49 protein-coding genes and 1 riboswitch (2 of these 50 running past the window's edge) are annotated in these 57,043 nt (G+C 64.0%); of the genes, 26 read left to right on the top strand and 23 right to left on the bottom strand.

The window, feature by feature from the left end:
• From PPA02S_RS06725 to PPA02S_RS06710, 4 genes are all read right to left on the bottom strand, one after another.
• On the bottom strand, positions 1-305 hold the 5' end (the start) of the coding sequence (locus PPA02S_RS06725) for a PAS domain-containing hybrid sensor histidine kinase/response regulator family protein (protein WP_028633851.1). 1,312 nt of this gene lie to the left of the window's left edge; only the first 305 of its 1,617 coding nucleotides appear in the window; the start codon lies at positions 303-305; its stop codon lies beyond the left edge, outside the window.
• A 511-nt stretch (positions 306-816) separates the two neighbouring features.
• The gene (gene mapR / locus PPA02S_RS06720; RefSeq protein WP_028633852.1) at positions 817-2,226 is read right to left on the bottom strand and encodes a GntR family transcriptional regulator MpaR; all 1,410 of its coding nucleotides are present in this window, start codon (positions 2,224-2,226) and stop codon (positions 817-819) included.
• Between the two features lie 50 nt (positions 2,227-2,276).
• Positions 2,277-3,680, bottom strand: a complete 1,404-nt coding sequence (gene ccoG / locus PPA02S_RS06715; RefSeq protein ID WP_028633853.1) for a cytochrome c oxidase accessory protein CcoG — start codon at positions 3,678-3,680, stop codon at positions 2,277-2,279.
• Between the two features lie 120 nt (positions 3,681-3,800).
• Positions 3,801-4,004 (bottom strand): DUF3203 family protein, encoded by a 204-nt coding sequence (locus PPA02S_RS06710; protein ID WP_042141405.1) that lies wholly within the window; start codon positions 4,002-4,004, stop codon positions 3,801-3,803.
• Positions 4,005-4,209: 205 nt separating this feature from the next.
• Here PPA02S_RS06710 and PPA02S_RS06705 point away from each other — a divergent pair, with 205 nt between their 5' ends.
• Positions 4,210-4,728, top strand: a complete 519-nt coding sequence (locus PPA02S_RS06705; RefSeq protein WP_028633854.1) for an MgtC/SapB family protein — start codon at positions 4,210-4,212, stop codon at positions 4,726-4,728.
• A 534-nt stretch (positions 4,729-5,262) separates the two neighbouring features.
• Here the strand turns inward: PPA02S_RS06705 and PPA02S_RS06700 are convergent.
• Positions 5,263-6,162, bottom strand: a complete 900-nt coding sequence (locus tag PPA02S_RS06700; RefSeq protein ID WP_028633855.1) for a hydroxymethylglutaryl-CoA lyase — start codon at positions 6,160-6,162, stop codon at positions 5,263-5,265.
• A gap of 17 nt (positions 6,163-6,179) precedes the next feature.
• Positions 6,180-6,578, bottom strand: coding sequence for a MerR family transcriptional regulator (locus tag PPA02S_RS06695; protein ID WP_028633856.1), 399 nt, complete (start codon positions 6,576-6,578; stop codon positions 6,180-6,182).
• A gap of 192 nt (positions 6,579-6,770) precedes the next feature.
• Here PPA02S_RS06695 and ggt point away from each other — a divergent pair, with 192 nt between their 5' ends.
• The 3 genes from ggt (at position 6,771) to sodC (ending at position 10,127) form a co-directional block, all read left to right on the top strand.
• Positions 6,771-8,561, top strand: a complete 1,791-nt coding sequence (ggt, locus tag PPA02S_RS06690) for a gamma-glutamyltransferase (RefSeq protein WP_028633857.1) — start codon at positions 6,771-6,773, stop codon at positions 8,559-8,561.
• Positions 8,562-8,627: 66 nt separating this feature from the next.
• Complete coding sequence (locus PPA02S_RS06685) at positions 8,628-9,509, top strand: LysR family transcriptional regulator (protein WP_028633858.1); 882 nt, start codon at positions 8,628-8,630, stop codon at positions 9,507-9,509.
• A 102-nt stretch (positions 9,510-9,611) separates the two neighbouring features.
• On the top strand, positions 9,612-10,127 hold the full coding sequence (gene sodC / locus PPA02S_RS06680) for a superoxide dismutase family protein (RefSeq protein WP_028633859.1): 516 nt from the start codon (positions 9,612-9,614) through the stop codon (positions 10,125-10,127).
• Positions 10,128-10,184: 57 nt separating this feature from the next.
• Here the strand turns inward: sodC and PPA02S_RS06675 are convergent, their stop codons facing one another.
• The 3 genes from PPA02S_RS06675 to PPA02S_RS06665 form a co-directional block, all read right to left on the bottom strand.
• Positions 10,185-11,021: a bifunctional allantoicase/(S)-ureidoglycine aminohydrolase gene (locus PPA02S_RS06675; RefSeq protein ID WP_028633860.1), complete on the bottom strand. Its 837-nt coding sequence runs from the start codon at positions 11,019-11,021 to the stop codon at positions 10,185-10,187.
• Between the two features lie 106 nt (positions 11,022-11,127).
• Positions 11,128-12,519 (bottom strand): LLM class flavin-dependent oxidoreductase, encoded by a 1,392-nt coding sequence (locus PPA02S_RS06670; RefSeq protein WP_028633861.1) that lies wholly within the window; start codon positions 12,517-12,519, stop codon positions 11,128-11,130.
• A gap of 17 nt (positions 12,520-12,536) precedes the next feature.
• Positions 12,537-13,517, bottom strand: coding sequence for an aliphatic sulfonate ABC transporter substrate-binding protein (locus tag PPA02S_RS06665; RefSeq protein ID WP_028633862.1), 981 nt, complete (start codon positions 13,515-13,517; stop codon positions 12,537-12,539).
• A gap of 197 nt (positions 13,518-13,714) precedes the next feature.
• Here PPA02S_RS06665 and PPA02S_RS06660 point away from each other — a divergent pair, with 197 nt between their 5' ends.
• Both PPA02S_RS06660 and PPA02S_RS06655 read left to right on the top strand, forming a co-directional pair.
• Entirely contained in the window at positions 13,715-14,596 is an 882-nt protein-coding gene (locus PPA02S_RS06660) for an NHL repeat-containing protein (protein WP_028633863.1), read from the top strand.
• Positions 14,597-14,692: 96 nt separating this feature from the next.
• Positions 14,693-15,364 carry a TetR/AcrR family transcriptional regulator gene (locus PPA02S_RS06655; RefSeq protein WP_028633864.1) on the top strand — a complete coding sequence of 224 codons (672 nt, stop codon included), beginning with the start codon at positions 14,693-14,695 and terminating at the stop codon, positions 15,362-15,364.
• 26 nt (positions 15,365-15,390) lie between these two features.
• Here PPA02S_RS06655 and PPA02S_RS06650 read toward each other — a convergent pair whose 3' ends face one another.
• The gene (locus tag PPA02S_RS06650; RefSeq protein ID WP_028633865.1) at positions 15,391-16,398 is read right to left on the bottom strand and encodes a GlxA family transcriptional regulator; all 1,008 of its coding nucleotides are present in this window, start codon (positions 16,396-16,398) and stop codon (positions 15,391-15,393) included.
• 160 nt (positions 16,399-16,558) lie between these two features.
• Here PPA02S_RS06650 and PPA02S_RS06645 point away from each other — a divergent pair, with 160 nt between their 5' ends.
• The 4 genes from PPA02S_RS06645 (at position 16,559) to PPA02S_RS06630 (ending at position 18,866) form a co-directional block, all read left to right on the top strand.
• Positions 16,559-17,032: a hypothetical protein gene (locus tag PPA02S_RS06645; RefSeq protein ID WP_028633866.1), complete on the top strand. Its 474-nt coding sequence runs from the start codon at positions 16,559-16,561 to the stop codon at positions 17,030-17,032.
• 58 nt (positions 17,033-17,090) lie between these two features.
• Positions 17,091-17,303 carry a PLD nuclease N-terminal domain-containing protein gene (locus PPA02S_RS06640; RefSeq protein WP_028633867.1) on the top strand — a complete coding sequence of 71 codons (213 nt, stop codon included), beginning with the start codon at positions 17,091-17,093 and terminating at the stop codon, positions 17,301-17,303.
• Between the two features lie 170 nt (positions 17,304-17,473).
• Positions 17,474-17,905: a RidA family protein gene (locus PPA02S_RS06635; protein ID WP_028633868.1), complete on the top strand. Its 432-nt coding sequence runs from the start codon at positions 17,474-17,476 to the stop codon at positions 17,903-17,905.
• 88 nt (positions 17,906-17,993) lie between these two features.
• Entirely contained in the window at positions 17,994-18,866 is an 873-nt protein-coding gene (locus tag PPA02S_RS06630; RefSeq protein WP_028633869.1) for a DMT family transporter, read from the top strand.
• Here the strand turns inward: PPA02S_RS06630 and PPA02S_RS06625 are convergent.
• From PPA02S_RS06625 to PPA02S_RS06615, 3 genes are all read right to left on the bottom strand, one after another.
• The gene (locus tag PPA02S_RS06625; RefSeq protein ID WP_028633870.1) at positions 18,863-19,582 is read right to left on the bottom strand and encodes a TorF family putative porin; all 720 of its coding nucleotides are present in this window, start codon (positions 19,580-19,582) and stop codon (positions 18,863-18,865) included. The two genes, PPA02S_RS06630 and PPA02S_RS06625, sit on opposite strands and share 4 nt — an antisense overlap.
• Before the next feature lie 117 nt (positions 19,583-19,699).
• Positions 19,700-20,719 carry a branched-chain amino acid aminotransferase gene (locus tag PPA02S_RS06620; protein WP_028633871.1) on the bottom strand — a complete coding sequence of 340 codons (1,020 nt, stop codon included), beginning with the start codon at positions 20,717-20,719 and terminating at the stop codon, positions 19,700-19,702.
• A 126-nt stretch (positions 20,720-20,845) separates the two neighbouring features.
• Positions 20,846-22,423 carry an ATP-binding cassette domain-containing protein gene (locus PPA02S_RS06615; protein WP_028633872.1) on the bottom strand — a complete coding sequence of 526 codons (1,578 nt, stop codon included), beginning with the start codon at positions 22,421-22,423 and terminating at the stop codon, positions 20,846-20,848.
• A gap of 203 nt (positions 22,424-22,626) precedes the next feature.
• Positions 22,627-22,837, top strand: a riboswitch (cobalamin riboswitch).
• A gap of 100 nt (positions 22,838-22,937) precedes the next feature.
• On the opposite strand from PPA02S_RS06615, the gene cobW reads away from it, so the two are divergent.
• The 4 genes from cobW to PPA02S_RS06595 all read left to right on the top strand — a co-directional run bounded on the left by cobW (position 22,938) and on the right by PPA02S_RS06595 (position 29,456).
• Positions 22,938-24,005 carry a cobalamin biosynthesis protein CobW gene (cobW, locus tag PPA02S_RS06610; RefSeq protein ID WP_028633873.1) on the top strand — a complete coding sequence of 356 codons (1,068 nt, stop codon included), beginning with the start codon at positions 22,938-22,940 and terminating at the stop codon, positions 24,003-24,005.
• 3 nt (positions 24,006-24,008) lie between these two features.
• Complete coding sequence (gene cobN / locus PPA02S_RS06605; protein ID WP_028633874.1) at positions 24,009-27,770, top strand: cobaltochelatase subunit CobN; 3,762 nt, start codon at positions 24,009-24,011, stop codon at positions 27,768-27,770.
• A 1-nt stretch (position 27,771) separates the two neighbouring features.
• Positions 27,772-28,788, top strand: a complete 1,017-nt coding sequence (locus tag PPA02S_RS06600) for a magnesium chelatase ATPase subunit I (protein ID WP_028633875.1) — start codon at positions 27,772-27,774, stop codon at positions 28,786-28,788.
• 110 nt (positions 28,789-28,898) lie between these two features.
• Entirely contained in the window at positions 28,899-29,456 is a 558-nt protein-coding gene (locus tag PPA02S_RS06595; protein WP_028633876.1) for a vWA domain-containing protein, read from the top strand.
• A 95-nt stretch (positions 29,457-29,551) separates the two neighbouring features.
• Here the strand turns inward: PPA02S_RS06595 and PPA02S_RS06590 are convergent, their stop codons facing one another.
• Entirely contained in the window at positions 29,552-29,818 is a 267-nt protein-coding gene (locus tag PPA02S_RS06590; RefSeq protein ID WP_028633877.1) for a hypothetical protein, read from the bottom strand.
• Between the two features lie 341 nt (positions 29,819-30,159).
• Here PPA02S_RS06590 and PPA02S_RS06585 point away from each other — a divergent pair, with 341 nt between their 5' ends.
• Positions 30,160-31,482, top strand: coding sequence for a sigma-54 dependent transcriptional regulator (locus PPA02S_RS06585; RefSeq protein WP_028633878.1), 1,323 nt, complete (start codon positions 30,160-30,162; stop codon positions 31,480-31,482).
• Positions 31,483-31,497: 15 nt separating this feature from the next.
• Here PPA02S_RS06585 and PPA02S_RS06580 read toward each other — a convergent pair whose 3' ends face one another.
• Positions 31,498-33,498, bottom strand: coding sequence for a peptidase U32 family protein (locus tag PPA02S_RS06580; RefSeq protein WP_028633879.1), 2,001 nt, complete (start codon positions 33,496-33,498; stop codon positions 31,498-31,500).
• A 102-nt stretch (positions 33,499-33,600) separates the two neighbouring features.
• Positions 33,601-33,981 (bottom strand): RidA family protein, encoded by a 381-nt coding sequence (locus PPA02S_RS06575; protein WP_028633880.1) that lies wholly within the window; start codon positions 33,979-33,981, stop codon positions 33,601-33,603.
• Between the two features lie 132 nt (positions 33,982-34,113).
• Between PPA02S_RS06575 and PPA02S_RS06570 the strand changes: the two genes are divergently transcribed.
• Both PPA02S_RS06570 and PPA02S_RS06565 read left to right on the top strand, forming a co-directional pair.
• Complete coding sequence (locus tag PPA02S_RS06570) at positions 34,114-34,806, top strand: tRNA (adenine(22)-N(1))-methyltransferase (protein WP_028633881.1); 693 nt, start codon at positions 34,114-34,116, stop codon at positions 34,804-34,806.
• Positions 34,807-34,831: 25 nt separating this feature from the next.
• The gene (locus PPA02S_RS06565) at positions 34,832-35,764 is read left to right on the top strand and encodes a LysR family transcriptional regulator (RefSeq protein ID WP_028633882.1); all 933 of its coding nucleotides are present in this window, start codon (positions 34,832-34,834) and stop codon (positions 35,762-35,764) included.
• 18 nt (positions 35,765-35,782) lie between these two features.
• Here PPA02S_RS06565 and PPA02S_RS06560 read toward each other — a convergent pair whose 3' ends face one another.
• Positions 35,783-36,934 (bottom strand): acyl-CoA dehydrogenase family protein, encoded by a 1,152-nt coding sequence (locus PPA02S_RS06560; protein ID WP_028633883.1) that lies wholly within the window; start codon positions 36,932-36,934, stop codon positions 35,783-35,785.
• Positions 36,935-36,950: 16 nt separating this feature from the next.
• Complete coding sequence (locus PPA02S_RS06555; RefSeq protein ID WP_028633884.1) at positions 36,951-38,021, bottom strand: enoyl-CoA hydratase/isomerase family protein; 1,071 nt, start codon at positions 38,019-38,021, stop codon at positions 36,951-36,953.
• A 227-nt stretch (positions 38,022-38,248) separates the two neighbouring features.
• Between PPA02S_RS06555 and PPA02S_RS06550 the strand changes: the two genes are divergently transcribed.
• The 5 genes from PPA02S_RS06550 to qhpG all read left to right on the top strand — a co-directional run bounded on the left by PPA02S_RS06550 (position 38,249) and on the right by qhpG (position 45,327).
• Positions 38,249-39,640, top strand: a complete 1,392-nt coding sequence (locus PPA02S_RS06550) for a hypothetical protein (RefSeq protein WP_154660076.1) — start codon at positions 38,249-38,251, stop codon at positions 39,638-39,640.
• An 87-nt stretch (positions 39,641-39,727) separates the two neighbouring features.
• On the top strand, positions 39,728-41,638 hold the full coding sequence (locus tag PPA02S_RS06545; protein WP_028633885.1) for a sigma-54-dependent Fis family transcriptional regulator: 1,911 nt from the start codon (positions 39,728-39,730) through the stop codon (positions 41,636-41,638).
• Positions 41,639-41,641: 3 nt separating this feature from the next.
• Positions 41,642-43,375, top strand: coding sequence for an ABC transporter ATP-binding protein (locus PPA02S_RS06540; protein WP_028633886.1), 1,734 nt, complete (start codon positions 41,642-41,644; stop codon positions 43,373-43,375).
• Positions 43,365-44,042: a subtilisin-like serine protease QhpE gene (qhpE, locus tag PPA02S_RS06535; RefSeq protein WP_028633887.1), complete on the top strand. Its 678-nt coding sequence runs from the start codon at positions 43,365-43,367 to the stop codon at positions 44,040-44,042. Before PPA02S_RS06540 ends, qhpE begins: the two co-directional genes overlap by 11 nt.
• Entirely contained in the window at positions 44,035-45,327 is a 1,293-nt protein-coding gene (gene qhpG / locus PPA02S_RS06530; protein ID WP_028633888.1) for a flavin-dependent monooxygenase QhpG, read from the top strand. Before qhpE ends, qhpG begins: the two co-directional genes overlap by 8 nt.
• Before the next feature lie 45 nt (positions 45,328-45,372).
• On the opposite strand, the gene PPA02S_RS06525 is transcribed toward qhpG, so the two are convergent.
• Positions 45,373-46,686, bottom strand: a complete 1,314-nt coding sequence (locus PPA02S_RS06525) for an alginate export family protein (RefSeq protein ID WP_028633889.1) — start codon at positions 46,684-46,686, stop codon at positions 45,373-45,375.
• Between the two features lie 81 nt (positions 46,687-46,767).
• Entirely contained in the window at positions 46,768-48,261 is a 1,494-nt protein-coding gene (locus PPA02S_RS06520) for an aldehyde dehydrogenase family protein (RefSeq protein WP_028633890.1), read from the bottom strand.
• A 409-nt stretch (positions 48,262-48,670) separates the two neighbouring features.
• On the opposite strand from PPA02S_RS06520, the gene peaA reads away from it, so the two are divergent.
• From peaA to peaD, 4 genes are read left to right on the top strand one after another with little or no spacing between them, the layout of a single operon-like run.
• Entirely contained in the window at positions 48,671-50,236 is a 1,566-nt protein-coding gene (gene peaA / locus PPA02S_RS06515; RefSeq protein WP_028633891.1) for a quinohemoprotein amine dehydrogenase subunit alpha, read from the top strand.
• Positions 50,237-50,284: 48 nt separating this feature from the next.
• Positions 50,285-51,715: a quinohemoprotein amine dehydrogenase maturation protein gene (peaB, locus tag PPA02S_RS06510; RefSeq protein ID WP_028633892.1), complete on the top strand. Its 1,431-nt coding sequence runs from the start codon at positions 50,285-50,287 to the stop codon at positions 51,713-51,715.
• Position 51,716: 1 nt separating this feature from the next.
• The gene (gene qhpC, locus PPA02S_RS06505) at positions 51,717-52,040 is read left to right on the top strand and encodes a quinohemoprotein amine dehydrogenase subunit gamma (RefSeq protein ID WP_014590799.1); all 324 of its coding nucleotides are present in this window, start codon (positions 51,717-51,719) and stop codon (positions 52,038-52,040) included.
• Between the two features lie 32 nt (positions 52,041-52,072).
• Positions 52,073-53,194, top strand: a complete 1,122-nt coding sequence (gene peaD / locus PPA02S_RS06500) for a quinohemoprotein amine dehydrogenase subunit beta (protein WP_028633893.1) — start codon at positions 52,073-52,075, stop codon at positions 53,192-53,194.
• Between the two features lie 70 nt (positions 53,195-53,264).
• Here peaD and mobA read toward each other — a convergent pair whose 3' ends face one another.
• From mobA to PPA02S_RS06485, 3 genes are all read right to left on the bottom strand, one after another.
• Positions 53,265-53,837: a molybdenum cofactor guanylyltransferase MobA gene (gene mobA, locus PPA02S_RS06495; protein WP_028633894.1), complete on the bottom strand. Its 573-nt coding sequence runs from the start codon at positions 53,835-53,837 to the stop codon at positions 53,265-53,267.
• Between the two features lie 61 nt (positions 53,838-53,898).
• Positions 53,899-57,018, bottom strand: a complete 3,120-nt coding sequence (locus tag PPA02S_RS06490; protein WP_028633895.1) for a multidrug efflux RND transporter permease subunit — start codon at positions 57,016-57,018, stop codon at positions 53,899-53,901.
• Positions 57,019-57,029: 11 nt separating this feature from the next.
• Positions 57,030-57,043, bottom strand: partial view of an efflux RND transporter periplasmic adaptor subunit gene (locus PPA02S_RS06485; RefSeq protein WP_028633896.1) — the final stretch only. 1,162 nt of this gene lie beyond the right edge of the window; the window shows 14 of its 1,176 coding nt (coding positions 1,163-1,176); the start codon falls outside the window, past its right edge — the gene reads right to left on this strand; it ends in the stop codon at positions 57,030-57,032.

Below are 57,043 nucleotides of genomic sequence, written 5' to 3'. Positions count from 1 at the left end.
GTGTCGACGAACGACTCGCCGGCGAGAATCCTCGGCCACAACAGTTTCAACCGGCTGATGATGTCAGGCTGATGGGCAAGAAAGCGCGGGATATGTTCACCGACCTTGGGCACCACGCCGCGCCAGCGCATGAAGGTCTCCTGCGCCGTGCGGTTGATGGCCAACAGGCGGAAGGTCCGGTCCGCAGCAAACACGTTGGCGACACTATGGTCCACCAGCTCACCCAGCAATTTACTGTTGGCCTGCGCCCTGCCGACTTTCTGTGCCAGCTCCTTGTTAAGCGCCTGTAATTGATCAACCGCCATCTGCTCGCCGGGTGTGCCGGTGAAAATTACCAGCACGCGCTTGCTGCAGGCAGGCTCGAGGCGGTGCACAGACAGGTTGAGCCATCGGTCCGACACGGCAAGCCGCTCCACGAAGCGCACAGACTGGCCGGACCGGGCCACTTCTGCAAAATGGGGTAGCCAACTGTCTACCTCGTCGGGGATGGTTTCGCGGGCGGTCAAACCCAAGTGCTTGGGGTGTTGGGTGTGGCGCACGCACGCTTCATTGGCCAGCACGTGCCGGTAGTCGTAGTACTGGCCGGATTCATCCTCCAGCAGCTCGAGCACACAGAGGCCCTCGTCCATGTTGCCGGCAAGGGCGTCGAAGCTGGCGGCCTTGAGCCTGAGTTGCTCATTTTCGGCCTCCAGTGTCTGCAACCTTGCTTGCAGCTGCTCCATACAGCCCATGGTGTTATCTGCTGGCATGCTAAGTGTCCGGCCGGTTGAGTCAGACAACTATAGCTGGCCGCCACCCCACCATGGGCTGCCTGTATCAAAACGAGGCGATGATACGGCCCAGGGTGGCCATGGCCTGCTCGGCATCGTCACCCCAGGGGCTGCCGTAGTTCAGGCGGATGCAGTTGCCGAAGCGCCGTGTGGGCGAGAATATCGGCCCTGGCGCAATACTGATGCCTTGGGCCAGGGCCATGTGGAACAGCTTCAGTGCGTCTATCTGCTCAGGCAGTTCCAGCCACAGGAAATACCCGCCTGCCGGCTGGCTGACCCGCGTCTGGGCCGGGAAGTAGCGCCCGATGGCTGCCAGCATGCTGGCTTGCTGGCCCTCCAGTGCGTAGCGCAGCTTGCGCAGGTGGCGGTCGTAGCCGCCATGCTGCAGGTAATCGGCAATCGCCGCCTGGGCAGGCATCGAGGCGCACAGCGAGGTCATCAGTTTCAGCCGCTCGATCTTCTGCGCGAAGCGGCCGGCTGCCACCCAGCCGATGCGGTAGCCCGGGGCCAGGCTTTTGGCGAACGACCCGCAGTGCATGACTAGGCCCTGGGTGTCGAAGGCCTTGGCCGGCTTCGGTGCCTGCTGTGCGTAGTAGAGTTCTGCGTAGACATCGTCCTCGATCAGCGGCACCTGGTGGCGGGTAATCAATTCCACCAACGCCTGCTTCTTGGCCTCCGGCATGCTGGCACCCACCGGGTTCTGGAAGGTGGTCATGCACCACACCGCCTTGACCGGGTGTTTTTCCAAGGTCTGGGCCAGGGTCCCGAGGTCCATGCCCTCACGCGGGTGCACCGGGATTTCCACCGCTTTGAGCTTTAGCCGCTCCAGCACCTGCAGGCAGGCGTAGAAGGCGGGGGCTTCGATGGCGACCAGGTCACCCGGCTGGGTGACTGCCTGCAGGCACAAATTCAGGGCTTCCAGGGCGCCGTTGGTGATCAGCAGCTCTTCCATGGGCAGCATCAGGCCGCCGACCATGTAGCGCAGGGCGATCTGCCGGCGCAATTGGGGGTTGCCCGGTGACAGGTCGGTCACCACCATGCGCGGGTCCATGCTGCGGCTGGCGCTGGCCAGTGAGCGTGACAGGCGTTGCAGCGGGAACAGTTCGGGGCTTGGGAACGCCGACCCGAACGGCACGGTGTGCGGGTTCTTGATCGAATCGAGGATCGAGAACACCAGCCCACTGACGTCCACGTCGGTGGACTCGCTGGCCGGTTGCAATGCCTGCGGCTCGCTGAACTGCCGCGGGGCGTGGGCGTTGACGAAGTAACCCGAGCGCGGCCGGGCACGAATCAGCCCGCGGCGCTCCAGCAGGTAATACGCCTGGAACACCGTGGAAGGGCTTACCCCGTGGGTCTGGCTGGCATAGCGTACCGAAGGGACGCGCTGGCCGGGGCCCAACACCCCGGAGCGGATCAGTTCGGCAATGTCGTCGGCGAAGCGTTCGTAACGTTTCATTCTGGCCTTCTGTCGAAGCCTGGCAGGCAAGGTGATATCAGTTTAAGGGATCAACGGTTCATAGGGGCGACGAAGCGGCTGTGGGCCACGCTGTTGATGGCGGGGTCGTCCTGGTCGCTGATTTCGAAGGCCAGCGGCTGCGAGCTGCTGACGGGGCGGTCGGCGAGCATTGCCACCGACACCGGCAGCTCGCTCATGTCCCCCGCAGCGACCGTGAACAGTGTCTTGCCCTGCAGGCTGAAACCATCGGCGTCCAGCAACCGCAAGCGGTAGTGCCCGGTGCGTTCGGTCTTGTTGATGATCTTCAACAGGTAGATGTTCTCGATCTGGCCCAGGGCGTTTTCGCGGAACAGGCCACGGTCCTTGATCACATCCAGCGACACCATCGGCCGCAGATACAAGGCCATCCCCAGCGCACCGAACATGACCAGCAGTGCCAGCGCATAACCGGCCAGGCGTGGGCGCAGCCAATGGGTGGTGCCGCCTTGCAGGCTGTGTTCGGACTTGTAGCCGATCAGCCCGCGCTCATAGCCCATCTTGTCCATGACGCCGTCGCAGGCATCAATGCACGCGGCGCAGCCGATGCAGGCCATTTGCAGGCCGTCACGGATATCGATGCCGGTGGGGCACACCTGCACGCACAGGGTGCAATCGATGCAATCACCCAGGCCCTGGGCGTGGGCGTTGCTGCCTTTCTTGCGCGGGCCACGGCGTTCCCCACGGCGCGGGTCGTAGGCCACCGCCAGCGTGTCCTTGTCGAACATCACGCTCTGGAACCGCGCGTACGGGCACATGTGCAGGCACACCGCCTCGCGCAGCAGGCCGGCATTGATGTAGGTGGCCGCGGTGAAGAACAGCACCCAGAACAGCGCCACGCCGCCCAGTTGCAGGGTCAGCAGCTCTGCCGCCAGTGGGCGTATCGGGGTGAAGTAGCCAACGAACGTCAGGCCGGTGACCAGGCCGATCGCAAGCCACAGGCTGTGTTTGGCCAACCGGCGTACCAGCTTGTTGGCGCTCCACGGCGCTGCAGCCAGTTTGATGCGCTGGTTACGGTCACCCTCGGTGACCTTTTCGCACCACATGAACAGCCAGGTCCACGTGCTTTGCGGGCAACTGTAGCCGCACCACACGCGCCCTGCGTAAACCGTAATGGCAAACAGCCCGAACGCGCAGATGATCAACAACGCGGACAGCAGGATGAAGTCCTGTGGCCAGAACGTGGCACCAAAGATATGGAACTTGCTGTTGCCCAGGTCCCACAGCACAGCCTGGCGCCCGTTCCACTGGAGCCAGGCTGTACCGAAGAACAGCAGAAACAGCGCCCCGGCAAAGCCGATGCGCAGGTTTCGGAAAACCCCGCTGAAGCTGCGGGTATGGATACCGGCCTCAACGGGCCTTGGTTGTACCTTGGCTGGAACTACCGCGATCTCTGCATAAGGGATTCTATCGTTCATGGCTCCGTGCTCATCAGGCCTCGATCAGGCATGAGCACTATGGCGCTGAGGCTGTTATCGGCACAGGCTCAGATTTTTAGATAAAAACCATATCAGATACCCGGCCATGTGCTGCAGGCCTCAGATTATGGAGCCTGGAGCGGTGGTCTTCAGATGCCTGCGGCTATCGACCGCACCTGCAACGGTGAGGGCGTCGGCCTCCGCCTCGGTGATCGGCACCCGGTGATCGGCCAGCGCCGCAACGGACATGCGCAGGCGCTCGTCGGTGATGATTTCAATGTCAGGGCCTTGGGCCTCCAGCCGCACGCCGTCCGAGACGAGCAGGCAGCGCTAGGTTTCGGGGTTGGTTTCGACAGGCATGGGATGTCCTCCTTGGTAGGTGATCGGTGGACCACCGGCACCGGCGGGTTACTGCATCCACCCGCCGGCCGGCACTTTGTGCCCCGCTTCACGGTCCACACTGCACTGGCTGGCTCGCGCAGAGGCGGCCGCCGTTCAACAACACACTATCAGTGAGGGAACACGCGACGTGGAGATTATCTGGCAGGCAATCATGATCGAATTTGCCGATGTCACTGACGCGCGTGAGGTGACACGCATTTTGGTGCGCCTGTTGATGGCCGCGCTGTTGGGCGCCGTGCTGGGGTTCGAGCGTGAGCACAGGGGCAAGTCGGCGGGGGTGCGTACGCACATGCTGGTTTCTCTGGGCGCTGCGTTGTTCGTCCTGGCACCGAGCATGGCGGGCGCTGACGAGCAGGCCATGAGCCGGGTCATCCAGGGGATAGTCGCGGGCATTGGTTTTCTGGGCGCGGGTACAATCCTGAAGGGCAACGGCCGTGACACCAGCCACGTCAAGGGCCTGACCACGGCTGCGGGGCTGTGGATGACAGCGGCCATTGGCACGGCTGCCGGTATGGGGCGGGAGGCCACAGCGCTGATCAGCACGGTGCTGGCATTACTGGTACTGGGGTCGATGCCGGTGCTGGTAGAAAAAGCCGAGGGGCAGGATGAGGAGAAACGCGAGGAGGAGGAGGGCAGGAAGCACTGAGGGGAGCCGAAGCTCCCCTCAAAGCGTTGTTGCCTGCTCTTTGTTTCTTATTATTGGGACCGGCCTGTTGTTGTTTTTGTCAGCCTGCCCTGGTGGAGCGGGTGGCCCCCACCCGGGGCCAAGAGCAAACGTATTTTTTTGAGCGCTGACCTGCTTTCATCACTGCTGATACGAACCTGGCTGCGGCTACCTGAAGGTAGTTTTATTGTTCTGTGCCAAGCCGCGGGGCGTGCCCCGAAAAGCCTATCGACTCCAAAAAGATCTGCTTGCTACGCCTCTGCCGTGTTGTTCTTGTTATGTCAGAGCCGTTACCTGTTGTTCTTATTGATCGCTGCTTTGTTGTTCTTGTTGTACGAAAGATATAGCAGGGTGCGTGCCAACTTTTAAAAAGCCTTATAAATCAGTTATTTGAAAAATTTAGGTCTGCTCTGGCAGCACTAAATGCTGTCCAGATGTTTCCCTGATACCCGCTTTTTCACGTCACCTGCACAGGCCGGTAACACTCGACGCACACCTGCGTGACACCTTGATGAATCACTGCGCACGGCGGGCGCGTGCCACCCGCGAGCCATTATGCCGGCCAAGGATGCCACTGATGCGCTCACCCGCTGCAACCAGGCGGCCCAGATCGATGCCGGTGTCGATACCCAAACCCTGCAGCAGGTAGACCACATCTTCTGTGGCCACATTGCCGGTCGCGCCCTTGGCATAGGGGCAGCCACCCAAGCCCGCTACCGAGCTGTCGAATACGCTGATACCTTCCAGCAGGCTGGCATAGACATTGGCCAGGGCCTGGCCATAGGTGTCGTGGAAATGCCCGGCCAGCTGCTCGCGGGGCACTTGCGCCGACACCACCTCGAACAATCGCCGGGTATCGCCTGCTGTACCAGTGCCAATGGTGTCGCCCAGCGAAACCTCGTAACAGCCCATGTCGTACAACGCCTTGGCGACGGGGGCTACCTGCTCGGCCAGGACCGTCCCTTGATAGGGGCAGCCAAGCACGCATGAAACATAACCACGGACCCTGATGCCCTGGGCCCGGGCAGCCTCCATGATCGGCTCGAAGCGTTTCAGGCTGTCACTGATGGAGCAGTTGATGTTGCGCTGCGAAAATGCTTCGGAGGCGGCAGCGAACACCGCCACCTCCCTGACACCCGCAGCAACCGCATCTTCGAACCCGCGCAGGTTAGGTGCCAGGGCCGCATAGGTGACACCCGCGCGTTGGCCGATGGCGGCAAACACCTCGGCCGAGCCTGCCATCTGGGGTACCCATTTTGGCGACACGAAGCTGCCCACTTCGATGTAGCTCAGGCCCGCAGCGGTGAGGTCGTCCACCAGCCTGACCTTGTCTGCAACGCTAATGGGCTGCGCTTCGTTCTGCAGCCCGTCACGGGGGCCTACTTCAACCAGTCGGGCATATTGGGGCAATGGCATGTCGGGGTTCCTGTGGGTCAATGGCGGGCGTTATTCTCGAGCGTGGTGGCCAGCGCTTGCTCGCAGCGCTCCTGGGCGGTGTCCAGCTCAAGCTGCATTTGATGGATATCGAGCATCTGCTGCTCCAGCTGCGCGCGGCGTTCGGCGATTTTGGCCAGCATGCTGGTGAGCTGCTTGAGGTTGCCGCCCGACGGGTCGTACAGCTCGATCAGTTCACGGCACTCGGCGAGGGAAAACCCGATGCGCTTGCCGCGCAGGATGAGCTTGAGGCTGACCTTGTCACGTGCCGAATAGATGCGTTCAAGGCCCCGTCGCTCGGGGCGCAGCAGGCCCTGTTCCTCATAAAAGCGGATGGCGCGGGTGGTGATATCCAGCTCGCGGGACAGGTCGGAGATGCTGTAGGTCTGGGTACTCATGCGGTGACTCTGGATAGGGTACGGGGTAATCCTGAAGGCAGGTTGACGTTTACGTCAAGTGCAAGCGAAGGGTCTGTGGTTGGCAGGGTTGAGATAGCCGCGGTTTTGTTCGAACTGCGTGAGGCCTGTATCCTCTGCGCTTTTGCCAAAGGGGGCTAGGCTGGCTTGAGGCCCCGCGCAGGAGGCGACTACATGAAACCTGGAACCCCGTTGATCGGCACGCTGTGCCTGCTCCTGGCGTCTGCACCAACGTGCGCCGATCAGGTGCTGCCTGCACCACCGGAACTCAGCTCCGGCTACCGCGGCGGCCTGCAACCGGTCACCGCGAGCAAGCACATGGCGGCGGCTGCCAACCCGCTTGCCAGTGAGGCAGGGCGGGCGATACTGCGTGCAGGTGGCAGCGCCATCGATGCTGCAATTGCCATGCAAATGGTGCTGACCCTGGTCGAGCCTCAATCCAGTGGCATTGGCGGTGGCGCGTTCATCCTGTACTGGGATGGCCAACAGGTGCAGGCATTCGACGGGCGCGAAACAGCGCCGGCAGCGGTGAGCGAGACGCTGTTCCTCGGCCCTGATGGCACGCCCATGCCGTTCCGCGAGGCGCAGATCGGTGGCCGTGCTGTCGGCGTGCCGGGTGTGCTGCGGGCCTTGGAACTGGCCCATGCCCAGCATGGCAAGCTGCCTTGGCGCGCGCTGTTCGCGCCAGCGATTACCTTGGCCCGCGACGGTTTCCCGGTATCTGAACGGCTGCACACGCTGTTGGCCGGCGACCCCTATGTTGCCCGCTCACCGGCCATGGCCCGCTACTTTCTCGATGAGCATGGGCGGCCGCTGGCGGTCGGGACCCTGCTGCGCAACCCTGAGCTGGCGCACACCCTGGAGCAGATCGCCGAGCAAGGGGCCGGGGCGTTCTACCAGGGCGACATTGCCCAAGCCATCGTCACAACCGTGCAGGCCCACACCAATGCGGGCTACCTGACACTGCAGGACCTGCAGCACTACCAGGCCAAGCAGCGCGAGCCGGTGTGTGGCCCCTACAAGGCGTGGCGCATCTGCGGCATGCCGCCGCCGTCTTCAGGTGGGGTAGCGGTGCTGCAGACCTTGGGCATCCTCGACGCACTGCAAACAACATCGTCAGCCAATGACCTGGCCCGCCTGCCACCGCAGCCTGTGCCGTCCGCTGCCCGGTTGGAGGCAACGCCCCGCGCGGTGCACCTGATCGCCGAAGCTGAGCGCCTGGCCTATGCCGACCGCGCGCAATACCTAGCCGATAGCGATTACGTTCCGGTACCGGTGAAGGCCATGACCGACCCTGCCTACCTGAGCCGCCGTGCGGCGCTGGTGGGGGAGTACAGCATGAAGCGGGCCCGCCCGGGGCAGCCTCAGGGCGCCAGCCTGGCACTGGCGCCTGACCGTTCACCGCTGCGCATCTCCACCTCACACGTCAGCGCTGTCGATGACCGTGGTCAGGCCCTGGCCATGACGACGTCGGTTGAGGCGGCGTTCGGTTCACACCTGATGGTCAAAGGGTTCTTGCTGAACAATCACCTTACCGACTTTTCATTCATCGCCCAGGAGCAGGGCAGGCCAGTGGCCAACCGTGTGCAACCCGGCAAGCGGCCATTGTCAGCCATGGCGCCGACACTGGTGTTCGCGCGCGGCAGCGGCGAATGGGTGGCAAGCCTTGGCTCACCGGGCGGTTCGCAGATCATCGGCTACGTGAGCAAGGCCCTGATCGGCCTGCTGGACTGGAAGCTGAACCCGCAACAGGCTGCCGGCCTGCCCAACTTCGGCAGCCGTAATGCGGGCACTGAAGTGGAGGCCGGCCTTACTAGCCCGGCGCTGATACGGCAACTGGCGGCCTGGGGGCACGACGTGACGCCCATGGCGATGACCAGCGGGTTGCAGATCATCCAGCGCAGCGCAGCAGGCTGGGTGGGCGGTGCGGACCCGCGACGCGAGGGGGTTGCGGTCGGTGACTGAGTGCTTTGCAGGCTTTGGGCGAGCGTGCTAGAACGCAGCCTCTGCATTTGGGAAATGAATGTCACCATGACCGCCGGCGCCAAATCGAATACAGCCTTGTTCGACCTCGACCTGCTGCGGGCCATCGTGGTGGTGGCCGACTGCGGCAGTTTCACCACGGCGGCCACACGGCTGCACTCCACCCAGTCGACCATCAGCCAGAAGGTGCGGCGCCTGGAGGATATGGTCGGGCACCGCTTGCTGGTGCGTGGCAACCGCGACGTGCTGCCCACTGACGCCGGGCAGACGCTGCTGGGCTATGCCCGGCACATGTTGGCCTTGAATGACCAAATGCTCGAGGCCCTGGCCGGCGCCATGGTGGGCACCACGGTGCGCTTGGGCGTGCCCGAGGACTTTGTCGGCGGGCGCACCACCAACGCCCTGTCGGCCTTCAGCCGCCAGCACCCGCAAGTGAAGCTGGAGGTGACCAGCGGCTTGTGCCGCGACCTGAGCCAGGCCTACGACAACGGCGAGCTGGACCTGATGCTGCTCAAGCAGCGGCGGGGCACCCGTGAAGGCATCGCCTCCTGGCCAGAACGCCTGCAATGGATAGACAGCGCACGGCAACCTGCTTTCGAGCTGGACCCGGTGCCACTGGTGACGTTCCCGCCACGCGGGCTGTACCGCGAGGACATGATCAATGCCATCGAGAGCACTGGCAGGCGCTGGCGCATCAGCTTCACCAGCTCGAGCCTCAGTGGTATCCAGGCAGCGGTGGCCGATGGCATGGGCATCAGCCTGCTGCCACCCCGGGCGGCCACGGCTGACCACCAGATTCTCGGCGCCGGGCAAGGGCTGCCAGCGATAGACAGCTATGAAATCGTCATCGTCCACCGGTCGGCAGCGGACGCCATGGTCAAGGCATTGGCCGGTGTGCTGCAGCAGTTGCTGGCAGGCGGCAGCCTCTAACAAGTGTTTCAGGCTGTGGCAGGATGGAATGACTGGCATGGGGCGTAGTCCCATGCTTTACGTGGGTACGACGCCCGCCCTTTTCAGCCAAGGAGAACCCCTATGAAAGCAGCTGTATTCGCCGCATTGCTGGCCACCACCGGCCTTGCCCAGGCCGCGCAGACGGTGGAGCTGAAGCTCGCAGGCCCCGACGGCCCAGGCAAGTCGATCGGCACCATCAGCATCGAGCAGAACAAGTATGGCACCTTGCTCACGCCTGATCTGACGGACCTGCCGCCTGGCGTGCACGGTTTCCACCTGCATCAAAATGCATCCTGCGCGCCGTCTGAAGACGCCGGCAAGGCCGTACCGGCGGGGGCTGCCGGTGGGCACTGGGACCCAGACAAAACCAACGCACACAAAGGCCCGTACGATGACAGCGGCCACCGCGGTGACTTGCCTGCCCTCTATGTAGGTGCAGATGGCAAGGCAACCTACCCGGTACTGGCGCCGCGCCTGAAGGCTGAGGACTTCAAAGGCCATGCCCTGATGGTGCATGCCGGCGGTGACAACCACAGCGACCACCCTGAGAAGCTGGGTGGCGGTGGTGCGCGGATGGCGTGCGGGGTCGTTCAGTAACCCCGCCGCAAACGGGCGCTTCTCGCGCAGTCGGGGCCGGCAAGCGGCCCCGATGCATCAGCGCTTGGGGTTCAGCGTCAGGTGTACGTGGCGGTTCACGTCCTTGTACAGCAGGTAGCTGAAGTTACCTGGGCCACCGGCATAGCAGGCTTGCGGGCAGAAGGCGCGCAGCCACATGAAGTCGCCAGCTTCCACCTCGACCCAGTCCTGGTTCAGGCGGTAAACCGCCTTGCCCTCCAGCACGTACAGGCCATGTTCCATCACATGGGTTTCGGCGAACGGGATCACGCCGCCTGGCTGGAAGGTAACGATGTTCACGTGCATGTCATGGCGCATGTCGGCCATGTCCACAAAGCGCGTGGTAATCCAGCGGCCTTCGGTGCCGGGCATTTCGATGACGGTGGCGTTGTCGCGGTGGGTCACGAACGATTCAGGCACGTCGAGGCCTTCCACCTTCTGGTAGTGCTTGCGCAGCCAGTGGAATGTGACGTTGGCCTTGCTGTTGTTGCGCAGGCTCCATTCAGCACCCGGGGCCAGGAATGCATACCCGCCCGGCACCAGGGTGTGGTGCTTGCCTTCCACGGTGATATCCAGTTCACCTTCGACGATGAACACCACCGCTTCTGCGTTGGGGTCCAGTTCAGGCCGCTCGCTGCCGCCTTCCGGTGCGACTTCGACGATGTACTGAGAGAAGGTTTCGGCAAAACCGGTCAAAGGCCTGGCGATGACCCACATGCGCATCTTGTTCCAAAAGGGCAGGTGGCTGGTGACGATGTCACGCATCACGCCTTTGGGAATCACAGCATAGGCTTCGGTGAACATGGCACGGTCAGTCAGCAGCTCGGTTTGAGCCGGGTGCCCACCGTGGGGGGCGAAGTAGGTGTGTTTCGACATGGATGATCTCGACTTGTTGTTCTATCCCCATGCCGTGAACCGCACCGGCCGGTGCGGCGCAGGGGACGTGGCGACAGAATAGGGGCGAGCCGTGCGCATCCACAAATTAAATGTTGGAATACCCGGTATTTGCTGGCTGAATACTGACGTGCTGCCCCACGTGCTGGCCGGGCAGCCTGTCACCGTTGCCAAACAGCTTGTTGCGCAACGTACCGTCGGCATATTGCAGCGGGTAGCGGCCGCGCCGCTGCAACTCCGGCACCAGCAGTTCCACAACGTGGGTCAGGTCGTCCGGCTGTACGGCATAGGTCAGGTTGAAACCATCGATACCGGTCTGGTCCATCCAGTGCTCCAGCTGGTCAGCCACCTCTGCCGGCGTGCCGAGCAGTACCGGGCCGCGCCCACCCAGGCCAATGAACCGTGCCGCTTCGGCAACCGTCCAGCGCCGCTCTGGGTCGGCCGCGGTGAAGGCCGCCAGCGCCGCGCGGCCGGCGTCGTTTTCCACGTATTCGATGGGCGCGTCAGGGTCCAGGCCTGCGAAATCGATGCCCGTCCACCCGGACAGCAGCGCCAATGCAGCATCCAGGTCCACGTACCGGCGGTACTCATCGAAGCGGGCCTGGGCCTCGTCATGGGTAGGCGCAACGATCAGCAGCGCCTGGGCGTAGATCAGCACCTGATCACGGCCACGACCCACCGCCGCAGCGGCCTGGCGCACGCCGTCGGCGTAGCGGCGCAGCACCGTCGGCGTCGGCCCGCTAATGAACACGCATTCGGCATGCCGCGCCGCAAATTGCTGACCGCGTGCCGACGCACCGGCCTGGAACAGAACCGGTGTACGTTGTGGCGACGGCTGGCACAGGTGCATGCCCGGCACCTGGAAGTGCTCCCCAGCATGTTCAATGGGGTGCACGCGCGAGGGGTCGGTGTAACGGCCGCTTGCACGGTCCAGTACCACGGCATCATCCTCCCAGCTTTTTTCCCAAAGCTTGTACAGCACCTCAAGGTACTCTTCAGCCAGGTCATAGCGTTCATCGTGCCCCAATTGCCTGGGCAGCCCCAGGTTGCGGGCGGCGCTGTCCAGGTAGCCGGTCACGATGTTCCACCCCACGCGCCCATTGCTCAGGTGATCGAGCGTGGACATGCGCCGTGCGAACGGGTAGGGGTGTTCATAAGTGAGGGAAAAGGTCACGCCAAAGCCCAGGTGCTCGGTAACGCCTGCCATGGCAGGCACCAGCAGTAACGGGTCATTCACCGGCACTTGCACGCCACCGCGCAACGCCGCATCCGCGCTGCCTTGGTAGACATCGTAGATACCCAGCACGTCGGCGATGAACAGCGCATCGAACAAGCCCTTTTCCAGCAGCCGGGCCAGGTCGGTCCAGTAGCCCAGTTGGTTGAAAGCCACGCTGGTATTGCGTGGGTGGCGCCACAGGCCGGGGGATTGATGGCTGGCGGCATTCATGCTGAACGCATTGAAGCGGATAGGGCGGGGCATGGCAGGCAGGCTCCGGTTCAAGGCAGTACGGAAGTGGGATAAACCGCATCGGCCACCCGCAACTTGCGCGGAATCAGGCCAAGCCCCTGGAAGGTGTCCGCCAGCTTCTGCTGTTCGCCAACGATCTGTGGCGTGATGGGCACGGCATTGTAGTTGCGCCTTTCGCTGGCCACCTCCAGCACGCTGGCGCTGATACCCAGCTGTGGCGCCAGCAAGGCCGCGACGTCGGCCGGCTTGGTATTGGCCCACTGGCTGACCTTGGCCAGCTCGGCGAAGAACGTTTTGAGCAAGGCGCGGTTCTGGTCGGCAAATGGGGTAGTGGAGAGGTAGAAGGTGCGGTTGTTGGACAGGCCGGTGCCATCACGCAGGTTTTTCAGGCCGGGCTGCCTTTCGGCGGCAGCCAGGAACGGGTCCCACAGTGTCGCCGCCTGTACGCTACCTGATTGCAGCGCCGCCACAGCATCGGCGGCGTTGTTGACATAGGCGGGTGTGATGTCTTGGTAGCTCAGGCCGGCCTGCTGCAAGGCCACAGCCAGCAGGTATTGGGCGTTCCAGCCGCGGCCGGTGGCAACGCGCTTGCCCTTGAGGTCCTGCACGGCGGTCAGCTGGTCCTGTTCGCGCACCACCAGGCCGATGCCACGTGGGTAAGGCTGCTCGGCAGCCAGGTAGACCACCGGCTTGCCGGCAGCCTGGGCGAAGACCGAGGGGGCATCCGCTGCATGGCCGAGGTCGATGGCGCCTGTGCTAAGGGCTTCGAGCAACTGCGGCCCGGCAGCGAACTCATGCCAGCTCACTGTCACGCCTCGGGGTGCCAGGGCTTTTTCCAGTGCGCCACTGCCTTTGAGGATGTTGATGCTGTTGAACTTCTGATAACCGATACGCAGGGTTTTGGCCTCATCGGCCACGGCTGACGAGGTAGGGAGCAGTGCGCCGGCAAGGCCTGCCAGCAGACCGCCCACCAATAGGCGGCGCAGGGGTGAAAAAACGCGATTGGGCATGTCAGGTCTCCTGTTGCGAGGTGTATTGAATGCCGTCAAACCTAAGCAGCCAACCACAAACTTTCAATTTATATATTTCTAATGGCTATATCATTTTGTTATTTATATATCCTTTTGTTTTTTAATGATCGTCCTGCGCTCGACATTTTTTTCACATCTGGTTGGTAGGATCTCGCGCAGAATAATGGAGCCCCTGTATGCCGCTGACTCTGCGCAAGCGCAGCACCCGCCTGGCTTTTGCCGCCACCTCTGGCCTGGTGATCGCCACCCTCGGCTTTTTTGCCTGGCAAAGTTTCTACCCCGTACAAGCCGCATCTGGCTGGGATGTAGACGTGCTGCACACGGATGTCGCCAAGGCGGCATCGCTGTTGCCGCAGGCCGACGGCAGCCTGCTGGTCAGCCGTGAACTGGATGACGGCCGCGGCAGCATCCTGCGGATCACCGCCGACGGCGAGCGCAAAGTGCTCATCGATCAATTGTCCAAACCGGACGGCATGGTCGCCGCAAGAGGTGGCTGGGTGTTCAGCCAGGAAGGGGGGCTTGCGCCGGTCAGCCTGGCCCGTAACGGCCAGGTAACGCCGTTGTTCGACGGCATCGCCGTACAGGGCCTGTGGAATGAGGGTGACCACCTGTACGCTGTTGAAGACCGCAAGGGCGATGGCCGCCTGATGCGCTATGACTGGCGTAACGGGCACGTCGATGTGCTGCGCTCGGGTTTGACCGAAGCCGAAGGCCTTACCCGGTGCGACGGTCGCCTGTTGTACACCCAAAAGGCCGATGGCCGGGTGAGGGCATTGTCCAAGGACGGCAAAGACCCGGTCGTGGTCGAGGGCCTTAGCAACCCCACCTTCCTGTACTGCGACCAGCGGGGCCTGTGGATCAGCGAAGACAACACCCATCGGGCCCGGCTGCTGCGCATCCGCCCCAATGGCACGCAGCAGACCGTGCTGTCGTTCCTCAAGGCGCCGCAGTCGATCGTGGCCGACGGCAAAGGGGGTTACCTGCTCGCCGAAGGTGGGCGCAACCGCGTACTGCATTTGGCACCGCCCGCCGAGCCCACCCAGGCCGCCAACCAGTGATGGCAGGCGGCAGCCCAGCGACTAACGCCACGCTTCCCTGCACCGCCCGGCTCACGGATAATCCGCGCACATTCCAATAAAGAGCCTGTGAGTGGTATGAGTGATTCCATAGTCAGCCCCGGCACGCACGAACAAGAGCGGGGGCGCCGCACGCGCAAGAACAACCCCGAAAAAACCCGTGAGGACATCCTGCAGGCCGCCATCATCGAGTTTGTCCAGCAGGGCCTGGCTGGGGCACGGGTGGATGCCATTGCCGAACGCACCGCAACCTCCAAGCGCATGATCTACTACTACTTCGGCAGCAAGGAGCAGCTGTATTGCGAGTGCCTGGTCAAGCTGTATGGCGACATTCGCAAGACCGAGCAAAGCCTGGACCTGGAATCGTTGCCGGCCGAGCAGGCCATCCGCCGGCTGGTGGAGTTCACCTTCGATCACCATGACCGCAATGTCGACTTCGTGCGGATCATCTGCACCGAAAACATCCATTACGGTGAATACGTCAAGCAGTCACCAGTCATTCGCGAAATGAGTAGCCTGGTGCTGCAGGCGCTGGGCAACACCTTGCAGCGGGGCGTGCAGGAAGGCGTGTTCCGCGCAGGCATTCAGGTGATCGACCTGCACATGCTGATGAGCGCGTTCTGCTTCTACCGGGTGTCCAACCGGCATACCTTCGGTGAGATCTTCCAGATCGACTTGCTGGACGACGACATCAAGCAGCGCCACAAGGCGATGATCTGCGACGCAGTGCTGGGGTACATCCGCGCCTGAGCCGGCCCACCTGTGCAATGGGGGGCTCAGTCCCCCAGCCGCTGTTCACGTGAAGGCGGGTAGCCAAAATACGCTGCGTAGCATTTGCTGAAGTGGGACACCGACACAAAGCCACAGGCCACGGCCACCTCCATCACCGAGAGGTCGGAATACTGCAGCAGCCGGCGGCTCTTGGTGATGCGCAGCTCCATGTAGTACCGACGGGGTGACGTCCCCAGCTGCGCCTGGAACAGCCGGTCGATCTGCCGCCGCGAGCGGCCGCTGTAGGCCGCCAGCTGGTCGAGGCTGAGGGTTTCCTCCAGGTTGTTTTCCATCAGCTCGACAATGGTGCGCAGGTGCAGGCTCATCGATTTTTTCGCGCCTGGGCCAACCTGCCTGTAGCGGGCGCCCGAGAACGACAGAATCTCCTCTACACCCTCGGCGAGGCCGTCACCGTACAGCCTGCGCACCAGGCCCAACATCAGTTCCATGGCCCCATTGGGGCTGGCGGCGCTGAGGCGGTCGCGGTCGAGCGTGAAGCTGGCCGGGGTGATGCGCGTCTGCGGGCTGCGTTCCGACAGGCTGGCGCGTTGTTCGGGGTGGATACTGCAACCATAATCGTCCAGCACCCCGGCGCGGCCGAGAAACCAGGCGCCGTTCCACAGGCCGCCAAGGGCCATGCCCTGGCTGGCGCAGTCGTCCAGCAGGCGGTCCAGCTCCGGGTATTTCAGGGGTGTGCGCAGGCCGCCGCAGATCACCAGCAGGTCCAGGTGTTTGAGTGCCTGGGGCGACAGTTCGGTGGCCACCAGTTCCAGCCCCAGGTCACTGAGTACCCGGTCACCGTCGAGGGACAGCGGGGTGAACTGGAAGCTGTCAGCGCGCAGCAGGTTGGCCGTGACCAGCACGTCCATGGCCACGGTGAAGCTGGCCATGGAGAAGTGTTCGAGCAGGACGAAATCAACCCGATAGGGTGTCAGCGCGTTGGCGCTGGCAGACTTCAGCCTCAGCATGTTGCTGGTACTGGTCTTCTTGCTGAACTGACGTGCTGTGGCCACTCTGGACTCCGCTTGCTGGCTGGCCCGCTGAGTGTGGCCGGTGCCCCGGCGAAAGACAATCGCCTGGGTGGGCGTGTCTATGTGCAGGTCGCGTACAGGCACGCTGTCTGGCGGCACGCATTGTGGTTATGCTGGCGTCCCCGCCACTGAGGACGCCCTCATGAAATACGCCGTTGCCCTTCTGTTTTGTCTGTTACCGCTGTGGGCGCAGGCTGCCGAGCCGGGCAGCAAGCTGGCCCCCTGGACCTTGCTGGACCAATACGACCGCCCGTACACCCTGGATGCAGACACCCGCATTCTGCTGGTGGCGCGTGACATGGACGGCGCCAAGCTGGTCAAGGCCGCCATGGCCGAACTGCCCAAAGGGTATCTGGAGGCCCGGCACGCAGTCTTCGTGGCTGATATCCAGCGCATGCCAGCCCTGATCAGCAAGCTGTTCGCCGTCCCCGCAATGCGCGATTACACTTACCGTGTACTGCTTGATCGAGAGGGGCAGGTAGCCAGCCGATACCAGGGTGAGGCAGGGCAGGTGCAGTGGTTGCAACTGGACCGCGGCACATGGGTCAGCCAACGCAGCTTCGCCGACGCGCAGGCACTGCGCTCGGCACTTGAGCAGGCCCAGGCCACACAATGAACGGAACCCTGAGCCCTCGGCGTGCACCAATACAGTAAGTGCCATTGGGAGGATGCTCATGGAAATCGGAACAATGTGGTTCTTCGTCGCAATCTTCGTGGTTCTGCTGGAGACGTGGGCCATCTGGCACATCATCGGCAGCGACCGACGCGCAGAGCGCAAGATGCTCTGGGTGATCGTTGTAGTCTGGTTGCCTGTGCTGGGCCTTCTGGCCTGGGCGGTACGCGGGCCACGCGCCGTCAAAGGGCGCTCAGTGCTGGAAGAGAAGTAGGCAGCATCTAGTAGCGCGCCCCTGTTTAAACACTGAACGCTGTGATTGCAGCCCGTGCCAAGGCAAAGTGCCCTGGCACGGGCGCTTTCGTTTGGGCACGATCACGCTTGACCTTAAGCACGCTTGAGGTCTGATACTCCCGGCTCACATCAAACGACCGAGGGCGCACCGTGACTGACCCAGCTACCGTTGTTCTGAGCAATCCGCAAGGCCTCTACGACCCCACTGGCAATGGCTACTCCCATGTTGCGCAAGTGCCTGCGGGCAGCCGCTTGCTGTTCATTGCAGGCCAAGGGGGCGAAAGCGCCGAGGGGGTATTGTCAGCCAATTTCCAGGACCAAGCGCGGCAGGCGCTGGCCAACCTGGAGCTGGCACTCGCATCCGGTGGCGCCAGCCTGGGGCACGTGTGCAAGCTGACCCTGCTGATCGTCGACCACTGCCAGGAGCGCCTGGCCGAGTGGGTGGCAGAAGCGGACCGGGCGTGGGGTACGGCCATGAAGCCAACCTGCACGTTGATCCCCGTGCCGCGGCTTGCCCTGGATGGCATGCTGATTGAGATCGATGCAGTGGCGGTAGCGCCAGCCTCCTCCCAAGGTAGGTAGCGGCACCGTCATACTCTGCGGTATACCCCTCTGCAGAAGCCAGCTGCCGCTGGCATGACCGCAAACCGTTCTCAGAGGTGGCCACACCATGGGTTCAGGCACTACCACGCGCCCGGGCGACCAGATCGTAGCCTGGCTCGGGCCAGCACTGTTCAGCCTGGTGGCATTTGCCGCCAATTCCGTGCTTTGCCGCCTCGCGTTGAAGGGCGGGGCAGCCGACCCCGTGAGCTTCACCGTCATCCGCCTGGTCGGCGGTGCCCTGTTTCTGTTGCTGCTAACCCGCCTGCGCAAGCCCGCCTCGAGCCTGGGTGGCAGCTGGCGTGGGGCGCTGGCGCTGTTCCTATACGCCTTTCTGTTCTCTGCTGCCTATGTGCAGCTCAGTGCCGGCGCTGGCGCGCTGCTGCTGTTTGGCGCCGTGCAAATCACCATGTTCGGCTTTGCCTGGTACAGGGGTGAGCGGATAACGCTGCGGGTGCTGACCGGTATGGCATTGGCATTCGCGGGGCTGCTCGTGTTGTTGTTGCCTGGTGCGGCGGCGCCGGGGTTGTCCAGTGCCTTGTTGATGGCGCTTGCAGGGGTGGCCTGGGGCATCTACACCTTGCTGGGCAAAGGCTCACCACGGCCATTGGCTGACACCGCAGGCAACTTCGTGCGCAGCTTGGCATGCCTGGTGCTGCTGGCCCCGATGCTGTGGATGGGCAGTGGCCTGCAATTGTCGCTTTCGGGTTTTGGCTACGGGCTCGCTTCTGGCGCCATTGCGTCAGGGGCGGGCTACGCGGTGTGGTACAGCGTGGTACGCCGGATCAGTGCGCAGCAGGCCGCCACCCTGCAACTCAGCGTGCCGGTTATCGCGGCCTTGGGCGGGGTATTGGTGGTCGGCGAGCCGTTGTCCCTGCGCTTGGCGCTGGCTTGCGCGGTCGTGCTCGGCGGCATCGCCCTGGCCCTGAGCCCGCGCCGCTAGAAGAAACTGCGCTGCGCCTTGAGCGTGACCACGCTTTCGCAGTAGGTATTGATGCCGGCATAGGCATCACAACCGCCGCCGTTGAGGTTGGAATTGCTGTAGATCAGGTTGAGGTCGATCCCGAGCCAGGGGCGGGAGAGCTCCAGGGACCAGTCAGAAAACGCGCTGACCTGGCTGCCGTCACCAATGGTGAAGGGTGTTCCCAACTGATGGTGGGCCAGCTTAACGGTCAAGTCGGCGTTCAGCAGGGGGATCTGGCCGAAATCAGCGAACAGGGTGCCGGTACGGTTGCTGGGGTTGTCGCGCAGCGCACCGCCAAAACGGCTTCCCAGAACTGAAATACCGCCATACAAGGCGTGGCTGTCGGCGCCCGCGATATTGGGTTGGCTGTAATGGATAAGGCCTACTTCGTAGCCCAAGGTGCTGTCGAAGTGGTGTTTGTAGCCGATGTAGCTGTCCAGGCGCAGGGTGGAGCCGGGCGCTACGCCCATGCTGGGTGCGTACTGGCCCAGGTACCAGCCATTGGCATGGCTGAGGTCCAGCCCGCCATGAAAGGCGCCGGTGGCGCTGGGTGAGATCAGCCCTTGGGCCATGCTGCGCGAGGGGGTGGTACCGAGCGTGAAGTTGAAGTCGCCCAGTTCACGTTTCATCTGCTGCGCCATTAGCGCCGGGCTGAACAGCAATGCAGCGCCTAGCAACAGAAGGGGCCTGGTCATGGTCTTCGTCCTGGGAGGCTTGCGTTTGAGCGGCCAAGGATACCTGCACGGGGCGTGCATGAAAACCGTTCTGAACCGATGCTGCTGCGCAGCCCTTGCAGGCTGCGCAGCCGCGGATCAGGCGACTTTGACGATCCAGCCTGCTGGGGCTTCCACGTCACCGCTCTGGATGCCGGTCAGCTCGTTGTAGAGCTTCTGGGTAACCGGGCCGACCTTCTCCAGGTCGTGGAACACATGCAGCTTGCCGTTGTACTCGATGCCGCCGATGGGCGTGATCACCGCAGCGGTACCGCAGGCGCCGGCTTCGACGAAACGGTCCAGGTTGCTGATCTCCACATCGCCTTCGACCACCGTCAGGCCCAGGCGCGATTGCGCCAGCTCCATCAGCGACAGGCGGGTAATGCCCGGCAGTACCGAGGCAGACTTCGGGGTGACGAATTCGTTGTTGCCCGTAATGCCGAAGAAGTTAGCAGAGCCCACTTCCTCGATTTTGCTGTGGGTCAGCGGGTCGAGGTAGATGGCATCGGCGAAGTTTGCCTTTTTGGCTTCAGCGCCAGGTTGCAGGCTGGCCGCGTAGTTGCCGCCGACCTTGGCTGCGCCTGTGCCTTGGGGGGCCGCGCGGTCGAAGCTGGAAATCTGGAAGTTGTGCGGCTTCATGCCACCTTTGAAGTACGAGCCCACCGGGATGGCGAACACCGAGAAGATGAATTCCGGTGCAGTGCGCACACCAATGTTGTCACCGGTGCCAATCACGAACGGGCGCAGGTAAAGCGCACCTTTGCCATGGGGCGGCACGAACTTTTCATTGGCCTTGACCACCTGCTTGCAGGCCTCGATGAACACCTCGGTGGGAACATGGGGCATCAGCAGGCGCGCACAGCTGCGCTGCATGCGGGCGGCATTCTGGTCCGGGCGGAACAGGTTGATGGAACCGTCCTTGCAGCGGTAGGCCTTGAGGCCTTCGAAGCACTGCTGGCCGTAGTGCAGGGCGGTGGAGCCTTCACTGATGTGCAGCACGTTGTCGTCGGTCAGGGTGCCTTTGTCCCACTCGCCATTGCGCCAGACAGACAGGTAGCGTTTGTCGGTCTTGATGTAGTCGAAGCCGAGCTTGTCCCAGTTAATGCTTTCGTTGCTCATGACACCCTCGTTGTCTTGCTAGTGCCCGATCGCTCGGGCTGCTGTTATATGCGCACCTCGCCACCATAATACATCCGCAGCGGATCGGGAACGGCCAGTCGGAAAATGCCGCGTTGTCGGCTGCCTCTACAGTTTCAGGTACTCATCCAGGGCCAGTTGCTCAAGCAAGATGGCGTCGTGCGAAGCGATGATCAGGGCCCCGCGATATTGCCCGAGCATCGCCTGCACGGCCTCGAGCGAGGGCAGGTCCAGGTGGTTGCCGGGCTCGTCCAGCAACAACAGGTCCAAGGGCTGCTGGCGATAAAGGATCGCCGCCAGTGCGGCCTTCATGCGTTCACCTCCGCTGAGCAGGCTGCTGGGCAGGCCCACGCGGGTGGCGTCCAGGCCCAGTTGCGCCAGCCGGCTGCGCAGCTCGCCCTGGTCGAGTGCCGGGTTGGCCCGTTGCAGGTGTAGCAGCACGCTGTCGGTGCCGTTCAGCAGGGTGCAATGCTGGTCGAGCAGGGCGGCTTCGCCACTGAGCACCAGGCTGCCACCTGGTGAGGGCAGTTGCCCGTGGATCATGCGCAGCAGTGTGGACTTGCCGCTGCCGTTGGCCCCCACCAGGCCCAACCGCTGGCCAACCTGCATGCGCATTGTGACGGGCTGCTGGGTACCGTGGGGCAAGCGCAGGTCTTGCAGGGCCAGCACCTGCCGGCCGGCATGGCGCTGCGGGGTAGGGGCGTGTACGTGGATAGTGCTGCACTGTTCGGTATCACCCGCTGCTGTGCGGATTTCAGCCTGCATCGCCTGCTCGGCACTCAGGTGCTGGCGGCGCTGTTTGCCAAGCGTGGCCTGGCCCACCTGCTGGCGGCGGTCGACAATGATCTTGGCCTGGTTGGCAACCTTGGCGGTGCGCCCCGCCCGGGCCTGGGCCTTCTCAAGGTTTTCGCGCTGCTGCTGGCGGTCACGGGCCTGGCGAAGTTGTTGCCGTTTAAGGTGCGCCAGGTGCTGCTCGGCGTGGGTTGCCTCGGCACTTTTCTGCGCCAGGTAGTGGTTGTAATCCCCGCCGTACGCCCGCAGGCCCAGGCTGGACAGCTCAAGGATACGCGCCATGTGCCCCAGCAGTGTGCGGTCGTGGCTGATGACCAGCATGCCGCGGTCCCAGGCCTTGATCATGCCCAGCAGCTCGGCGCGCGCAGGGCCGTCGAGGTGGTTGCTGGGCTCGTCGAGTATCAGGTAGTCCGCGTCACTCAGCCAGGCCCCGATCAGCGCCACGCGCATGGCCTGGCCACCACTCAGGCAGCGCGCAGGCGTGCGCCAGTCGAGCTGGCCCAGGCCATGGCGTTGCAGCAGTGCCTGCAACTGCTCGCGGATGCCCCAGCGCTCGCCCACGGTGTCGAAGTCTGCGGCATCTACGCTGCCTTGTTCGATGCGTTGAAGGGCTGCGATCACCGGGCCCACCTGGGCCAGGTCGGCAACAGTGGCACTGTGCTCGATTACCTGCTGGCCCAGCAGATGCACGTGGCCCTGGCGCTGGCAGGTACCGCTGCTGGGCGCGCGCTGGCCGGCCATTACCTGGGCAAGCAGGCTCTTGCCCACGCCATTGCGTCCGACCAGGCCGGTGCGGCTGCGGTCGAAAGTGGCGTTGAGGTTGTGGAACAACAGCCTGCCATCGGGCAAGGCCAGGGTGACGCTGTCGAGCGTCAGGATAGATGGGTCGGTCATGAGCAACTCCACGAATGCCGCGACATCTCCGGAGTGAACCGGAGGCTGAAGGCTGGCCGTCGGACAGACGGCGGCATCAATGGCGCATTGGACGAACACCTCGTGGCAGGGGAGAGACCACCCTAGCGGAGAATCGGCAGAGGGTAAAGTGCATCGACTCGCCAGCAACGGCCGGCAGTGGTTGACCACCTGCCAGCCACTGCGTAGCCTTGCCGGTTCGAGGTTCTTCGGCCAGACCGAAGCTAAGACGGGAACGCGGTTCAAGCCGCGGCTGCCCCCGCAACTGTAAGCACCTTACGGATCGACACAGCCACTGCGCCACTGCGCGGGAAGGCGTCATCCCCCCAGCCTGTTCCCATTGCAGAGCGCTGGAACGGTGCAAGCCAGGAGACCTGCCTCGACACGTTTTCGACTTTAAACCGGGCGGGGTGATCCGGTGGCGAACACGCCCGGCCAGCATGGCCGCGGGCTGTCGTCCTGCATGCCCGCGCCACTCTGCCAAGGGCAACGCGACATGAAAACACTGGCCAAGCTACCTGTCACCATCGTCACCGGCTTCCTCGGCTCGGGCAAGACCACGTTGCTGCGGCACATGCTCGACAACGCCCAGGGCCGCCGCATTGCGGTTATCGTCAATGAGTTCGGCGAGCTGGGCATCGACGGCGACATTCTCAAGCAGTGCAGCATCGGTTGCACCGAAGAAGAGGCCACCGGCCGGGTTTATGAACTGGCCAACGGTTGCCTGTGCTGTACCGTTCAGGAAGAGTTCTTCCCGGTGATGCGCGAACTGGTGGCGCGGCGCGGCGACCTGGACCACATCCTGATCGAAACCAGCGGCCTGGCCTTGCCCAAACCGTTGGTCCAGGCCTTCCAGTGGCCAGAAATCCGCAATGCCTGCACCGTCGATGCGGTCATTACCGTGGTCGACAGCCCGGCAGTGGCTGCCGGCACCTTCGCCGCCTACCCGGAGCAGGTCGACGCCCAGCGCAAGCTCGACCCTAACCTGGACCACGAATCGCCACTGCACGAGCTGTTCGCCGACCAGTTGGCCAGTGCCGACCTGGTGGTTCTGAACAAGGCCGACCTGATCGATGCCGAGGGCCTGGCCAAGGTCCGCGCCGAAGTCGCCGAAGAGCTGCCAGCGGCAGTGAAGGTCGTCGAGGCCAATAGCGGCAAGCTGCCGCTGGAGGTACTGCTAGGCATGGGCGCGGAGTCCGAAGTGCACATCGACGGCCGCCGCACGCACCATGACAGCCACCACGACGGCGATGACCATGACGACCATGACCACGATGCCTTCGACTCCATTTCCATCGACTTGCCCGAAGCCGATGAAGCCTTGCTGCTGGGGGCCCTGACCCAACTGGTGGTGGAGTTCGGCATCCTGCGTGTCAAAGGCTTCGCCGCCGTACCCGGCAAGCCGATGCGCCTGCTGGTGCAAGGGGTGGGTACCCGTTTCGACAAGCACTTCGACCGTGCGTGGCGCGCTGATGAGCCGCGGGTGACGCGCATGGTGCTGATTGGCCAGGAACTGGATGCAGCCCAGCTGGAAGCCCGCCTGCGCCAGGCCCTGGGCGCCTGACCCATGCACTTGCTGCGGACCCAGCCCGGCGGCTTCGTGCCGGACGACAGCATTGCCGACCTTGGCCAGACACCTGCCGAGCTGGTAATTCTCTGCAGCGGCGATTCGCACCTGGCGTTGCTCGCCGACAGTGCCGAGCAACTGCCTGACGATTTCCCCACGCTGCGCCTGGCCAACCCCATGCAGGTGCAGAACCATGCGTCGGTTGACCTGTATGTCGACCAGGTGCTGCAGCACGCCAAGGTGATCCTGGTGTCGCTGCACGGCGGTGTCGGCTACTGGCGTTATGGTGTGGAGCAACTGGTTGGCCTGGCCGCCCGCGGCGTGCAGTTGATCCTGGTACCCGGCGACGATCGCCCCGACCCCGAGCTGACCGGCCTTGGCACGGTGCAGGGCGAGCAGGCCGAGCGCCTCTGGCACTACCTGCGCCAGGGCGGCAAGGCCAATGCCCTCAACCTGTTCCACTGCCTGGCCAGCCAATGGCTGGGCCGCGAGTATGCCTGGGATGAGCCACAGCCCCTGGCACGCACCACGGTGTATCACCCGGCCAAGGGCAGCGCCGCGCTGGAGGACTGGTACCCGCACTGGCACCCTGAGCACCCGGTCGCGCCGGTGCTGTTCTACCGCTCTCACTTGCAGGCGGCGAATACCGCGTTCATTGACGTGTTCTGTCAACGCCTGCAAGCCGCCGGCCTTAACCCGCTACCCATCGCCGTTGCCAGCCTGAAAGAGCCCGCCTGCCTCGAGCAGGTGGAGGCATGGCTGGATGAAGTGGGCGCTGAGGTGGTGCTCAATACCACCGGGTTTGCGTTGTCCAGCCCGGAGCGGCCAAACCTTCGGCCACTGCGGCGCGACGTACCGGTGCTGCAGGCGATTTGCGCGCAGGATAACCAGCCAGGCTGGGAAGCGAGCGAACAGGGGTTGGGCGCACGCGACCTGGCCATGCATATTGCCTTGCCTGAACTGGACGGGCGCATCATTACCCGCCCGGTCAGCTTCAAGGACATGGCCTGGCACAGCGAGCGCAGCCAGTCTGATGTGGTGTGCTACCGCGCCCACCCTGAGCGCATGGACTTTGTCGCCGAACTGGCCAGGCGCTGGGTGGCGCTGGCGCGCTTGCCCAACGGCCAGAAGCGTGTGGCGCTGATACTGGCCAACTACCCGACCCGCGATGGCCGCATCGGCAACGGCGTAGGCCTGGACACGCCCGCTGCCGCGCTCACTATCCTCCAGGCGCTGCGCGCCGAGGGGTACCCCCTGGCGGATCTGCCCGGCAGCGGCACGCAACTCATTCATGCGCTGCTCGGCGGCGTCACCAACGACCTGGACCAGCTCGACATGCGGCCCTGCGCGCAGAGCCTCGGCATGGCCGACTACCTGGCCGCGTTCGAGCGCCTGCCCGAGGCTAACCGGCAGGCTGTGCTGGAGCGTTGGGGCCCACCCGAGCAGGACCCGAGGTACCGCAGCGGCCGGTTGATGGTGGCCGGGCTGCGCTTTGGCCTGACCTTCGTCGGCATCCAGCCGGCGCGGGGCTACCAGGTGGACCCCAGTGCGGTGTACCACGACCCAGACCTGGTGCCCCCTCATGGTTACCTGGCTTTCTACTTCTGGCTGCGTCACGTCTACGCCGCTGATGCGGTGATCCACGTTGGCAAGCACGGCAACCTCGAGTGGTTGCCTGGCAAAGGGGTCGGGCTGTCGGCAACCTGTTGGCCAGATGCCTTGCTCGGCCCGCTGCCGAATGTCTACCCGTTCATTGTCAATGACCCGGGTGAGGGCGCCCAGGCCAAGCGCCGCACCCACGCGGTGATCATCGACCACCTGATGCCGCCGCTGACCCGGGCCGAAACCTACGGCCCGCTGCGCCACCTGGAACAACTGGCGGACGAGTTCTACGAAGCGCAGTTGCTGGACCCTCGCCGGGCGCGGGAGCTTCAGCGCGACATCCTCGAACTGGTCAAGGCCAACCACATCGACCGGGAACTGCAACTGGAGGGGCAACTGGACGATGCGACCGTGTGGTTGCCGCGTCTGGACACCTACCTGTGTGACCTCAAGGAGTCGCAGATCCGCGACGGCCTGCATGTCTTCGGCCAATCGCCTCAGGGCCGACTGCGCCTGGACACACTGCTGGCGCTGCTGCGGGTGGAGCGCGCAGATGGCCGGGGTGGCAACGCCAGCCTGTTACGGGCCCTGGCCAAGGTGCTGGTCCCGGGGTTCGACCCGCTCGACTGCGACTTGGGTGAGCCCTGGCAGGGCGCGCGCCCAGCCCAGTTGCAGGGCATTTGCGAGGCGCCGTGGCGCACCTGCGGCGACACCCGCGAGCGCCTGGAATTACTGGCGTTGCAGATGATCGAGCAAGCGCTGGAAGGCGTAGTCCCCTACCCGGATGGGGACCTGTGGCAGCCCGTGCATGAGGTGATCCAGGCCCTGCGCGAATCAGTCGCGCCGTGCCTGGACGCCTGTGGCGCAGCAGAAGTGCATGGCCTGCTGGCGGCACTGGCCGGCCGCTTCGTGCCGGCCGGGCCCAGTGGCGCGCCCAGCCGTGGCAGGCTCGACGTGCTACCAACGGGCCGTAACTTCTATACCGTGGACGTACGCAACCTGCCCACCACGACGGCTTGGCGCCTGGGCTTCGCGTCCGCCAACCTGATCCTTGAGCGGCACCTGCAGGAGCATGGCGACCACCTGCGCCAGTTGGGCCTGTCGGTGTGGGGCACGGCGACCATGCGCACAGGCGGTGACGACATCGCCCAGGCCATGGCACTGATGGGCGTGCGGCCCGTGTGGGCCACGGGCAGTCAGCGCGTGGACGATTTTGAAATCCTGCCCCTGAGCCTGCTGGACAGGCCGCGGGTTGACGTCACCCTGCGCGTGTCAGGGTTTTTCCGCGATGCGTTTGGCAACCTTATCCGCCTGTTCGACGCCGCAGTGCAGGCGGTGGCCGGGCTGGACGAACCCGACGACCTCAACCCGCTGGCAGCCCGCGTGCGCAGCGAACGGGCAACCCTGCAGGCGCAGGGCGTGGGCGCCGAGCAGGCGGCCCGCCAGGCGGGCTGGCGTATATTCGGGGCCAAGCCCGGTGCCTACGGCGCCGGGGTGCAGAACGCCATTGACGGGCAGCTGTGGCACACCCGCGAAGACCTGGCCGAGGTGTACCTGAACCACGGCGGGTATGCCTATGGCGCCAGCGACGAAGGCACGCCAGCCCGGGCGCAGTTTGCCCAACGGCTGGCACGTGTGCAGGCGGTGTTGCAGAACCAGGACAACCACGAGCACGACTTGCTCGATTCCAACGATTACTACCAGTTCCAGGGTGGCATGCTGGCAGCCTCCGAAACCCTGGTTGGGGCGCCGGTGGCCAGCTACCACGGTGACCACAGCCAGGTGGACCGGCCGCGTATTCGCACGCTCAAGGAAGAACTCAACCGGGTCATCCGCGCGCGCGCGTTGAACCCGAAGTGGATCGACGGCGTAAAGCGCCACGGCTACAAGGGCGCGTTCGAAATGGCAGCTACCGTGGACAACCTGTTCGCGTTCGACGCCACCACGCACCTGATCGACGACCATCATTATCAATCGCTGGCTGACGCCTACGTGCTGGACCCGGCAACCCGCGATTTCATGCGCGAGCACAACCCCGAAGCCCTGCGCGACCTCACCGAACGTTTGCTCGAGGCCCAGCAGCGTGGGCTGTGGCAGGCGCCGGGCGATTACCGCGAGGCTTTGGAAGAACAACTGCTCGATGGCGAGGAACAGGCTTGAAATGAGTGACCCCGTGCAATTTCCCCTGGCGGCCGTGGTGGGGGCCGACGACCTGAAGCTGGCCCTGTGCCTGACCGCCATCGACCCGAAGATCGGCGGCGTACTGATCGAAGGCCCGCGTGGCATGGCCAAGAGCACCCTGGCCCGTGGCCTGGCCGACCTGCTCGGTGAAGGGCCATTCGTGACGTTGCCGTTGGGTGCCAGTGAAGAGCGCCTGGTTGGCACGCTGGACCTCGATGCGGCACTGGGGCAGGGCAAGGCGCAGTTCTCGCCGGGCGTGCTGGCACAGGCCGACGGCGGCGTGCTGTACGTGGATGAAGTGAACCTGCTGCCCGACACCCTGGTGGACCTGCTGCTCGATGTGGCTGCCAGTGGCACCAACCGGGTCGAACGGGACGGTATCTCTCACCGCCACAGTGCCCGTTTCGTGTTGATCGGCACCATGAACCCGGAAGAAGGCGAGCTGCGGCCGCAGTTGCTCGACCGCTTTGGCCTGAACGTGGCCCTTGAAGGGTTGCCGGAGCCCCAGGCACGCCAGCAGATCATCCGCCGGCGCCTGGCATTCGACAGTGATCCGCAGGCTTTTTGCAGCCACTGGGCGCAGGCTCAGACGCAGTTGCGCGAGCGCTGCCAGGCGGCGCGACAGGCCCTGGCTGCTATCCCGCTTGACGACCACGCCCTGGCGCTGATTACCGAGCGCTGCTATGCCGCCGGGGTCGACGGCTTGCGTGCCGACCTGGTGTGGCTGCGGGCTGCCCGAGCGCACAGTGCCTGGCGGGGTGGCCAGGCCATAGAGCAGGTGGACATCGAGGCGGTCGCGGAATTTGCCTTGCGCCATCGCCGCCGCCACGCCCCCCAGGCCACCCCCCCCGCAGCGCCGGCGCCAGCGCAGCCTGAGGTGCCAGGCGCCAGCCAGCCTGGGGAAAAGGGCGGCCACGGGGATTGGGGCGCCTTGCCGCCCCAGCCTGTGGCGGCTGGGCCAAGGCGCGAGGTGCCGAACTGGGCAAAAAAGCCCTGAGCATCCGTCAATCACCTGCCCGGGTGGCGGATGCCGGCGCTGGTAAAGGGCAGCAGGCTGGCGCCAGCCGCGGCCGCGCCGTTGAGCGGGCCAGCGGCCGCGTTGCCTGGGTGCCGACGTTGCTCAAAGGCCGCCCGCGCAAACGTCAGGATGTGTGCTGGCAGGTACATCGGGGCAAGCCGGCTCAGCTGTGGCTGGTGATTGTGGACGCCTCTGCCTCAACCCGCCGAAACCAAGCACTGAGCCAGGCGAAAGGGGTACTGGCAACGCTTTTCGACCAGGCCTACCGCCAGCGTGCACGCCTTGCGCTGCTGACTGCCAGCGGCCACGCACCTCAGTGGCAACGTCACGGGCTGAAGGCCTCAGCAGCATTGCAACCCTGGCTACAGGCGCTGGGAGCTGGTGGCGGCACACCGTTACTACCCGCGCTGGAGCAGGCCAGACGATGGCTGATCGCCCGGCGGAAGGCCCACCCCAGCGAACAGGTGCGCTGCCTGGTGTTCACCGACGGGCGCCTGCAGCAGTGGCAAGCCGTGCAGCCGTTGCCCTGCAGCACCGTGTTGGTGGATATGGAAATAACAGCCGTACGGTTGGGGCGCGCGCAGCAATTGGCCTTGCAGTTGAATGCCGAGTATCAGCATATACAGGCCATGAACGTCATTAAGTAAGTGCGAGGGTGCGGCATCAAGTCGCAATAAGAAACGTGCAACTTTCAGAGGGGCAAGTGCGTGGTGGGTCCACGCACCTGTTCAGGCGGCCGGTATTACCGAGGCATTGACCACGGTTGCAGGCGATAGCCTTTTTCGCTGAGTTCGGCGCGCACTTCCTCGATCAGGCTGGCCCACTGGGCTTTATCGGAATAGGTGCGCGAGGATACTTGCTTGCTGCCGATACGGGCATTGGTGCGGTCAACCACGGCCAGGCTGAGTTCGCCTGTACCATTGGGGGCATCCCAGGCCACGCACTGGAAGGGTTCGAAGGCGTGGTCGGCAATCAGCAGTGCTTCGTTGACACGGAGCGGGGCATTCATGAGTCGGTCTCTCTGTGGTCGCAAACATCCAGGTGAAGTCCGCGTTGCTTCCAGGTCGCCTCAAGGATCGCGATATGCAGCGCGGGGTTATCAGTACTGATGCTCTGGTCGTGGGTTCAAGTCACACGTTTACAATAAAAAAGTTCACAGGCGTTTAATCAATCGATCACCTGCGCCCATGGGAGGGCGCTTTGAACAGAAAATTCCCGCCGTGCGATATAAAAAGCGCGGCCAGTAGACGGACGGTCATGGAAACCGTCAATTGAGTTGCTAGTGTTAATCGGGCGCCACAACTTGCTGTTTTATCTCAAAAAACCAAAACCTGGCGCCAAGGATCGGTCATGCAGCAACCCACCGCGCAACGCCGCTTGCTCATCGTCGACCCTTGCGAGGCATGCCATCAGCTGCTGCCCGGGCTGCGCGAAGCGGGTTGGGACGTCGACAGCTGTGTACTCGCCCAAGCCCAGGATCATCCGTGCGATGTGGGCTTGCTGCGCCTGGAGGCCTCGCACCTCAAGCAGCCAGATGCCGTAAAGGACATGATAAAGCGCAGCAATACCGAATGGATTGCGGTGCTGAGTGCCGAGCAACTGCGCATGCCGGCGTTCGGGGATTTTGTCTGCGAATGGTTTTTCGACTTCCACACCTTGCCCTTTGACGTCTCGCGGGTGCAGGTCATGCTGGGGCGGGCATTCGGCATGGCGCGGTTGCGCGGCAAGGGCGCCAACAAGGTTGACGACCCCAACGACGAACTCCTGGGGGAGAGCCGGCCCATCCGCGAGCTGCGCAAACTGCTGGGCAAGCTGGCACCCACCGAATCCCCCGTGCTGATCCGCGGCGAAAGCGGCACGGGTAAGGAACTGGTGGCGCGTACACTGCACCGTCAGTCGCAACGCAGCGAACAACCGTTCATTGCCATCAATTGCGGCGCTATCCCCGAGCACCTGATCCAGTCCGAGCTGTTTGGCCACGAGAAGGGCGCGTTCACCGGCGCCCACCAGCGCAAGGCGGGGCGTATCGAGGCGGCCAACGGTGGCACGCTGTTTCTGGACGAGATCGGCGACCTGCCGCTGGAGCTTCAGGCCAACCTGCTGCGTTTTTTGCAGGAAAAACACATCGAACGCGTCGGCGGCAGCCAACCGATCCCAGTGGATGTGCGGGTGCTGGCGGCCACCCACGTGGACCTGGAAAAGGCCATTGAGCTGGGTCGCTTTCGTGAAGACCTGTACTACCGGCTGAACGTGCTGCAGGTGATCACGGCGCCCCTGCGTGACCGGCATGGCGACCTGCCAATGCTGGCCAACCACTTTGCCCATTTCTACAGCCTGGAAACCGGCCGCCGGCCACGCTCGTTCAGCGAACACGCACTGGCTGCCATGGGGCAGCATGACTGGCCAGGCAACGTGCGTGAACTCGCCAACCGGGTGCGTCGCGGCCTGGTGTTGGCTGAAGGCCGGCAGATAGAAGCACAGGACCTGGGGTTGCAGGCCCAGGGGCAGCAGCAACCGCTGGGCACGCTGGAGGAATACAAGCACAGGGCCGAGCGGCAGGCCCTGTGCGATGTGCTCGACCGCCACAGTGACAACCTGAGCGTGGCGGCGAAGGTACTGGGTGTTTCACGGCCTACCTTTTACCGCCTGTTGCACAAGCACCAGATACGCTGAGTGCCGCCTGGGCCCTTAGTGGGGGGCGCGCACGATGGTTTTGAGCAGGTCCTCAGGGCTGATGTGCCCGACCACTTGCGACACGGCGCTGCCAGGGGTTGGCAGGTCGATGATGTGGTTTTTCATCTTGCCGATGACATGCATCTCGCAGGGTTTGCAGTCGAACTTGAGCGTCAGTACTTCGTCGCCCTGAATCAGTTGCATGGGCGCCACCTTGGTGCGCACACCGGTGACACCCTTGGCCTGCTTGGGGCACAGGTTGAACGAGAAGCGCAGGCAGTGCTTGGTGATCATCACCGGTACCTCGCCGTGCTCCTCGTGGGCCTCGTACGCGGCATCGATCAGTTGCACGCCGTGACGGTGATAGAAGTCCCGGGCCTTCTGGTTGTACACGTTGGCCAGGAACGACAGGTGCGACTCGGGGTAGACCGGTGGCGGCGTGGTCTCGGGCTTGCGGTAGCCATGGGGGTGAGCCTGGATGCGCAGCGTGGTCAATGCCTCGATGGCCTCGCGGCGCAGCGCCTTGAGCTGCGAATTGGGGATGAAGTACGCCTGCGGGGCGTCCAGCTCGATGCTGTCGGCGTGGTACAGGGTGGTCCCCAACTGACCCAGCAGATCGTGCAACTGATCCAGTGCCTGCTGGGGCTTGTTGGCCGGGCCGAACGGGCCATCCAGCGTCACGTACGCACTGACGCCTTCTTCGCTGGTCACCACCAGCGTCAGGCACTGTTCGCGCAACACCGCCTGCCAGCGCACGCCAATGCGGCGTTCGGCAGAGGTGCGCTGCAGGGCCTGCTGCCAGTTGTGGTCCAGGTTGCGCGACAGCGGGTGATTAGGCCTGAGCTTGTGCAGGCCTTCGGGCATCTCGTTGGGTTCAACACGGTAACGGTAGCGGGTATGGCCGTCTTCCTCGAACTGGCCACGGGGCTCGGCGATATTGGCCCGGAACCCGACCACCTCGCGCTTGACCAGCACATTCAGGCCGTCGCCATTGGTCAGCGGTACGTCGGTAACCACCTGCAGGTCGCGCTTGCCGACCTTTTCCACCACGCCAACTGGCAGGCCGGTGAAGGTGGGCGAATCGAAGGCACCGATATCGACCTTGCGGTCGGTGACGAAGTAGTCGGTGCTGCCGCGGTGGAAGGTCTTGTCCGGGTCAGGGATGAAGAAGTGCTCGGTGCGGCCGCTGGAGGCGCGGGCCAGGCCTGGGCGATCTTCCAGAATGGCGTCGAGTTCCTTGCGGTAGTGGGCGGTGATGTTCTTCACATAGCCCATGTCCTTGTAGCGGCCTTCGATCTTGAACGAGCGCACGCCCGCATCCACCAGGTCGCGCAGGTTGGCGGTCTGGTTATTGTCCTTCATCGACAACAGGTGCTTCTCGAAGGCTACTACCCGGCCCTGATCATCCTTGAGCGTGTAGGGCAGGCGGCAGGCCTGGGAGCAGTCGCCACGGTTGGCACTGCGACCGGTCTGGGCATGGGAAATATTGCACTGGCCAGAGAACGCCACACACAGGGCGCCGTGGATGAAGAACTCGATGGCGGCATCGGTCTCGGCGGCGATGGCGCGGATTTGCTGCAGGTTCAGCTCGCGGGCCAGCACCAGTTGCGAGAAGCCGGCCTGGTCGAGGAAGCGCGCGCGCTCCAGGGTGCGGATGTCGGTCTGTGTGCTGGCGTGCAGCTCGATCGGTGGGATGTCCAGCTCCATCACCCCCAGGTCCTGCACGATCAGGGCGTCGACGCCGGCGTCGTACAGCTGGTGGATCAGCGCACGTGCAGGTTCCAGTTCGTTGTCGTGAAGGATGGTGTTGATGGTGGTGAACACGCGTGCGTGATAACGGTGCGCGAACTCGACCAGTTGGGCGATATCGGCGACCTCGTTACAGGCATTGTGGCGTGCGCCGAAGCTTGGGCCGCCGATATAGATGGCATCCGCGCCATGCAGGATCGCTTCACGGGCAATGGCCACGTCGCGGGCAGGGCTGAGCAGTTCCAGGTGATTCTTGGGAAGGGACATGTCGTTATGGTTTCGGGCTGTCACGGTTAGGCGCGCATTGTAGCGGCGAAACCGCCGGGCGGCACCCTTGGCCTGCCCGGAGGTGCATTGGCCGTGCGCAGGTCAGCGCTTGGCGGCCATTGCCGTCACTTCCACCCGCATGCCGTCGAAGGCCAGGGCGGCAACGCCCACGGCGGCGCGCACAGGCCAGGGTTTGCTGAAGAAACGCTGGTACACCTCGTTGAAGGCGGCGCGGTCGGCCATGTCGGTCAGGTAGATGGTCAGGTGCAGCACGCGGTCCATGCCGCTGCCGGCGTTCTCCAGTGCCACTTTCAGGGCCTGCAGCGTGCATTCGCTTTGCTCGACGATGCTGCCCAGTGCCAGGCTGCCGTCCGGGTGGGTAGGGATTTGGGTGGTCACCAGCACGCCGTTGTACTCGGCTACGTCGGACGAGATGGCGTCTGCATCCGGGTCCGGGGTGTAGGTGATATCTGCGTTTGCCATGGTCAGGTTTGCCTTGCGACGGTGGAAAACAGCAAGCGTACGCCACCCGGCCGTTCGGGTCGAGGTGGCCCCCGTGTTTGAATTACGGGGCGTTCACCGGCAGAATCGCGCCCCACTGCAAAGGGGTTGACCGTGAACGAACACACATTGTCCATGCGCCTGGAACGGGTTGCCGCCTACGTGCCACAAGGCGCGCGCCTGGCCGACATCGGGTCGGACCACGGCTACCTGCCCGTGGCGCTGATGCGCCGCGGGCTCATCGCCTGTGCGGTGGCCGGTGAAGTCGCGCCCACGCCGTATGCGTCTGCCCAGCGTAATGTGCGCAAGCACGGCTTGCAGGCGCACATCGCCGTGCGGCTGGCCGACGGCCTGGCAGCCATCGAAGCGGATGACAGGGTGTCGGTGATCAGCCTGTGCGGCATGGGCGGTGAGACCATGTGCGAGATTCTGCAGGCCGGTAAGGCGCGGCTTGCGGGTGTGACACGCCTGGTGCTGCAGCCCAACGGTGCAGAGCCTGAACTGCGCCAGTGGCTGATGGGCAATGGTTACCGCATCGTGGCCGAAGAGGTGCTGCGCGAGAACCGCTTTGATTACGAAATCATCGTCGCCGAGCCGGGTGCGGCAACTTACAGCCCTGAACAGCTGTATTTCGGCCCGCTGCTGATGCAGGAGAAGGGCCCGGCATTTCGGGTGAAATGGCAGCGCATGCTGAAACAGAAACAGCAGACCTTGGCTAATTTCCAGCGGGCCCGTGACACTGTGCCTTTGGCCAAGGTCGAAGCGTTCAACCAGCAGGCCACCTGGATCACTCAGGTGCTGGCCTGAATCCCCCCTTCTGAGGAGCGCCCCCATGGACATGCTGCAGGCCATGCGTACCTTCACCCGGGTGGTGGAGTGCGGCAGTTTCGCGGCGGCGGCCACCGCGCTGGACATCTCCGCTGCCCAGGTTTCGCGGATCGTCGCCGAGCTTGAGAACCAGTTGCAGACACGGCTGTTGCACCGGACCACCCGGCGCTTGCGCATGAGTGAGGCAGGTGAGCGGTTTCTGGAGCGCGCCCGGCAGATCCTACAACTGACCGAGGAAGCCATGGGCGAAGCGCGCGGGGCGCACCTGATGCCCCGCGGGCGTTTGCGCCTGCATTGCCCCCATGGGCTGGGCTTGCTGCTGATGCCCCTGGTGGCCGGCTACAACGCGCTGTGCCCGGAGGTGGTGGTTGAACTGACCTTGTCCCAGCGCAACCCGGACCCGCTCGCCGAAGGCCACGACGTGGTCATCACCGTGGACCAGGCCTTGCCCGACTCGCAGTTGATCGCCGTACCGCTGGGCACCATCTTCAGCATCGCCTGCGCGGCGCCGGGTTACCTGCAGGCCCACGGCGTGCCTAACCGGCCTGAGGACCTGCATGGGCATCGCTGCCTGCGCATGGCGTACCCGTTGTACGAAGGCGACTGGGTGTTTACCCAAGGCGAGGAGCAGTGCGTCATCGCCCCGCAAGACAGCTTCCAGACGAACGTCGCGGACGCCATGCTGGTCGCTGCCGAGCTAGGCATGGGTATTGGCCTGCTGCCGTTCTACACCGCCAGCCAGGCCATCGAGCAGGGGCGCCTGCGCCGGGTACTGGCGCCCTACAGGTTGCGCGAAAATGCGTTGTACGCCATCTACCCATCGCGCCATTACCTGGATGCCAAGGTACGCACCTGGATCGATTACCTGAAAGAGCAACTGCCCGCGTTGTTCGAGGGGCACGCCCGCGTAGTAGACGATGCAAGGTACTGGCAATAACCTGGCGGCAAGCGCGCTTCAGAGGGGGTAATGCTTCAATTCCCGCGCAATCAGCATGCGCTGAATCTCGCTTGACCCTTCATAAATTTGCGTAATGCGCGCATCGCGGTAATGGCGCTCCACCGGGTAATCCTCAAGGTACCCATAGCCACCGTGCACCTGGATAGCCTTCGAACACACCCGCTCGGCCATTTCCGAGGCGAACAGCTTGGCCTGCGAGGCTTCCGACAAGCAGGGCTTGCCTGCGCTGCGCAGGCGGGCGGCATGCAGGATGAGCAAGCGGGCGGCGTTGATCTGCACCTGCATGTCGGCCAGCAGGTTGGCAATGCTCTGGTGTTCGTTGATCGGCTTGCCAAACTGCACGCGCTCACGGGCGTAGGCCAGGGCCGCCTCGAACGCCGCGCGAGCGATACCCAGTGCCTGGGCGGCGATGCCGATGCGCCCGCCCTCCAGGTTTGACAACGCGATCGCCAACCCCTTGCCTCGCTCGCCCAACAGGTTGGCTGCAGGAATGCGGCATTGTTCGAAGGTGACCGCGCAGGTATCGGACGCACGGATGCCCATCTTGTGCTCACTGCGGTCTACCTTGAACCCTGGGTTGTCCGTTGGTACCAGAAATGCCGACAGGCCCTTCTTGCCAAGCTCCGGGTCAGTGACCGCGAACACGATGGCCAGGCCCGCGCGCCGCGCATTGCTGACAAACTGCTTGGCACCGTTGATCACCCACTGGCCGTCTACCAGCTCTGCCCGGGTGCGCAGGTTATGCGCTTCAGACCCAGCCTGTGGTTCGGTCAGGCAGAAGCAGCCGATGACTTCGCCACTGGCCAGGCGCGGCAACCAGTGCTGTTGCTGCTCATCGGTGCCGTAGGCCAGCAGCGGCCCGCAACCCACCGAGTTGTGGATGCTCATCATCGCGCCCGTGGCGCCGCACCCTGCGGATATTTCCTCCACCGCCAGCGCGTAGGCCACGTAATCGGTGTAACTGCCGCCAAAGGTTTCAGGTACCACCATGCCCAACAGGCCCAGCTCACCCATGTTGCGCACCACACCGTCATCGATCCAGCCGGCCTTTTCCCACGCCTGGGCATGGGGGGCGAGCTCGCCCCGGGCGAAATCCCGGGCCATGTCGCGGATCATGACTTGTTCTTCGCTCAGTTCCACATCTTGCATGTGCGTGCTCCCAGGCTCACAGGCCTTCGAAGAATTGGTCGACACGCTGGCGCTGCAGCTCCTGCAGGGTCGGCGGGTTCCAGCGGGGCTGCTTGTCCTTGTCGATGATCAGGGCGCGGACCCCTTCGATGATGTCGCCATGCTGGAACCACTGGCGGTCCAGGTGCAGTTCCATGGCGAAGCAGTCTTCCAGCGAGCAGTGGCGGGCCCGGCGCAGCATCTCCAGGGTTACCGCCATGGCCAGTGGGGAGCGGCTATCCAGCACATCCGCCGTGGCCAGCGCCCACGCATGGCTGTCGCCGATGCTGACCGTGCGCAGCTGCTCGACGATGGCCTGCAGGTCCGGCAGGGCAAAGAAGTGGTCGATCACTGGCCGCAGCTGCGCCAAGGGCGCACCGTCCACTGCCTGAGTGCCAAGGCTCGCCAGCAGGCTCTGCAGGTCTTTGAGCGGGTGGTCGCCAAAGCGCAGCGTGTCCAGACCTTGTTGCAGTGCGGTGAGCGCGTCGCTGTGGACGTACCAGTTTGCCAGGCCGCAATAGAGGGCGTCTGCGGCCTGGATCTGGTTGCCGCTTACGCCCAGGTACGTGCCCAGTTCGCCAGGGAGGCGCGAAAGGAAGTAGCTGCCGCCCACATCGGGGAAGTAGCCAATACCCACTTCCGGCATACCCAGGCGGCTACGCTCCGTGACCACACGCAGGTCGCAGCCTTGGGCCAGGCCCATACCACCGCCCAAGGTGAAACCGTCCATCAAGACCAGGGTCGGTTTGCGGTAACGGTGGATGACCAGGTCCAACGCATACTCTTCGACGAAAAACGCTTCGTGCAGGGTGTCACCTGCCTTGAAGCTGTCGTACAGCGAACGGATGTCCCCGCCCGCACAAAACCCTTTAGGGCCCTCGCCATTGAGCACCACCGCGACCACTTCGGGGTCGTCTGCCCACAGGTCCAGTTGCCGGCGCAGGCTGCGCACCATGTCCAGGGTCAGGGCGTTGAGGCCAGAGGGGCGGTTCAGTGTGAGATGGCCGACCCGGTTGCGTACTTCGGCCAGCACAGGCTCGGAAGCCGAAGCGTGAGTGTCTGGAAGCATTGCGTTCTCCCTGCTTTGTTATTGATTTCCATGTGAAAACTGGAGTTCGCTGGAGGATCACAGAATCCTGTCATGCGAATTTGCCCTGCACAATCGACAATTGTGCAGGGCCAACGTGCATTTTTGCGGCTCGCCTGGCAGTTCTGCCAGTAGCCCGGTCGTGACGACTCGGGCAAACATCATCGCACCGGGGTTTCTATCCCAACTTCATACGGGGGCCTGATGCGATGCGCAAAAATCCACTACTTGCCAAGACACTGTTCGGCATGAGCCTTACAGCGCTGGTCTCTGCCACGGGGGCTTCGGCCGCACCACAGGCCGGGGCCCAAGCCGCAGACACAGGGGCGCCGGTGACGCCCCTGACCGGCTTCCTGAACCAGCGTGGGCGTGAGTCAGTCGATCAACTCAGGACGTGGTACGACGCGGTTGCCGATGACTGTGGTGGGCCCAGCAAGCCTGCCTACCTGTGCAGCGGCATCCATGTGCGGACCACGACCACCAGTACTCAGTTTTTGCCGTGGGAACCCACCCGGAGCCAGTTGACGAAGGGCAGCGTGGCGTTCTCTTGGCTACGCCAGGACAACAACTTCGGCAAACCCTTTGGCAACCATAACGGCCTGATCCTGCCGCCCGTGCAGGCTGTGCCGCCCGGCAAGAACAACAAGCTGGAGGTGCTGTGCAGCTTCCCGATCAACGCCAACACTAACCAGCGCCCCAGCTTGCACGGGTGCGGCCCTATTACCGGTTACGAAACCACCACGGCCAGCTGCCAGACCCTGGGCGTGTCGACGGCACAGCAATGGCTTGAACGTTACCCCAACGCCGGTAACTACCGAGTGTGCGGGTGGGACATGCGCGAGCCTTCGCAGCCACCCGCCAAGGCTTTCCAAACTGCCATACAAGCACGCGCCGGGCTGGCGGATGCGTTGTGGCATGTCAACAACGAGGTCTTGCTCCCTGTATGGAGCGCAGGCAGTGGGGGTGAGCTTCCGATACAGGCGTTCTTTTTTGTCAGCGGCGAATCCCAGGCACTGGTCAAGGCGCAGTTCGACCAGATCCGTTACTACCAGGCGTACCAGCAGTTGGTACCGGTCGTCAGCCTGGCGTTCCCCTCGGCCAAGGGTGGCGTGATGACCTTCGGCTATGACGCTGATGGGCAGGCGGTCGGGCGCCCAACGCCGCTTCCCGACATTGATTTCGAGCACCTTGCCGTAGGTGATGTCGCCAAGGTCACGGTAGACGAGGTGGTATTCGATATGGGCCCTCGCAGGCAGGGCGTCAGTGATGCGGCCCATGACAGCGGCGGCCTGATTGCGGGTAAACACCTGCAGGCGGACGGCACCATCACCTTTTCGTTGCCCGGGGCGGGCCGTCGCCTGGTCAGTTTCTCCTGGGGCAGCAACAGCTATACGGGGTTGGGCCTGAGCATCTCAGGCGAGCAGATTGAGCTTTCAGAGGATGACGCGGGCCCCATGCGTTACGGTCGGCAGGAGCTGATCATTGAAGGCCCAGAGGTGTTCACGCTGACTGTGGACTCTACAGAGGACGATTCGCTGCTGGTGCTGGACAACCTGAAAGTCGAGAAACTGCCGGATCACCCGCTGGCCCCATCCGCCTGATGACGGTTTGCCATTTATCGCGCACACTGCATGAAAAATTCCCAAGCCCGTTCCCCGCCGCTCGGCGGGGCACAGCCGGAGTAGCACATGGCGCGACAATCCATAACAAACGCCCAAGACGCACTTCACGAAACCCGCCAGGCCCGTTTGAAACTGGCCAGCGAAGGCGAGCTGCCGCTGGGCATGCTGCGCGAAGAGATCGACGCCTCGTGGCGTCGAAGCCTTGGCCATGGGCTCAGTTGCCTGCAAGGCGAGCAGGTGGGCCTGGGCCTGCAGCAGGGGCAGGACCTGCGCGCGTTGCTCGAACGCAACCGCCTGCTGCTGGACGCAGTTACCCCTGAACTGGACTACCTGGTTGCCCGCCAGGGCAAAGGTGGCATCGTCATCCTCGGCGATGCCCAGGCCAACGTGCTGGCCATCGAAGGGCAGACCCATGTGCTGAGCCGTGAAGGCCTGCGCGACCTGCACCCGGGCAGTTGCTGGAGCGAGTCCTTGCGCGGTACCAATGCCATTGGTACTGCCGTGGTGGAGGGCCGCCCGACGCTGATCAACTGCGGCGAACACTACCTGGACCGCCTCAGCCCTTTCTCCTGCACCTCTGTGCCCCTGCGTGACCCCGGTGGCGAGGTGATCGGTGTGCTGGACATCACCCGTGAAGGGGTCATGGCGCAACCGCAGGACAACCTGACCGCACTGATGCTGGCTGCTGGCACCATCGAGAGCCGGCTGTTCGGCCTGTGTCACCCGGGCCATCTGGTACTTGGGTTTCACGCCCGTGCGCAGTACCTCAACAGCGCCTGGCATGGCTTGCTGGCGCTGAACCTGGAGGGCGAGGTGGTCGGGGTAAACGACAACGCCTGCCAGTTGATGCGCATGTCGCGCCAGGAAGTGATCGGCAGGCGCACCAGCGACCTGCTGGGGGAGCGCTCCCCAGCCTTTATTGCACGCCTGTGGCAAGGCGGCGTGAGCAGTGTGCAAACGGCCAAAGGCGAGTTTTTCGTGCGTGCCCTGCAACTGCCCCGTCATGGGCGGGTAACGGGTCACTCGCTGCCAGGCAAACCGGCCCAGCCCACCCAGGCCCCCGGGCTTGAGGCCTTGGCCGGCGCTGATTCGCGCCTGGCCCGCAACCTGCGCATGGCCCGGCAAGGCCTCGGCAATGGCTTACCGGTGCTGCTGCTGGGTGAGACTGGCACCGGCAAGGAGGTCGCCGCACGCGCCCTGCATCACGCCAGTTCACGTGCCGACAAGGCATTCGTGGCAGTCAACTGCGCGGCCATCCCTGAAGGGCTGATCGAGTCGGAACTGTTCGGCTACCGCGAGGGGGCCTTCACCGGCTCGCGGCGCGGCGGCATGGTCGGGCGGCTGATGCAGGCGCATGGGGGTACTTTGTTTCTGGACGAGATCGGCGACATGCCCCTGGCCTTGCAGGCCCGCCTGTTGCGGGTGCTGCAAGAGCGGCGGGTGGCACCGCTGGGTGCCGGTGACGAGCAGGACATCGACGTTGCGTTGATCTGCGCGACCCACCGCGATCTCAAGCGCCTGGTCCACGACCAGCGCTTTCGCGAAGACCTGTACTACCGGGTCAATGGCGTGTCGCTGCGCCTGCCGGCCCTGCGCGAACGCGAAGACCTTACCGCGATCATCCAGCAGGTGCTGGACAAGTGCGAGGCTGCGGCCGTCACCCTCGACCCCGCGCTCGACGCAGTGCTGCATGGCTACGACTGGCCGGGCAACATTCGCCAGCTGGAGATGGTGTTGCGCACGGCGCTGGCCATGCGCGAACCGGGTGAACAGGTGTTGACCCTCGACCACCTGACCGATTGCCTGCTGGAAGAACTGGCCAGTGCCAACCCGCCGTCAGGCAGCCTGAAAGATAACGAACTGGAGCTGATTCGCAGCGCACTGGCCCGCCACCAGGGCAACGTTTCGGCCGCTGCCGAGGCACTGGGCATCAGCCGGGCGACCTTGTACCGCAAGCTCAAAGCCCTGCGTTGCTGAGCCGTGGGCAACCTGTTCGCAAGGCTGGTGGAGTCCAGCGACCCCGTACTGATGCGCCAGGCCCTGGCTTGGTTGTACAGCTTCGTGCGGCCACATGGCCGCGCCATCGGCGTGCTGCTGGGCCTCTCGCTGAGCGCCTCGCTGCTGGCCCTGATGCAACCCTGGCTGGTCAAGACGCTGATCGACGAGGGCCTGCTGGCGCGGGATTACCCGACGCTTTGGCACATTGCCGCCATCATGATCATCACGGGCCTGTTGGGTACGGTGCTGGCCGGGGTCAACCGCTACCTGCACACGCGGTTGTCCGGGCGCATCCTGTTCGCGCTGCGTGACGACCTTTACCGCCATTTGCAGCAGTTGTCGCCCACCTTCTACGGGCGCCGGCGCATGGGCGATATCCTGTCGCGCCTGGATGGCGATGTGGCGGAGATCCAGCGTTTTGCCGTGGACTCGTTGTTCTCGGCGCTGTCGGCTGTGATCGGCCTGGTAGGTGCGGTGGCCCTGATGCTGATGCTGTCATGGCAGCTGTCACTGCTGCTGGCCCTGCTGGTGCCGATAGAAGTGCTGTGGCTGCGGTGGATGCGGCGCAAGGTTGAGCGTGAAGTACGCAACCTGCGTGAACGCTCTGCCGATGTGTCATCGTTCCTGGTCGAAACCCTGCCGGCGATGAAGTTCATCCAGGCGGCCGGCCAGCAAAGCCGTGAGGCCGGGCGGCTCGACCAGTTGGGCAAAGGGTACATGAGCCAGCTGCTGAAGGTGCAGGTCACCGAATTCTTCACCCAGGCGATCCCCGGCACGCTGACGTCATGGTGCCGCGCCTGCGCGTTTCTGGTGGGGGGCTGGTGGGTGATTCAGGGCACGTGGCAGCTGGGTGCGCTGATCGCCTTTTCCACCTACATGGGTATGGCGGTGGGCCCCGTGCAGAGCCTGCTGGGGTTGTACGTGGCGGTGCAGCGCATGGCTGTGAGCCTGGGCCGGGTGATGGAGCTGAAGCAGGAGGCTGTGGCTGTGCTTCCTGCGCGCCACCCCCGGCCCATGCCTGATGGCCCTGGCGAGCTGCGGCTTGAGGGTGTGAGCTTTGCCCACCAAGGGCGTCACGGCGCCGTGCTGGACGGTGCGCACGTGTGCATACCGGCCGGTATGAAAGTGGCCATCAGTGGCCCATCGGGGGTGGGCAAATCGACCCTGATCGACCTGCTGCAGCGTTTCTACGACCCGGACGCGGGCCGTATTCTGCTGGATGGCGCGGACCTGCGCGATCTGGACCTTGCTGCCCTGCGCAGGCGGGTGGCCGTGGTCAGCCAGGACATCGTGCTGTTTCGCGGAACCCTGGCACAGAACCTGGCCTATGGCGTGCCTGAGGCGTCCCGCGCCGAACTGGAGCGGGTGGTACACCTGGCACGCCTGGGTAGCCTGGTTGACAGCCTGCCGCAGGGCCTGGACAGCCTGCTGGGCGAGCGTGGCCAGCAGTTGTCTGGCGGCCAGAAGCAGCGCATTGCCATCGCCCGCGCAGTGTTGCAGGCGCCCGCTATTCTGGTGCTGGACGAGGCCACCTCGGCGGTGGACGAAGCCACCGAGCGCGAAGTGATCACCGCGATCGACCAGCTGTTTGCGGGCCGCACGCGCATTTTGATCAGCCATCGGGCATCGACATTGGCCGATGCCGACCTGCACGTGCAGTTGCGTGATGGCCAATTGGAGGTTCTTTTGCAGGAGGCAGCAAAGCATGACAACTGAGGTACGTATGGGTGTGATCGACAGCGGCTGCTCGCCCGCTCAGGCACAGGGCCTGCTGGCCACACGCCGTTTCTGGCTGGAGCGGGCCGACTTGCGTGACGCTGAAATGGCCGTTGACCAACTGGGGCACGGCACGGCTGTGCTCGCGGCCGTACAGCGCGAGGCCCCGGGGGTGTCGCTGCTGATGGCCCAGGTGTTCGACACCCAGCCCAGCACCAGTGCCCTGCAAGTGGCAGCTGCCTTGCTGTGGCTGGTAGAGCAGGGCGCAACGGTGATCAACCTGAGCCTTGGCCTGCAACAGGACCGGCCCGTGCTGCGCGAAGCCTGCGCCGAGGCCCAGGCGGCAGGCGTGTTGTTGTGTGCATCGAGCCCCGCCCGCGGGGCGCCGGTTTACCCGGCCAGTTACCCCGGGGTGATCCGCGTGACCGGGGATGCCCGCTGCGCCCCTGGCCAGTGGTCATGGTTGGGTAGCCGTCAGGCGGATTTTGGCGGCCATGTGGGCAGTGGTGCTGCCGCAGGTGCCAGCTTGGGTTGCGCTGCGTTGAGCGGCAGGGTTGCGGCGCTGCTGCGTGATGAGCCTGGCATGCACCCTCAGCAGGTGCGGGACTGGTTGCGCAGCCAGGCGGCCTTCAAGGGGCCGGAGCGGCGAGGCGCCAGGCATGCATGAGCCCCGCATCCTCGTGCTGGGTGCAGGCCCTGCGGGGGCTGCCACCGCCATTGGCCTTGGTCGCCTGGGCTACCCGGTAACGGTCGTGTCTGAGTGGCGCCGTTTCTCGGCAGTGGAGGGTGTGTCGCAGCGGGTGCTGGAAGGTTTGCGCCATGCAGGTTTGGGCGGTGCGTTGAGCCAGGCTGCCACGCCGGCTACCCGACAGGTGCACTGGAACGGCCAGCACTTGCAGATGAACCAGGAGTACCTGCTGGACCGGCAACGTTTTGACCATGCCCTGCGCGATGACCTTCTGCAGGCCGGCATCAGGGTTATCGAAGGCCGGGCGCGGCAGATCGAGCACGACGTCAGCTACCAGGTTCACCTGGATGACCGCCGGGTGCTGGAGGCCGATTTCCTGGTAGAAGCCCGTGGCCGACAAGCCCCCCTGGCGGCGGACCGCCTGCGTGGCCCTGAAACGGTCAGCCTGCTGGCGAGCTGGCAGGGTGCCCCTGGCGAGCCTGCTTCGGCGATAGAAAGCCTGGACGGCGGCTGGGCATGGATGGCGCGGCTGGCGGATGGGCGCAGTTACTGGCAGGTCACCCAGGACGCCGAAAACCTGCCAGCCAAGGTAGCCTTGGCCGGCTACTGCGCGGAGTTGCGTGAGCGCAGCGCGCTGGCGGCGGAGCTGTTTGGTACCCAGGCATCGCTGGCGGCGCCCGTCCATGCTCGCAGCAGCACGCCTATACTGGCAGGTGATTGCGTAGGCAGGGACTGGATCCGGGTGGGTGATGCCGCAATGGCCGTGGACCCGCTGTCTGGCAATGGGATCTTCCAATCCCTGTCTTCGGCACTGCAGGCGCCGATGGTGATCAACACCCTCCTGCGCAGGCCAGGGCGGGCAGGGCTGGCCTGCCAGTTTCACCAACAGCGTGTGGCACAGTTGTTCATGCGTTTCGCGCGTACCGGCCGTGACTTCTACGCGCAGGAACAGGGCCGCAGCGGGCAGCCATTCTGGGGCCGGCGCCAGGGCTGGCCCGACACCCAGCCACTGCACCTGGCAGCGGACGACCAGGCGGTGCAGGTGGTGCGCCGGCCAGTACTGTGTGACGGGCTGGTGGAGGAGGCGGAGGTGGTGGTAACAGCGGACCAACCGCTGGGTATCTGGCACCTGCAGGGGGTGCCCTTGGCCCCGATCGTGCGGGCGGTGCAGGCGGGCGAAGGGCTGGATGCCGTTCTGGCGGGGCTTGCACACCACCAGCGGCTGCAGGTGATGCGATGGCTGCGCGAACAGCGCATCGCCTGAGCTGCCTGGGCCCGTTTTGCCGAGCCCAGACTCCCCCGGCTCGGCTTAGAAGAAGGTTCCGACGATCAACTGCAGATAGGTTTCGGTATCCCGCCCGCCCAATTGCGTGCCGCCGTTGGCGGCGCTCCGCTCGGGTTTGTAGAAGCCTACCACCGGGCTGATGAGCAGATGGTCGTTGACCATCCATTCTGCGTACAGGTCCAGTTCACGCCCGCCCAGGTTGCCCCGGGCGGTATCGAGCGTATCAAAGTCGAAGTACAGCGCCCCCACGGTCAGGTTGTCACGCGGCTTGCCTTTGACCGCTACATGATGCACCTGGCTGTTCTTGTTGAACGGCCCTGCATAGTTGGCTGCTACCTCACCCTGGAACCAAGTGCCGTAGCCCCGGCTCAGACCGTAGAACAACGGGTCGAAGCCTTCGGAGAACCGGCTGTAGCGGTAGGTGGCCGTGGGTGACCAGGGCAAGGCAGTAAACGTCCAGTTGCCCTCCAGGTACCACGCATTCTCGTGCCCGCCGGTCTGGTCCTGCGTGACGTACTCGGCGGCGACCTCAAGGCCTTCAACGCCCAGGCTACCTCGCCCGCGCAGGCTTACGGTATCCATGCCATCGCGGTGTTGCAGGCCCATCAGTTGTGCGTATCGGTCGTCCACATCCAGGCCGCGGATCCAGCTGAGGCCCACGGTACCGGTGTCAGCGACATGCTCCAGGTTGGCCACTGCCAGCGCGGTGTCTGCCTGGTAATGGTTATCGGACTTGAGCCACATCAGGTCGCCACGCCAGCCTTGCTTCCCACCCAGGCGCAACACGGCTGTGCGGTCGAAGGCTTTGCGTGCTGCCAGGTAGTAGGCGCCGCCACGGTTGAAGTTTGCGCCCAGGTCCGCTTTGCCCAGGTTCACCGGGTCGCCTTGAATCAGGAAACCGTCGCCCAGCGTCACCACCTGCCGCCCGCCGGAGAGGTCGATGCCATCCTCGCCCAGGGCGGGGAACAGGTTCCCCGACCGCCAGCCCAGGTTCATGTCCTCGATGGCGGTGCGGCGTTCGTCGCCCAGGGTCAGCCCGGCGGCATCGCCATCGCCCCAGGTTGCGGAACTGACCAGGCTGAGCGCGCCGTAGAGGGTGCCGCTTGCGGCCAAGGCCTGGGTGCCGCTGAGGCCGTACTTCGCATAACCTTCCTGCCACGTACTGCTGCCAGCTTGGCGGGTGCCGGCCTGGTTGAAGCTTTCGTCGCTGTGGAAGGCGCCGAACAGTGCCTCAAGGTTGGCGTTCACCGTGGTGCCGTTCTGGTTATACAGCTCATAGGCGTGGGTGAGAGGGGCAGTGAACAGCAGGGCCAATGTGCAGGCGAGTTTGTGCGTCATGGTGTACTCCATGGTCATTGTTGTTTTGAGAAATGCTGCAGCGGCCCTGCCGCGATGGGGCAGGGCCAGAGGGTGAAACGCTCAGAGCTTGATCAGTACTGACTTGAGCTCTGTGTAGTGGTCAATGGCGGCCGCGCCCATTTCACGGCCCACCCCCGACATCTTGTAGCCCCCGAACGGCAATGCCGGGTCCAGGGCGCTGTGGCAGTTGACCCACACCGAGCCCGACTTGATACGCGGGATCATGCGGTGTACCGCAGCCAGGTCGTTGGACCAGATGCTAGCGCCCAGACCGTACGGGTTGTCGTTGGCCATGGCGATTACTTCATCAACGTTGTCGAAGGGCATCGCCACCAGCACCGGGCCGAATATTTCTTCCTGCACCAGGCGATGGCGCTGGTCCACATCGACGATGACGGTGGGCTTGACGAAGTACCCTGGGCCGAAGCTTTCCCCCCCACAAGCAATGGTTGCCCCGAGTTCGCGGCCCAGTTCGATGTAGCCGGTGACGCGGTCCTGCTGTTTGGCGGAAATCAGCGGGCCCATTTGCACCGCTGGGTCCAGGCCGCTGCCAAGTTTCATGCCGTTGGCAATGCTGGCGATATCACCCACCACATTGTCGAAATGCTTGCGGTGGACGTACAGGCGTGAGCCGGCGCAGCATACTTGGCCCTGGTTGAAGAAGATGGCGCTGGCGGCCCCGGCTGCGGCCTCCTGCAGGTTGGCATCGGGCATGACGATGGTAGGTGATTTACCGCCCAGTTCGAGGGTGACCCGGGTCATGTTGTCCATGGCCGCCTTGCCGATCAACTTGCCCACCTCGGTGGAACCGGTGAACGTCAGTTTGTCGACGCCGGGGTGTCGGCTGAGGGCGCCGCCGGCATTCAGGCCGGTGCCGGTGACCACGTTGAACACGCCTGGCGGGTAGCCGGCTTCGTCCACCAGCTCTGCCAGCTTGAGCACGCTCAGCGGTGTTTCGTCCGCCGGTTTGAGCACTACCGTGCAGCCGGTGGCCAATGCAGGGCCGAGCTTCCAGCACGCCAGCAGCAATGGGAAGTTCCAGGCAACGATGGCGCCGACCACGCCCACCGCCTCCCGACGCACGAACCCATGAAACTGGTCGTTTGGCATCAGCGGCAGGGATGCATCCACGGTGCTGCCTTCGATCTTGGTCGCCCAGCCGGCCATATAACGCAGAAAATCGATGGCCAGTTGCACGTCCATCACCTGTGCCACCGCAGCGCTCTTGCCGTTGTTCAGGCACTCCAGCTCTGCCAGCAGGCGGGCGTCACGCTCCATCAGGTCGGCCAGGCGCCACAGCAGGTTCTGGCGTTCGCGCGGGCGCAGGCGGCTCCAGGGCGAATCATCGAACGCCTGGCGTGCAGCACGTACTGCCCGGTCTATGTCCTCGGCATCCGCGGCGGGCACTTCGCCCAGTACTTCGCCGGTGGCCGGGTTGCGAAAAGACAGGGTGCGGCCACTGGCGGCGTCCTGCCATTCGGCACCGATGCGCATCTTCAGTTTGCGTTCGATGAAGGCCTGGGTGGCAGGCAGGATAGTGTGTTCGCTGGGCATGGGGCTTAGCCTCTTGTCATTGGATGTGACAGGCTTTGGGCAATGGCCGTGCCAAGGTTGCACCGGGGCTGTAGGGCCTTGAATCGTAGGGCCTGGCGCAGTGGTATAGCCCTGAACGGCGGTGCTGCGCTGTAGCACAATGAGACAGTGTGAGACGAAGATGCAACAAGGGTCAGCTGACCGCTGCATCCAACGGCAGGCAGTGTCTCAGCTTGAAACACCCTGTCGCGAAATGGCACGCCGCTCGCGCTGGCACACACTGGGAAGGCACACCCAAAAACCTGTCAAGTCACTGAAAAGTAAAGAAGTTGGCGGAGCTGGCACGGTTTCTGTATCTGAGCCAATCATTGCACCTGTGCTTCACCTGAGCGTGCGACACCATAAGAACAACAACCGTGGAGGTCTGACCTTGAAGACGACTCGACTCCGGCGACATGCGGGCAAGCTGGCGTTACTTGCCGCCGCGCTGCTGGGCACCCAGGCCATGGCGGCCGAACAGGGCGCGAACCTGTTGCAGAACAAGTGCATGGGGTGCCATATCCCCGAAGGTACCGACAGTTACAGCCGCATCAGCCACCAGCGTAAAACCCCCGAGGGCTGGTTGATGAGCATCGCCCGCATGCAGGTGATGCACGGCTTGCAAATCAGCGACGATGACCGCCGTACCTTGGTCAAGTACCTGGCCGACAAACAAGGCCTGGCCCCCAGTGAAACAGACGGCGTGCGTTACGCGATGGAACGCCGCCTCAACACGGTGGAGCATTTCGATACCCAACTGGCCGAAACCTGCGGCCGTTGCCACTCCGGCGCGCGGGTGGCGCTGCAACGGCGCCCGGCGAAGGAATGGGAATACCTGGTCAACTTCCACCTCGGCCAATGGCCGTCCCTTGAGTATCAGGCCCAGGCGCGTGACCGGGACTGGTTGCCGATCGCCCTGCAGCAAGTGGTGCCTGAACTTGCCAAGCGCTACCCGCTGGAGAGCTCGGCCTGGGCCGACTGGCAGAAGGCCAAGCCTGATGCCAGCACACTGGCGGGGCAGTGGGCCTTCAGCGGCCACATGCTGGCCAAAGGCGATGTGCGTGGCGTGATGAGTATCGCGGCCGAGCCAGGCGACACCTTCAAGGTCGAGGTCAAGGGCGCTTACGCCGACGGTACTCCATTCAACGGCAACGGCACGGCGATTCTGTACAACGGCTATGAGTGGCGCGCCAATGTGAAAGTGGGCGATACCCAGCTGCGCCAGGTGTTCGCAGCGCTGGATGGCGAAATGAAAGGCCGCATGTTCGAAGCCGAACACGATGAGCGTGGCCTGGATTTCACTGCTGTGAAGGACGGCAAGGCCCGCCTGCTGGCGGTACAGCCAGGCTTCATCAAGGCCGGTGAAGAGGCCGAGATCAGCGTGGTGGGCAGTGGCCTGGACGGCAAGCCCGACCTGGGCGCCGGCGTCGAGGTGACCCAAGTGCTGGAGCAGACCCCAACCTTGCTGCGCGTCAAAGCGCGCGCGGCTCGCGACGCCCAGCCCGGCCAGCGTGAAGTTGCCGTGGGCGCGCTGAAGGGGGCCACCCTGGCCGTTTACGACAAGGTCGAGGAGGTGAAGGTGGTCCCGGCGTTCTCCATCGCCCGCATTGGTGAAAACGGTGCATCGGTGCCCAAGGTACAGGGGCGCTTCGAGGCGGAAGCCTGGGGCAAGGACGCCAGCGGCCAGCCGCTGCGCATTGGTTACCTCCCGGCCACGTGGAAGGTCGAACCGTTCAACGAGCGTGCCGTTGAGGACGAAGACGTGAAATTTGCCGGGCAGATGCAGCCCGACGGCGTGTTCGTGCCCGGCGGCGCAGGCCCCAACCCTGAGCGCAAGATGATGACCAACAACGCCGGCAACCTGAAGGTCATCGCCACACTGGCCGACGGCGGCCAGACCGGGGAGGGCCACATGATCGTGACCGTACAGCGCTGGAACAACCCGCCATTGCCGTAACGGCGGGGTGCAACGGTTTTCCAACGGATCGATTATCGGGAGGTCGCCATGGGCGCACTACTGAACCTGGTCGAGCGTAACCTGCATGAAGTGCAGGTAGATGCCGACCGCATGCTGTTCCACATACCCAGCAGCTCGCTGTTTGCCACCGACGCCGTGACCGGCGGGATCATCGACAGCCTGCGCCAGCAGGGTTGTTCGGCCGAAGAGTTGATACAACGGCTTGGCCAGCAATTTGCCGGGCAGGACATCCAGGACACCCTGCGCGAGCTGATGGCCCTGGAACTGGTCAGCGACGGCTCGCCGCTGACCCCGGAGATCGCCCTCAGGCAGGTCGAACGCACCGCCCTGAACACCGTGGTGCTCAACGTCAACACCGGCTGCAACCTCAGTTGTACCTACTGCTACAAGGAAGACCTGGACAAGCCGTCTGCCGGCAAGAAAATGAACACGGCCACCGCCGAAGCCTCGGTGGAGATGCTGCTCAAGGAGTCCCCCGACGAGCAGCGTTACAGCGTGGTGTTCTTTGGCGGCGAGCCGCTTTCCAACCGGCCGCTGATCGAGCACATGGTGGGCTATTGCGAACGCCGCTTCGCCGAGGCCGGCAAGCAGGTGGAATTCATCATGACCACCAACGCCACCTTGCTGACCGAGGAGGTAGTCGACTGGCTTGATGCCCACCACTTCGGGCTGTCGATCAGCATCGACGGCCCCAAGACCGTGCATGACCGCAACCGCATCACCGTGGGCGGCCAGGGCACCTATGATGTGGTGCGACGCAAGGCAGACATGCTGCTGTCGCGTTACCGCAGCCGGCCCGTGGGTGCGCGCGTGACCCTCACCCGTGGCATCACCGACGTCGAGACCATCTGGAACCACCTGTTCAATGAGTTGGGTTTCGCCGAAGTAGGCTTTGCTCCTGTCACCTCCGGTGACCTGGCCGCCTTCAACCTCACCGGCGAAGAGCTGGTGCAGGTGTTCGCCAACATGAAGGCCCTGGGGCAGCGCTACCTGGACGCGGCGCTGGAGCACCGCAACATCGGCTTCTCCAACCTGCACCAGCTGATTACCGACATCCACGAAGGCCACAAGAAAGCACTGCCGTGTGGCGCAGGGCTGAAGATGCTGGCAGTGGACCATGAGGGCGAACTCAACCTGTGCCACCGCTTCACAGGCTCCAGCCTGCCGACATTCGGTAACGTACACCAGGGCGTCAAGCAGGCGCAGCTGAATGACTTTCTGTCACAACGCCTTGACCGCAGCAACACTGGCTGCGAGAGCTGCCGCATCCGCAACCTGTGTTCGGGCGGGTGCTACCACGAAAGCTACGCACGTTACGGCGACCCGCAACACCCGACCTACCACTATTGCGAGCTGATGCGCGACTGGGTGGACTTCGGGATCGAGGTCTACAGCCGCATCATGGCCACCAACCCGGCCTTCATCGACCGCTACATCACCCCGCGGAAGGCGCACTGACATGAAGCATTTGAAACCGCTCAACAACAAGGCACGCATCCTGGAGCAGGCCGCCGCGGAGGACCGCGTCGAGGAAGTCATGGCCATGAGCGCGGTGGCCGGGTGCACCGCCACCACCGACCCTGGCTGGGAAGTTGACGCCTTTGGCGGTGTGAGCTCGCTGTGCCAGCCCATGGAGGCTGACCTGTACGGCTGCTCCGACCCCTGCTGGTGGCCGGCTCAGGTGCCGGACATGATGAGTACCTACCAGGACTGGAACGCTCAGGCGACCAACTCCGCTGAAGACTGGCGCAACCTGGGCACCGTGTTCCCTAAAGACAAGTGACCGGCCCAACAAGAACGACAAGGGGAAACCGCATGAATGCTGGACGCTGCGCACGCGTTGCGCTCACCATCGCCGCCATGGCCTGTACTGGCCTGGCGCAGGCAGACGACACCGGGCCGGCCCTGAAGGCCGGGCACGAATACATGATCGTCACCAACTACCCAAACAACCTGCACGTGGTGGATGTGGCCACCGATACTGTGTTCAAAAGCTGCGTCATGCCCGACAAGTTTGGCCCCGGCACCGCCATGATGGCGCCGGACAAACGCACCGCCTACGTCTTGAACAATCACTTTGGCGACATCTACGGGTTTGACCTGGACACCTGCAAGAACACCTTCCACGCCAACCTGTCCAGTGTGGCCGGCGAGGTGGGACGCTCGATGTATTCGTTCGCGATCAGCCCGAATGGCGAGGAAGTCTACGCAACGGTCAACCCCACCCAGCGCCTGAACGATCACTACGTGGTCAAGCCGCCCAGGCTGGAGGTGTTCCGTACCCGTGATGGCCTGCAGGCCAAGCCGGTACGCACCTTCCCGATGCCGCGGCAGGTGTACCTGATGCGTACTGCCGATGATGGCAGCCTGTACGTGGCCGGGCCGGACCTGTACAAGATGGATGTGCAGACCGGCAAATACACGGTGGCCCTGCCGCTGCGCAACTGGAACCGCAAAGGCTACAGCGCCCCGGACGTGCTGTATTTCTGGCCGCACCAGAGCCCGCGTCACGAATTCTCCATGCTGTACACCATTGCCAAGTTCAAGGGCGGCAAGCAGGACCCAGCCACCGACGAGTACTTGTATGGCTACCTGAGCGTCGACCTCAAGACCGGCAAGACCCACACCCAGGAGTTCGCCGACCTGACGGAGCTGTACTTCACCGGCCTGCGCTCACCCAAGAACCCCAACCAGATGTATGGCGTGCTCAACCGCCTGGCCAAGTACGACATCAAGCAGCGCAAGCTGATCAAGGCTGCGAACCTGGAGCACACCTACTATTGCGTCACCTTCGACAGCAAGGGCGACAAGCTGTACCTGGGTGGCACGTTCAATGACCTGGCGGTATTCAACCCGGACACGCTGGAAAAGGTCGGCAACATCAAGTTGCCGGGTGGGGACATGTCCACTTCGACGCCGCAGGTGTTTGTTCGGTAGAAGCAACGGCCTTGCACTACCCTCAAGGCTGGCGGACCACTTGGGCTACCCAACCAAAGGGTGTGTAATTCTATGTGAGCCACTCCGGGCTGTTGAAGTTGCTCAGCCTGGGGTCATCATCTCCGCATTCCAGCGCCTCAACCCGCGCGCGCAACAGCGCCTTTTGCAAGCTGCGCTCGCCCTCGGCCCAGGCATGTTCCAGCGCCGGCAATAGCCGGCGTGGGAGCACGCTGAACATGGGCTGCCAGTAACCACCCTGGCGCACCATGGCCGCGGCATCACGGGCATGCGCCAACCTGCGCAGGTCGTGGATCAAGGCCGGGTCTACCAGGGGCGCGTCGCAGGCCAGTACCACCACCCACCCATGCCTGGCCACTTTCAACCCGGCAATGACCCCGGCCAACGGCCCCGGGAAATCCGCTTCGGCATCGCTCGCCAACTGGTCCGCGTAAGCCCGGTAGCGCTGCTGATTGCGGTTGCACGAGATCACCAGGTCATCGCTGAGCGGGCGCACGGTGCGGTACAGGTGTTCCACCAGCGGTTCGCCGCGCCATTCCAGCAGCCCTTTGTCCCGCCCACCCATGCGCTGGCCGCGGCCGCCGGCAAGGATCAGGACGGAACAGGGGGGTAGGGTATCAGGCATGAAAAAGGGCTCCTGGCAATCGATGCCAGGAACCCTCCCATTTAAGGCCGTTGTTGTCCAGTCAGCTGTCGTGGGCAACCTCGTTGGCGGGTTGCTTGCCGCGCCCGGCCAGGCGCATCACCACCACGAAGAATACCGGTACGAACACCACGGCAAGGGTGGCACTGAGCATGCCACCGATCACACCGGTGCCGATCGCCTGCTGGCTGGCCGAGCTGGCGCCGCTGGCGATGGCCAGCGGGACCACACCGAGGATGAACGCCAGCGAGGTCATGACGATGGGGCGCAACCGCAAGCGCGCGGCCTGTATCGCCGCCTCGGTGGCATCCAGGCCCTGGTCGATCAGGCTCTTGGCGAACTCGATGATCAGGATGGCGTTTTTCGCCGACAGGCCGATCAGGGTAATCAGGCCCACCTTGAAGAACACGTCGTTGGGCATGCCACGCAGGGACACGGCCAGCACTGCGCCCAGTATGCCCAGCGGTACTACCAGCAACACCGCAGTGGGGATCGACCAGCTTTCATACAATGCCGCCAGGCACAGGAACACCACCAGCAGCGACAGCGCCATCAATACCGGGGCCTGGCTGCCCGACAGGCGCTCCTGCAGTGACAGGCCGGTCCATTCCAGGCCCACCCCGGTGGGCAGTTGCGCCACCAGCCGCTCCACTTCGGCCATGGCCTCACCCGAGCTGTAGCCGGCGGCCGGTTCGCCCGAAATCGACACCGCCGGGTAGCCGTTGTAACGGGTGAGCTGTACGGGGCCGCTGACCCACTTGGCTTGCACGAATGCCGCCAGCGGTACCATCTTGCCGCTGCTGTTGCGCACATGGATCTTCAGCAGGTCCTCGACCTGGCTGCGCTGGTCGCCCTCAGCCTGGACCACCACACGCTGCATGCGGCCCTGGTTGGGGAAATCGTTGACGTAGCTGGAGCCCACCGCCACATCCAGCACCGAGCCGATGTCAGCGAACGATACGCCAAGCGCGTTGGCCTGCCGGCGGTCGATCTCAAGCTGCACCTGCGGGCTTTCGGCCAGGGAGGCCTCGCGCACGTTGGTCAGCACCCTGCTCTTGCCGGCGTTGGCCAGCAGCTCGTCACGGGCCGCCATCAGTTCTGCATGGCCCATGCCGCCACGGTCCTGTAGGCGGAACTGGAAACCGGTGGACTCGCCAAGGCCATCGATCGGCGGCGGCAGCACGGCAAACGCCACGGCATCCTTGAGCTGAGAGAGGGCCATGTTGGCGCGGTCGGCAATCGACTGGGCGCTGTCATCCGCGCCGCGCTCCGACCAGTCCTTGAGCGTGGTGAACGCCAAGGCCGCGTTCTGCCCGCTGCCCGAGAAGCTGAAGCCAAGAATGACCGTGGTATTGCCCACGCCCGGCTCCGAGCCGTTGTGCGCCTCTATCTGTGCAGCTACCTGCTCGGTACGCATGCGCGTGGCCCCGGGTGGCAGCTGGATGTCTGTGATGGTGTAGCCCTGGTCTTCGGTTGGCAGAAACGCCGTGGGCAGTTGGCTGAACCCGTAGCCCAGCACGCCCAGCAGCAAGGCGTACACCAACAAATACCGGCCACTGCGGCGCAAAGCGCTGGAAACCCAGCCCTGATAGCCGTTGCTCATGCCTTCGAAGCGGCGGTTGAACCAGCCAAAGAAGCCCTTGCGCTGGTGATGCTCGCCCTTGGCAACGGGTTTGAGCAGTGTCGCGCACAGCGCTGGGGTGAGGCTCAGGGCCAGGAAGGCCGAGAACAGGATCGACACCGCCATTGATACCGAGAACTGCTGGTAGATGACCCCGACCGAGCCTTGCATGAACGCCATGGGCAGGAACACCGCCACCAGTACCAGCGTGATCCCGATAATGGCACCGCTGATCTGCCCCATGGCCTTGCGGGTGGCCTCCTTGGGCGGCAGGCCTTCCTCGGCCATGATGCGCTCGACGTTTTCCACCACTACGATGGCGTCGTCCACCAGGATGCCGATGGCCAGGACCATGCCGAACAACGTCAGAACGTTGACCGAAAAGCCCAGGGCCAACATCACCGCGAACGTGCCCATCAACGCCACCGGCACCACCAGCGTAGGGATCAGCGTGTAACGCAGGTTCTGCAAGAACAGGAACATCACTGCGAACACCAACAGCATGGCTTCGAACAGGGTAGTGATCACCTGCTGGATGGACACCTTGACGAACGGCGAGGTGTCGTACGGGATGTCGTATTTGACGCCCTCCGGGAAGTAGCGCGCCAGGTCCTGCATCTTCGCCCGCACCAGCGTGGCGGTTTCCATGGCGTTGGCGCCAGGCGACAGCTGCACACTGAAGGCGGTGGCTGGCTTGCCATTGAGGCGGGTGCCGAACTGGTATTCCTGGGCACCCACTTCGACCCGTGCCACATCGCCAATGGTCACGGTGGAGCCGTCTGGGTTGGCGCGCAGAACGATGGCGGCGAACTCCTCGGGGGAGGACAACTGGCCCTTCACCACGACGTTGGCGGTGATCTCCTGCGTGTCGCGGCCAGGCAGGTCACCGATGCTGCCAGGCGCCACCTGGGCGTTCTGCCCGGCAATCGCGTTGGCCACATCGTTGGGGGTGAGGTTCAGGCCGACCAGTTTCGCAGGGTCGATCCAGATGCGCATGGCCCGCTCCGAACCATACAGCTGTGCCTTGCCCACCCCTTTGATGCGGCGGATTTCGTTCATCACGTTGCGAGCGAGGATGTCCGACAGGGCGGTTTCGTCAAGCTTGCCATCCTCGGAGGTAAGGGTACCCAGCAGCAGAAAACCCGTGGACAGCTTCTGCACTTGCAAACCCTGCTGGGTGACCGGCCGTGGCAGGCGCGATTCGACCACTTTCAACCGGTTCTGCACGTCAACCTGAGCCAGGTCCGGGTGGGTGCCGGGCTGGAAGGTCGCGGTGATGGTCGCGCTGCCCAGGCTGCTCTGGGATTCGAAATACAGCAGGTTGTCGGCGCCGTTGAGCTCCTGCTCGATCAGGCTGACCACGCTTTCGTCCATGGTCGCCGCTGAAGCGCCCGGGTAAACGGCATAGATTTCGATCTGCGGCGGCGCCACGTTGGGGTATTGCGCCACTGGCAGCTGCGGAATGGCGAGGGCGCCTGCCAGCAGGATGAACAGTGCGACCACCCAGGCGAAAATCGGGCGGTCAATGAAGAATTGCGGCATGGGTCAGGCCCTCACTGGCCGGGGT

Source organism: Pseudomonas parafulva NBRC 16636 = DSM 17004 (assembly GCF_000730645.1).
Taxonomy (GTDB): Bacteria; Pseudomonadota; Gammaproteobacteria; order Pseudomonadales; family Pseudomonadaceae; genus Aquipseudomonas; species Aquipseudomonas parafulva.
This window is presented reverse-complemented; position numbering and strand designations above follow the sequence as displayed.

What these genes read in the sequence shown, in the direction of transcription:
- PPA02S_RS06520 (WP_028633890.1), bottom strand. Translation starts at nt 48,261, where the DNA reads ATGCCCAGCGAACACACTATCCTGCCTGCCACCCAGGCCTTCATCGAA.
- ggt (WP_028633857.1), top strand. Translation starts at nt 6,771, where the DNA reads ATGAAACCTGGAACCCCGTTGATCGGCACGCTGTGCCTGCTCCTGGCG.
- PPA02S_RS06645 (WP_028633866.1), top strand. Translation starts at nt 16,559, where the DNA reads ATGAAATACGCCGTTGCCCTTCTGTTTTGTCTGTTACCGCTGTGGGCG.
- PPA02S_RS06695 (WP_028633856.1), bottom strand. Translation starts at nt 6,578, where the DNA reads ATGAGTACCCAGACCTACAGCATCTCCGACCTGTCCCGCGAGCTGGAT.
- qhpE (WP_028633887.1), top strand. Translation starts at nt 43,365, where the DNA reads ATGACAACTGAGGTACGTATGGGTGTGATCGACAGCGGCTGCTCGCCC.
- PPA02S_RS06700 (WP_028633855.1), bottom strand. Translation starts at nt 6,162, where the DNA reads ATGCCATTGCCCCAATATGCCCGACTGGTTGAAGTAGGCCCCCGTGAC.
- PPA02S_RS06655 (WP_028633864.1), top strand. Translation starts at nt 14,693, where the DNA reads ATGAGTGATTCCATAGTCAGCCCCGGCACGCACGAACAAGAGCGGGGG.
- PPA02S_RS06550 (WP_154660076.1), top strand. Translation starts at nt 38,249, where the DNA reads ATGCGCAAAAATCCACTACTTGCCAAGACACTGTTCGGCATGAGCCTT.
- peaB (WP_028633892.1), top strand. Translation starts at nt 50,285, where the DNA reads ATGGGCGCACTACTGAACCTGGTCGAGCGTAACCTGCATGAAGTGCAG.
- PPA02S_RS06555 (WP_028633884.1), bottom strand. Translation starts at nt 38,021, where the DNA reads ATGCTTCCAGACACTCACGCTTCGGCTTCCGAGCCTGTGCTGGCCGAA.
- PPA02S_RS06575 (WP_028633880.1), bottom strand. Translation starts at nt 33,981, where the DNA reads ATGGCAAACGCAGATATCACCTACACCCCGGACCCGGATGCAGACGCC.
- cobW (WP_028633873.1), top strand. Translation starts at nt 22,938, where the DNA reads ATGAAAACACTGGCCAAGCTACCTGTCACCATCGTCACCGGCTTCCTC.
- PPA02S_RS06565 (WP_028633882.1), top strand. Translation starts at nt 34,832, where the DNA reads ATGGACATGCTGCAGGCCATGCGTACCTTCACCCGGGTGGTGGAGTGC.
- PPA02S_RS06490 (WP_028633895.1), bottom strand. Translation starts at nt 57,018, where the DNA reads ATGCCGCAATTCTTCATTGACCGCCCGATTTTCGCCTGGGTGGTCGCA.
- PPA02S_RS06525 (WP_028633889.1), bottom strand. Translation starts at nt 46,686, where the DNA reads ATGACGCACAAACTCGCCTGCACATTGGCCCTGCTGTTCACTGCCCCT.
- PPA02S_RS06545 (WP_028633885.1), top strand. Translation starts at nt 39,728, where the DNA reads ATGGCGCGACAATCCATAACAAACGCCCAAGACGCACTTCACGAAACC.
- PPA02S_RS06670 (WP_028633861.1), bottom strand. Translation starts at nt 12,519, where the DNA reads ATGCCCCGCCCTATCCGCTTCAATGCGTTCAGCATGAATGCCGCCAGC.
- PPA02S_RS06685 (WP_028633858.1), top strand. Translation starts at nt 8,628, where the DNA reads ATGACCGCCGGCGCCAAATCGAATACAGCCTTGTTCGACCTCGACCTG.
- peaD (WP_028633893.1), top strand. Translation starts at nt 52,073, where the DNA reads ATGAATGCTGGACGCTGCGCACGCGTTGCGCTCACCATCGCCGCCATG.
- sodC (WP_028633859.1), top strand. Translation starts at nt 9,612, where the DNA reads ATGAAAGCAGCTGTATTCGCCGCATTGCTGGCCACCACCGGCCTTGCC.
- PPA02S_RS06600 (WP_028633875.1), top strand. Translation starts at nt 27,772, where the DNA reads ATGAGTGACCCCGTGCAATTTCCCCTGGCGGCCGTGGTGGGGGCCGAC.
- PPA02S_RS06625 (WP_028633870.1), bottom strand. Translation starts at nt 19,582, where the DNA reads ATGACCAGGCCCCTTCTGTTGCTAGGCGCTGCATTGCTGTTCAGCCCG.
- PPA02S_RS06560 (WP_028633883.1), bottom strand. Translation starts at nt 36,934, where the DNA reads ATGCAAGATGTGGAACTGAGCGAAGAACAAGTCATGATCCGCGACATG.
- PPA02S_RS06630 (WP_028633869.1), top strand. Translation starts at nt 17,994, where the DNA reads ATGGGTTCAGGCACTACCACGCGCCCGGGCGACCAGATCGTAGCCTGG.
- PPA02S_RS06585 (WP_028633878.1), top strand. Translation starts at nt 30,160, where the DNA reads ATGCAGCAACCCACCGCGCAACGCCGCTTGCTCATCGTCGACCCTTGC.
- qhpG (WP_028633888.1), top strand. Translation starts at nt 44,035, where the DNA reads ATGCATGAGCCCCGCATCCTCGTGCTGGGTGCAGGCCCTGCGGGGGCT.
- PPA02S_RS06580 (WP_028633879.1), bottom strand. Translation starts at nt 33,498, where the DNA reads ATGTCCCTTCCCAAGAATCACCTGGAACTGCTCAGCCCTGCCCGCGAC.
- mobA (WP_028633894.1), bottom strand. Translation starts at nt 53,837, where the DNA reads ATGCCTGATACCCTACCCCCCTGTTCCGTCCTGATCCTTGCCGGCGGC.
- PPA02S_RS06665 (WP_028633862.1), bottom strand. Translation starts at nt 13,517, where the DNA reads ATGCCCAATCGCGTTTTTTCACCCCTGCGCCGCCTATTGGTGGGCGGT.
- PPA02S_RS06615 (WP_028633872.1), bottom strand. Translation starts at nt 22,423, where the DNA reads ATGACCGACCCATCTATCCTGACGCTCGACAGCGTCACCCTGGCCTTG.
- mapR (WP_028633852.1), bottom strand. Translation starts at nt 2,226, where the DNA reads ATGAAACGTTACGAACGCTTCGCCGACGACATTGCCGAACTGATCCGC.
- ccoG (WP_028633853.1), bottom strand. Translation starts at nt 3,680, where the DNA reads ATGAACGATAGAATCCCTTATGCAGAGATCGCGGTAGTTCCAGCCAAG.
- PPA02S_RS06640 (WP_028633867.1), top strand. Translation starts at nt 17,091, where the DNA reads ATGGAAATCGGAACAATGTGGTTCTTCGTCGCAATCTTCGTGGTTCTG.
- PPA02S_RS06660 (WP_028633863.1), top strand. Translation starts at nt 13,715, where the DNA reads ATGCCGCTGACTCTGCGCAAGCGCAGCACCCGCCTGGCTTTTGCCGCC.
- cobN (WP_028633874.1), top strand. Translation starts at nt 24,009, where the DNA reads ATGCACTTGCTGCGGACCCAGCCCGGCGGCTTCGTGCCGGACGACAGC.
- PPA02S_RS06620 (WP_028633871.1), bottom strand. Translation starts at nt 20,719, where the DNA reads ATGAGCAACGAAAGCATTAACTGGGACAAGCTCGGCTTCGACTACATC.
- PPA02S_RS06590 (WP_028633877.1), bottom strand. Translation starts at nt 29,818, where the DNA reads ATGAATGCCCCGCTCCGTGTCAACGAAGCACTGCTGATTGCCGACCAC.
- qhpC (WP_014590799.1), top strand. Translation starts at nt 51,717, where the DNA reads ATGAAGCATTTGAAACCGCTCAACAACAAGGCACGCATCCTGGAGCAG.
- PPA02S_RS06675 (WP_028633860.1), bottom strand. Translation starts at nt 11,021, where the DNA reads ATGTCGAAACACACCTACTTCGCCCCCCACGGTGGGCACCCGGCTCAA.